The sequence below is a fragment of the Streptomyces sp. NPDC048484 genome (assembly GCF_040651415.1).
GTDB lineage: Bacteria > Actinomycetota > Actinomycetes > Streptomycetales > Streptomycetaceae > Streptomyces.
The window spans coordinates 56,961-113,910 of sequence record NZ_JBEZJY010000013.1 but is presented as its reverse complement, the minus strand read 5'-3'; the positions used below and the strand labels follow the sequence as shown (position 1 = coordinate 113,910).

Annotated in this window: 51 protein-coding genes and 3 pseudogenes (2 of these 54 only partly in view); 37 read left to right on the top strand and 17 right to left on the bottom strand. The window is 69.5% G+C overall.

Going from position 1 to position 56,950, the window contains the following annotated elements; genetic code table 11:
• From nrtL to AB0D14_RS15360, 25 genes are all read left to right on the top strand, one after another.
• Positions 1-549, top strand: partial view of an ArgS-related anticodon-binding protein NrtL gene (gene nrtL, locus AB0D14_RS15480; RefSeq protein WP_362778778.1) — the final stretch only. 567 nt of this gene lie to the left of the window's left edge; only the last 549 of its 1,116 coding nucleotides appear in the window; its start codon lies beyond the left edge, outside the window; it ends in the stop codon at positions 547-549.
• Positions 550-574: 25 nt separating this feature from the next.
• Positions 575-1,966: a diaminopimelate decarboxylase gene (lysA, locus tag AB0D14_RS15475; protein WP_362778776.1), complete on the top strand. Its 1,392-nt coding sequence runs from the start codon at positions 575-577 to the stop codon at positions 1,964-1,966.
• A gap of 260 nt (positions 1,967-2,226) precedes the next feature.
• Positions 2,227-3,525 (top strand): homoserine dehydrogenase, encoded by a 1,299-nt coding sequence (locus tag AB0D14_RS15470; RefSeq protein WP_362778973.1) that lies wholly within the window; start codon positions 2,227-2,229, stop codon positions 3,523-3,525.
• A 6-nt stretch (positions 3,526-3,531) separates the two neighbouring features.
• The gene (gene thrC / locus AB0D14_RS15465; protein WP_362778773.1) at positions 3,532-4,590 is read left to right on the top strand and encodes a threonine synthase; all 1,059 of its coding nucleotides are present in this window, start codon (positions 3,532-3,534) and stop codon (positions 4,588-4,590) included.
• 290 nt (positions 4,591-4,880) lie between these two features.
• Positions 4,881-5,798, top strand: a complete 918-nt coding sequence (thrB, locus tag AB0D14_RS15460; protein WP_362778771.1) for a homoserine kinase — start codon at positions 4,881-4,883, stop codon at positions 5,796-5,798.
• Positions 5,799-6,183: 385 nt separating this feature from the next.
• The gene (gene rho, locus AB0D14_RS15455) at positions 6,184-8,376 is read left to right on the top strand and encodes a transcription termination factor Rho (RefSeq protein WP_362778769.1); all 2,193 of its coding nucleotides are present in this window, start codon (positions 6,184-6,186) and stop codon (positions 8,374-8,376) included.
• A 441-nt stretch (positions 8,377-8,817) separates the two neighbouring features.
• Entirely contained in the window at positions 8,818-9,972 is a 1,155-nt protein-coding gene (locus AB0D14_RS15450; RefSeq protein WP_362778766.1) for an LCP family protein, read from the top strand.
• Between the two features lie 207 nt (positions 9,973-10,179).
• A complete protein-coding gene (gene rpmE, locus AB0D14_RS15445; RefSeq protein ID WP_362778763.1) occupies positions 10,180-10,407 on the top strand; it encodes a 50S ribosomal protein L31 in 228 nt (75 codons plus the stop codon).
• 206 nt (positions 10,408-10,613) lie between these two features.
• A complete protein-coding gene (gene prfA, locus AB0D14_RS15440; protein ID WP_362778761.1) occupies positions 10,614-11,690 on the top strand; it encodes a peptide chain release factor 1 in 1,077 nt (358 codons plus the stop codon).
• An 86-nt stretch (positions 11,691-11,776) separates the two neighbouring features.
• Positions 11,777-12,616, top strand: a complete 840-nt coding sequence (gene prmC, locus AB0D14_RS15435) for a peptide chain release factor N(5)-glutamine methyltransferase (protein ID WP_362778759.1) — start codon at positions 11,777-11,779, stop codon at positions 12,614-12,616.
• 84 nt (positions 12,617-12,700) lie between these two features.
• Positions 12,701-13,348: an L-threonylcarbamoyladenylate synthase gene (locus AB0D14_RS15430; protein ID WP_362778758.1), complete on the top strand. Its 648-nt coding sequence runs from the start codon at positions 12,701-12,703 to the stop codon at positions 13,346-13,348.
• Between the two features lie 23 nt (positions 13,349-13,371).
• Positions 13,372-14,025 (top strand): protein-tyrosine-phosphatase, encoded by a 654-nt coding sequence (locus AB0D14_RS15425; RefSeq protein WP_362778971.1) that lies wholly within the window; start codon positions 13,372-13,374, stop codon positions 14,023-14,025.
• Positions 14,026-14,151: 126 nt separating this feature from the next.
• Positions 14,152-15,396, top strand: coding sequence for a serine hydroxymethyltransferase (gene glyA, locus AB0D14_RS15420; RefSeq protein ID WP_362778756.1), 1,245 nt, complete (start codon positions 14,152-14,154; stop codon positions 15,394-15,396).
• 182 nt (positions 15,397-15,578) lie between these two features.
• Positions 15,579-16,076 (top strand): hypothetical protein, encoded by a 498-nt coding sequence (locus tag AB0D14_RS15415; protein ID WP_362778755.1) that lies wholly within the window; start codon positions 15,579-15,581, stop codon positions 16,074-16,076.
• A 470-nt stretch (positions 16,077-16,546) separates the two neighbouring features.
• Positions 16,547-17,941 (top strand): MraY family glycosyltransferase, encoded by a 1,395-nt coding sequence (locus AB0D14_RS15410; RefSeq protein WP_362778753.1) that lies wholly within the window; start codon positions 16,547-16,549, stop codon positions 17,939-17,941.
• 309 nt (positions 17,942-18,250) lie between these two features.
• Positions 18,251-18,688, top strand: a complete 438-nt coding sequence (locus AB0D14_RS15405) for a hypothetical protein (protein WP_362778968.1) — start codon at positions 18,251-18,253, stop codon at positions 18,686-18,688.
• Between the two features lie 210 nt (positions 18,689-18,898).
• Positions 18,899-19,735 carry a F0F1 ATP synthase subunit A gene (atpB, locus tag AB0D14_RS15400; RefSeq protein WP_362778966.1) on the top strand — a complete coding sequence of 279 codons (837 nt, stop codon included), beginning with the start codon at positions 18,899-18,901 and terminating at the stop codon, positions 19,733-19,735.
• 74 nt (positions 19,736-19,809) lie between these two features.
• Positions 19,810-20,046 carry an ATP synthase subunit C gene (locus AB0D14_RS15395; RefSeq protein WP_033285402.1) on the top strand — a complete coding sequence of 79 codons (237 nt, stop codon included), beginning with the start codon at positions 19,810-19,812 and terminating at the stop codon, positions 20,044-20,046.
• Positions 20,047-20,087: 41 nt separating this feature from the next.
• On the top strand, positions 20,088-20,642 hold the full coding sequence (locus AB0D14_RS15390) for a F0F1 ATP synthase subunit B (protein ID WP_362778750.1): 555 nt from the start codon (positions 20,088-20,090) through the stop codon (positions 20,640-20,642).
• Positions 20,639-21,454, top strand: coding sequence for a F0F1 ATP synthase subunit delta (locus AB0D14_RS15385; protein WP_362778747.1), 816 nt, complete (start codon positions 20,639-20,641; stop codon positions 21,452-21,454). The genes AB0D14_RS15390 and AB0D14_RS15385 overlap by 4 nt, the downstream gene beginning before the upstream one ends.
• Positions 21,455-21,624: 170 nt before the next feature.
• The gene (gene atpA, locus AB0D14_RS15380) at positions 21,625-23,217 is read left to right on the top strand and encodes a F0F1 ATP synthase subunit alpha (protein WP_362778745.1); all 1,593 of its coding nucleotides are present in this window, start codon (positions 21,625-21,627) and stop codon (positions 23,215-23,217) included.
• Positions 23,218-23,237: 20 nt separating this feature from the next.
• Positions 23,238-24,155: a F0F1 ATP synthase subunit gamma gene (locus AB0D14_RS15375; protein ID WP_362778743.1), complete on the top strand. Its 918-nt coding sequence runs from the start codon at positions 23,238-23,240 to the stop codon at positions 24,153-24,155.
• Positions 24,155-25,591 (top strand): F0F1 ATP synthase subunit beta, encoded by a 1,437-nt coding sequence (gene atpD, locus AB0D14_RS15370; RefSeq protein ID WP_362778741.1) that lies wholly within the window; start codon positions 24,155-24,157, stop codon positions 25,589-25,591. The genes AB0D14_RS15375 and atpD overlap by 1 nt, the downstream gene beginning before the upstream one ends.
• Before the next feature lie 128 nt (positions 25,592-25,719).
• Entirely contained in the window at positions 25,720-26,094 is a 375-nt protein-coding gene (locus AB0D14_RS15365) for a F0F1 ATP synthase subunit epsilon (RefSeq protein WP_107021294.1), read from the top strand.
• Positions 26,095-26,222: 128 nt separating this feature from the next.
• Complete coding sequence (locus AB0D14_RS15360) at positions 26,223-26,669, top strand: DUF2550 domain-containing protein (protein ID WP_362778738.1); 447 nt, start codon at positions 26,223-26,225, stop codon at positions 26,667-26,669.
• Between the two features lie 46 nt (positions 26,670-26,715).
• Here the strand turns inward: AB0D14_RS15360 and AB0D14_RS15355 are convergent, their stop codons facing one another.
• From AB0D14_RS15355 to AB0D14_RS15345, 3 genes are all read right to left on the bottom strand, one after another.
• Complete coding sequence (locus AB0D14_RS15355) at positions 26,716-28,566, bottom strand: glycoside hydrolase family 18 chitinase (protein WP_362778735.1); 1,851 nt, start codon at positions 28,564-28,566, stop codon at positions 26,716-26,718.
• Positions 28,567-28,671: 105 nt separating this feature from the next.
• The gene (locus tag AB0D14_RS15350) at positions 28,672-29,313 is read right to left on the bottom strand and encodes a response regulator transcription factor (RefSeq protein ID WP_362778732.1); all 642 of its coding nucleotides are present in this window, start codon (positions 29,311-29,313) and stop codon (positions 28,672-28,674) included.
• On the bottom strand, positions 29,310-30,566 hold the full coding sequence (locus tag AB0D14_RS15345; RefSeq protein WP_362778730.1) for a histidine kinase: 1,257 nt from the start codon (positions 30,564-30,566) through the stop codon (positions 29,310-29,312). The genes AB0D14_RS15350 and AB0D14_RS15345 overlap by 4 nt, the downstream gene beginning before the upstream one ends.
• A gap of 162 nt (positions 30,567-30,728) precedes the next feature.
• Between AB0D14_RS15345 and AB0D14_RS15340 the strand changes: the two genes are divergently transcribed.
• Entirely contained in the window at positions 30,729-31,283 is a 555-nt protein-coding gene (locus tag AB0D14_RS15340) for a hypothetical protein (protein ID WP_362778728.1), read from the top strand.
• A 57-nt stretch (positions 31,284-31,340) separates the two neighbouring features.
• Here the strand turns inward: AB0D14_RS15340 and AB0D14_RS15335 are convergent, their stop codons facing one another.
• From AB0D14_RS15335 to AB0D14_RS15325, 3 genes and pseudogenes are all read right to left on the bottom strand, one after another.
• Entirely contained in the window at positions 31,341-31,916 is a 576-nt protein-coding gene (locus tag AB0D14_RS15335; RefSeq protein ID WP_362778727.1) for a cob(I)yrinic acid a,c-diamide adenosyltransferase, read from the bottom strand.
• A 13-nt stretch (positions 31,917-31,929) separates the two neighbouring features.
• Positions 31,930-32,064, bottom strand: a pseudogene (locus AB0D14_RS15330) (ABC transporter permease); the annotation flags it as partial.
• Between the two features lie 38 nt (positions 32,065-32,102).
• The gene (locus AB0D14_RS15325; RefSeq protein ID WP_362778724.1) at positions 32,103-32,309 is read right to left on the bottom strand and encodes a toxin-antitoxin system HicB family antitoxin; all 207 of its coding nucleotides are present in this window, start codon (positions 32,307-32,309) and stop codon (positions 32,103-32,105) included.
• Between the two features lie 45 nt (positions 32,310-32,354).
• Between AB0D14_RS15325 and AB0D14_RS15320 the strand changes: the two genes are divergently transcribed.
• On the top strand, positions 32,355-33,644 hold the full coding sequence (locus AB0D14_RS15320; protein ID WP_362778721.1) for a transposase: 1,290 nt from the start codon (positions 32,355-32,357) through the stop codon (positions 33,642-33,644).
• An 8-nt stretch (positions 33,645-33,652) separates the two neighbouring features.
• Here AB0D14_RS15320 and AB0D14_RS15315 read toward each other — a convergent pair.
• Positions 33,653-34,041 (bottom strand): annotated as a pseudogene (locus tag AB0D14_RS15315) (ABC transporter permease); the annotation flags it as partial.
• On the opposite strand from AB0D14_RS15315, the pseudogene AB0D14_RS15310 reads away from it, so the two are divergent.
• The 4 genes and pseudogenes from AB0D14_RS15310 to AB0D14_RS15295 all read left to right on the top strand — a co-directional run.
• A pseudogene (locus AB0D14_RS15310) lies at positions 34,033-34,272 on the top strand (TetR/AcrR family transcriptional regulator); the annotation flags it as partial. The pseudogenes AB0D14_RS15315 and AB0D14_RS15310 overlap by 9 nt on opposite strands.
• Positions 34,273-34,414: 142 nt before the next feature.
• Positions 34,415-35,263, top strand: coding sequence for a 3-hydroxyacyl-CoA dehydrogenase family protein (locus tag AB0D14_RS15305; protein ID WP_362778719.1), 849 nt, complete (start codon positions 34,415-34,417; stop codon positions 35,261-35,263).
• Positions 35,264-35,463: 200 nt separating this feature from the next.
• Positions 35,464-35,787 (top strand): STAS domain-containing protein, encoded by a 324-nt coding sequence (locus AB0D14_RS15300; RefSeq protein WP_362778716.1) that lies wholly within the window; start codon positions 35,464-35,466, stop codon positions 35,785-35,787.
• 318 nt (positions 35,788-36,105) lie between these two features.
• Entirely contained in the window at positions 36,106-38,688 is a 2,583-nt protein-coding gene (locus AB0D14_RS15295; protein ID WP_362778714.1) for an ATP-binding protein, read from the top strand.
• Positions 38,689-38,811: 123 nt separating this feature from the next.
• Here the strand turns inward: AB0D14_RS15295 and nucS are convergent, their stop codons facing one another.
• Positions 38,812-39,483, bottom strand: coding sequence for an endonuclease NucS (gene nucS, locus AB0D14_RS15290; protein WP_362778712.1), 672 nt, complete (start codon positions 39,481-39,483; stop codon positions 38,812-38,814).
• A 287-nt stretch (positions 39,484-39,770) separates the two neighbouring features.
• Here nucS and AB0D14_RS15285 point away from each other — a divergent pair, with 287 nt between their 5' ends.
• Positions 39,771-40,163, top strand: a complete 393-nt coding sequence (locus AB0D14_RS15285; protein WP_362778710.1) for an SCO5389 family protein — start codon at positions 39,771-39,773, stop codon at positions 40,161-40,163.
• Positions 40,164-40,317: 154 nt separating this feature from the next.
• Here AB0D14_RS15285 and AB0D14_RS15280 read toward each other — a convergent pair whose 3' ends face one another.
• On the bottom strand, positions 40,318-41,352 hold the full coding sequence (locus AB0D14_RS15280; RefSeq protein ID WP_362778708.1) for an LLM class flavin-dependent oxidoreductase: 1,035 nt from the start codon (positions 41,350-41,352) through the stop codon (positions 40,318-40,320).
• A 218-nt stretch (positions 41,353-41,570) separates the two neighbouring features.
• Here AB0D14_RS15280 and AB0D14_RS15275 point away from each other — a divergent pair, with 218 nt between their 5' ends.
• Positions 41,571-41,900, top strand: coding sequence for an ATP/GTP-binding protein (locus AB0D14_RS15275; protein ID WP_362778705.1), 330 nt, complete (start codon positions 41,571-41,573; stop codon positions 41,898-41,900).
• A gap of 26 nt (positions 41,901-41,926) precedes the next feature.
• Here AB0D14_RS15275 and AB0D14_RS15270 read toward each other — a convergent pair whose 3' ends face one another.
• The 7 genes from AB0D14_RS15270 to mce form a co-directional block, all read right to left on the bottom strand.
• Complete coding sequence (locus AB0D14_RS15270) at positions 41,927-42,772, bottom strand: ABC transporter permease (RefSeq protein ID WP_362778704.1); 846 nt, start codon at positions 42,770-42,772, stop codon at positions 41,927-41,929.
• The gene (locus tag AB0D14_RS15265) at positions 42,769-43,980 is read right to left on the bottom strand and encodes an ABC transporter ATP-binding protein (protein WP_362778702.1); all 1,212 of its coding nucleotides are present in this window, start codon (positions 43,978-43,980) and stop codon (positions 42,769-42,771) included. The genes AB0D14_RS15270 and AB0D14_RS15265 overlap by 4 nt, the downstream gene beginning before the upstream one ends.
• A 153-nt stretch (positions 43,981-44,133) precedes the next feature.
• Positions 44,134-44,904, bottom strand: coding sequence for an ABC transporter permease (locus AB0D14_RS15260; protein ID WP_362778700.1), 771 nt, complete (start codon positions 44,902-44,904; stop codon positions 44,134-44,136).
• 4 nt (positions 44,905-44,908) lie between these two features.
• Complete coding sequence (locus tag AB0D14_RS15255) at positions 44,909-45,964, bottom strand: ABC transporter ATP-binding protein (protein ID WP_362778698.1); 1,056 nt, start codon at positions 45,962-45,964, stop codon at positions 44,909-44,911.
• Between the two features lie 212 nt (positions 45,965-46,176).
• Positions 46,177-47,109: a cellulose-binding protein gene (locus AB0D14_RS15250; RefSeq protein WP_362778696.1), complete on the bottom strand. Its 933-nt coding sequence runs from the start codon at positions 47,107-47,109 to the stop codon at positions 46,177-46,179.
• 183 nt (positions 47,110-47,292) lie between these two features.
• Positions 47,293-51,141 (bottom strand): polarized growth protein Scy, encoded by a 3,849-nt coding sequence (scy, locus tag AB0D14_RS15245; protein ID WP_362778693.1) that lies wholly within the window; start codon positions 51,139-51,141, stop codon positions 47,293-47,295.
• Positions 51,142-51,372: 231 nt separating this feature from the next.
• A complete protein-coding gene (mce, locus tag AB0D14_RS15240; RefSeq protein ID WP_362778690.1) occupies positions 51,373-51,813 on the bottom strand; it encodes a methylmalonyl-CoA epimerase in 441 nt (146 codons plus the stop codon).
• 180 nt (positions 51,814-51,993) lie between these two features.
• Here mce and AB0D14_RS15235 point away from each other — a divergent pair, with 180 nt between their 5' ends.
• The 3 genes from AB0D14_RS15235 to AB0D14_RS15225 all read left to right on the top strand — a co-directional run bounded on the left by AB0D14_RS15235 (position 51,994) and on the right by AB0D14_RS15225 (position 55,713).
• Positions 51,994-53,196 (top strand): acetyl-CoA C-acetyltransferase, encoded by a 1,203-nt coding sequence (locus AB0D14_RS15235; RefSeq protein ID WP_362778689.1) that lies wholly within the window; start codon positions 51,994-51,996, stop codon positions 53,194-53,196.
• 92 nt (positions 53,197-53,288) lie between these two features.
• Positions 53,289-54,245 (top strand): methylmalonyl Co-A mutase-associated GTPase MeaB, encoded by a 957-nt coding sequence (gene meaB, locus AB0D14_RS15230; RefSeq protein WP_362778686.1) that lies wholly within the window; start codon positions 53,289-53,291, stop codon positions 54,243-54,245.
• Between the two features lie 190 nt (positions 54,246-54,435).
• Positions 54,436-55,713 carry an MFS transporter gene (locus AB0D14_RS15225; RefSeq protein ID WP_362778683.1) on the top strand — a complete coding sequence of 426 codons (1,278 nt, stop codon included), beginning with the start codon at positions 54,436-54,438 and terminating at the stop codon, positions 55,711-55,713.
• A gap of 64 nt (positions 55,714-55,777) precedes the next feature.
• Here the strand turns inward: AB0D14_RS15225 and AB0D14_RS15220 are convergent, their stop codons facing one another.
• Positions 55,778-56,518 (bottom strand): PepSY domain-containing protein, encoded by a 741-nt coding sequence (locus tag AB0D14_RS15220; RefSeq protein WP_362778681.1) that lies wholly within the window; start codon positions 56,516-56,518, stop codon positions 55,778-55,780.
• A 173-nt stretch (positions 56,519-56,691) separates the two neighbouring features.
• Between AB0D14_RS15220 and AB0D14_RS15215 the strand changes: the two genes are divergently transcribed.
• A protein-coding gene (locus tag AB0D14_RS15215; RefSeq protein WP_362778679.1) for a response regulator transcription factor crosses the window boundary here: on the top strand, positions 56,692-56,950 show its 5' end (the start). 410 nt of this gene lie beyond the right edge of the window; the window shows 259 of its 669 coding nt (coding positions 1-259); it begins with the start codon at positions 56,692-56,694; its stop codon lies beyond the right edge, outside the window.

The window sequence follows — 56,950 nt, the reverse complement described above, 5'->3', positions numbered from 1 at the left end:
GCCGGACAGGACCCCACCCACCTCGGCCGCGACGCCGCCCGTTGGGCCCTGCTCCACCCCGCGCCCCACGACCGGCCCCACATCACCGAGGAACATCTCGTCCAGCGGGAGAGTAATCCGCTGTTCAGGGTTCGCTACGCCCATGCCCGCAGCCGGGCGCTGAGCCGGAACGCCGCCGACCTCGGTTTCACCGGAGGAGCCGGAGGAGCCGGAGGAGATGGAGACAAAGACGGGGCCTGGGCGGGGAGCGCCGGGGAACTGGACCCACCGCAGGGTGTGGGCGCGGGCGCGAGTGAACTCCTCGGCGCCCTCGACTCGTATCCGCACGCCCTCGCCGCCGCCGCGCGGCACCGCGGGCCCGACCGTCTCGCGCGGCATCTCGTCACCGTCGCCGACGCGATGCTCGCCTTCCAGCACAGCGTGCTTCCGGTGGGTGACGAGAAACCCTCGGCCGCCCGCCGTTCCCGGCTCGCGCTCGCCGAAGCCGCCGGGACGGTGCTGGCCGGTGGCCTGTCCCTGCTCGGCATCGACGCACCAGAACATCTCTGAACATCTCTGAGAAAGCCCAACAGACATGAGCCGTTCCGCACATCCCGCCGGCCCCCGTCATGCCGATGTCCTGCCCGAGGGCCACTACTCGGCCCCCGCGGCCGACCTCAACGCCCTCGACCCGAAGGTCTGGGCGCAGACCGTGACGCGTACCGAGGACGGCTCGGTCAGCGTCGGCGGGATCGATGTGTCGACGCTTGCCGAGGAGTTCGGCACGCCCGCCTACTTCGTCGACGAGACCGACTTCCGGGCGCGGGCGCGGGCCTGGCGCACCGCCTTCGGGCACGACGCCGACGTCTTCTACGCCGGGAAGGCGTTCCTCTCCCGGGCCATCGTGCGCTGGCTGCACGAAGAAGGGCTCAACCTCGACGTCTGTTCCGGCGGCGAGCTGACCACCGCCCTCTCCGCCGGCATGCCCGCCGACCGGATCGCCTTCCACGGCAACAACAAGTCCGGTGCCGAGATCACGCAGGCCGTCGAGAGCGGCGTCGGGCGCATCGTCCTCGACTCCTTCCAGGAGATCGTGCGTGTCGCGCACATCGCGCAGAGCCTCGGCAAGCGTCAGCGCGTGCAGATCCGCGTGACCGTCGGCGTCGAGGCCCACACGCATGAGTTCATCGCCACCGCGCACGAGGACCAGAAGTTCGGGATCGCGCTCGCGGACGGGCAGGCCGCCGAGGCCGTACGGCGCGCGCTCACCCTCGACGGGCTCGAAGTGGTCGGTATTCACTCCCACATCGGGTCGCAGATCTTCGACATGGCGGGCTTCGAAGTCGCCGCGCGGCGTGTCGTGTCGCTGCTCGCGCAGGTCCGTGACGAGCACGGTGTCGAGCTTCCCGAGATCGACCTCGGCGGCGGCCTCGGCATCGCCTACACCAGCGAGGACGACCCCCGCGAGCCCCACGAGATCGCCAAGGCGCTCGGCGAGATCGTGACGAGGGAATGTGAGGCCGCGAAGCTGCGCACGCCTCGGATCTCGGTGGAGCCCGGGCGCGCCATCGTGGGCCCTACCGCCTTCACCCTCTACGAGGTCGGCACCATCAAGCCCCTGGAGGGGCTGCGTACGTACGTCTCCGTCGACGGCGGCATGTCCGACAACATCCGCACCGCGCTGTACGACGCCGAGTACAGCGTCGCCCTGGTCTCCCGTACGAGTGATGCGGAGCCCATGCTCGTACGGGTGGTCGGCAAGCACTGCGAGAGCGGTGACATCGTCGTGAAGGACGCCTTCCTGCCCTCCGACCTCGCGCCGGGTGACCTCATCGCGGTGCCGGCCACCGGCGCGTACTGCCGTTCGATGGCCAGCAACTACAACCACGCCCTGCGTCCGCCCGTCGTCGCGGTCCGCGACGGCGAGGCGAGGGTGATCGTCCGCCGGGAGACGGAGGAGGACCTCCTCCGTCTCGACGTCGGCTGACCGACACGCGAGAGCGACGACGGAAGAGACGAACGGAACGGGGCGATGGAAGAGACGAACGGAACGGGGTGAACGGAACGGTGAACGGAGGGGGCTGACGGAAGAGACGATGGGGGAGAAAAGGCGGGGCGGAAGATCTCCTGTCTTTCGCCCCAGCGCACATGAAATTGATATCTCACGATCCGGACGAAGGGTAGAAACCCCCGTCCGGTGAGTGAGACTGGTTCCACCGTGACGGTATGAGGAAACGAGGTCGGATGATGCGTACGCGTCCGCTGAAGGTGGCGCTGCTGGGCTGTGGGGTTGTCGGCTCAGAGGTGGCGCGCATCATGACGACGCACGCCGACGACCTCGCCGCCCGCATCGGGGCCCCCGTCGAGCTGGCGGGCGTGGCCGTGCGGCGGCCGTCCAAGGTGCGCGAGGGCATCGACCCCGCACTGGTCACCACCGACGCGACCGCCCTGGTCAAACGAGGTGACATCGACGTGGTCGTCGAGGTCATCGGCGGTATCGAGCCCGCGCGCTCCCTCATCACGACCGCCTTCGAGCACGGCGCCTCCGTCGTGTCCGCCAACAAGGCGCTCCTCGCCCAGGACGGCGCCGCGCTGCACGCCCTCGCCGAGGAGCAGGGCAGGGACCTCTATTACGAGGCCGCCGTCGCCGGTGCCATCCCGCTGATCCGCCCGCTGCGCGAGTCCCTCGCCGGCGACAAGGTCAACCGGGTGCTGGGCATCGTCAACGGCACCACCAACTTCATCCTCGACAAGATGGACTCGACGGGCGCCGGCTACCAGGAAGCCCTCGACGAGGCCACGGCCCTGGGGTACGCGGAAGCCGACCCCACCGCCGACGTCGAGGGGTTCGACGCCGCAGCCAAGGCCGCCATCCTCGCCGGGATCGCCTTCCACACGCGCGTGCGCCTCGACGACGTGTACCGCGAGGGCATGACCGAGGTCACCGCCGCCGACTTCGCCTCGGCGAGGGCGATGGGCTGCACCATCAAACTGCTCGCCATCTGCGAGCGGGCCGCCGACGGGGGATCGGTCACCGCGCGGGTGCACCCCGCCATGATCCCGCTGAGTCACCCGCTCGCCTCCGTGCGCGGCGCGTACAACGCGGTGTTCGTCGAGTCGGACGCCGCCGGGCAGCTCATGTTCTACGGGCCGGGAGCGGGCGGCGCCCCGACGGCGTCCGCCGTTCTCGGCGACCTCGTGGCCGTGTGCCGCAACAAGCTCAGCGGTACGACAGGGCCCGGCGACTCGGCGTACACCCAGTTGCCCGTCTCGTCCATGGGCGAGGTCGTGACCCGCTTCCACATCAGTCTCGATGTGGCCGACAAACCGGGCGTTCTCGCCCAGGTGGCGACCGTCTTCGCCGAGCACGGAGTGTCGATCGATACGGTTCGCCAGCAAGGACGGCTAGACGGAGGCGGCGATGCCTCCCTCGTCGTCGTCACGCACCGCGCGTCCGACGCGTCCCTCAACGGGACCGTCGAGGCGTTGCGCAACCTCGACACCGTGCGGGGTGTCGCCAGCATCATGCGGGTTGAAGGAGAGTAACCAGCAATGACCCACCAGTGGCGCGGAATCATCGAGGAGTACCGGGACCGGCTGCCGGTATCCGGGACCACGCAGGTCGTGACACTCCGCGAGGGCGGTACGCCGCTCGTGCCCGCGCAGGTGCTCTCCGAGCGCACGGGCTGCGAGGTCCACCTCAAGGTCGAGGGTGCGAACCCCACCGGGTCCTTCAAGGACCGCGGTATGACCATGGCCATCACGCGGGCCAAGGAGGAGGGCGCGAAGGCCGTCATCTGCGCCTCCACCGGCAACACGTCGGCCTCGGCCGCGGCCTATGCCGTACGGGCCGGCATGGTCTGCGCCGTTCTCGTCCCGCAGGGCAAGATCGCGCTCGGCAAGATGGGCCAGGCCCTCGTGCACGGGGCGAAGATCCTCCAGGTCGACGGCAACTTCGACGACTGCCTCACGCTGGCGCGCAGCCTCTCCGACAACTACCCGGTGGCACTGGTCAATTCGGTGAACCCGGTGCGTATCGAGGGGCAGAAGACCGCGGCGTTCGAGATCGTGGACATGCTCGGCGACGCTCCCGACATCCACGTCCTTCCGGTCGGCAACGCGGGCAACATCACCGCGTACTGGAAGGGATACACGGAGTACGCCGCCGACAAGGTCGCCGGACGGACTCCGCGGATGTGGGGCTTCCAGGCGTCCGGGTCCGCGCCCATCGTGCGCGGCGAGGTCGTCAAGGACCCCTCGACGATCGCCACCGCGATCAGGATCGGCAACCCGGCCTCGTGGCAGTTCGCGCTGGCCGCGCGCGACGAGTCGGGCGGCTTCATCGACGAGGTGACGGACCGTGAGATCCTGCGCGCCTACCGGCTGTTGGCCGCGCAGGAGGGCGTTTTCGTCGAGCCGGCCTCGGCGGCTTCTGTCGCCGGTCTCCTCAAGGCCACCGAGCAGGGCAAGGTCGACCCGGGGCAGCGCATCGTCTGCACGGTGACCGGAAACGGCCTCAAGGACCCCGACTGGGCCGTCGCGGGTGCCCCGCAGCCCGTCACGGTCCCCGTCGACGCGGCTACGGCCGCCGAAAGGCTTGGCCTGGCGTAATGCGGGCCCCCGTCCCGTTACTGGCCGAAAGCGAGTGAGGCGCGCCCCGGAGGCGAACCGAGCTCTAAAAAAAGGGGGGGTGCACAAGGGGCTTACGACACGCATCGTGCGCCTCTTGTGCGCCCTATGTCGCCACGGAACCTTCCTTCGATAAGCTGTACTGAACCCGCCCGCCGCATATGCCGCGGTGCCGCGCCGTCCCTGCGGCCTCCGGGTGTTCCGCATTCGCCGTACGTCTCGCAGGATTTTCGAGAATCTCGCAGCTCAAGCTCAAGGAGAGTCATCGAGAGATGGCCGGTCCAGCATTCCGCGCAGCCGCCGTCCGGGTGCGTGTCCCCGCCACCAGTGCCAACCTCGGCCCGGGTTTCGACGCGCTCGGCCTGTCACTGGGGCTGTACGACGACGTGGTCGTCCGGGTGGCAGAGTCCGGGCTGAACATCGACATCGCGGGTGAGGGAAGCGAGACGCTCCCGCGAGACGAGCGGCACCTCCTCCTACGTTCCCTGCGCACCGCCTTCGATCTGCTGGGCGGACAGCCCCGCGGTCTCGAAATCGTCTGCGCCAACCGCATTCCGCACGGCCGTGGCCTCGGCTCCTCGTCCGCCGCGATCTGCGCCGGCATCGTCGCCGCGCGCGCCGTGACCATAGGCGGCGACAGCAAGCTCGACGACACCGCGCTCCTGGAACTCGCCACCGAGATCGAGGGACACCCCGACAACGTCGCGGCCTGTCTGCTCGGCGGATTCACCCTGTCCTGGATGGAGGGCGGAGCCGCGCGCGCCATCAGGATGGAGCCCGCGGAGTCCGTCGTTCCGGTGGTTTTCGTGCCCGGCAAGGCAGTGCTCACGGAGACCGCCCGCGGACTGCTCCCGCGGACCGTCCCACACGTCGACGCAGCCACCAACGCGGGCCGCGCCGCACTGCTCGTCGAGGCCCTGACCAGGCGCCCCGAGCTGCTGCTGCCCGCCACCGAGGACCGACTGCACCAGGAGTACCGCGCACCGGCCATGCCGGAGAGCGTGGCGCTGGTGGAGCGGCTGCGGGCCGACGGAATTCCCGCGGTCATCTCCGGCGCCGGGCCCACCGTGCTCGCGCTCGCCGACGAGGCCGCGGCGGACAAGGTCGCACGACTGGCGGGCGAGGGCTGGGCGGCCAACCGGCTGAGCCTCGATGCCACGGGAGCGAGCGTGCTGCCGCTTGCTCCGTGACACTCGGTCGCCGGTTTACGAGAGGGGGAATGTTTGTTGGATCCGGTAGTGTTAACCTCAAGTCTGCACCCGACCCCACCATGGCGAGGTGCTTCACGTCCCCGTCCGGGACAATCATTCTTCCGGGAGCCCCCCAAACTGGTTTGTGCCATGCATTGGGTGCTACGCGCTGAGCGGTGCTGAGCACGCTCCGGAACCGGCGTGAACGAGCCGATGGACACAGAACCTCAAGTCCGCGGCCCCGGGAAACGTCATCCCAGAAATTCCCTCCGCCTATTGGCGGACCACCGCCCCGGCACGGTCCACACAGCAAGGACCACTGTCGGACAGCACAACCGGTCGCCGAGCCAGACAGGCCGACGTCCGCTCCAGGGAAGGACCCTTCGTGAGCGACACCACCGATCTGATGGGCGCACGTGTCGAGGAGACCGCTGCCGCGCCCGCCACGGACGCCTCCGCGCCTGCCACCGGTGCAGGCTCCCGTCGGCGCCGCGGTACCGGCCTTGACGGCATGGTGCTGGCCGAGCTGCAGCAGGTCGCCTCGGGCCTTGGCATCAGGGGCACCGCGCGGATGCGCAAGAGCCAGCTGATCGAGGTCATCAAGGAGGCGCAGGCTGGGGGTACCTCCCAGGCTGTTTCAGGCTCTGGGGGAGGGGGCGCTTCGGTCAAGGCCACGTCCTCCGCCGGGGACGCCACCGAGACGAAGCCCAAGCGCCGGGCCACCTCGAAGGCCCGTACGAGTGACGAGGCCGTCTCTCCCGCCGAGAAGAAGGCGGAGGCCAAGGCCGAGAAGGCCGTGGCTCAGCAGCAGATCGAGATCCCCGGCCAGCCCGCCGGGGACCCGTCCCGCGATGGGGGTACCTCCCGCGCGAGCGCAGCCGAGCGTGGGGGAGAGGCCGAGCGTGGGGGCGACGAGGCCCCGGCCGAGCGCCGCCGGCGTCGTGCCACCGCCGAGGCAGGCAGCCCGGAGACGGTCACCGCCGAGGTGACGAGCGAGCCGAGGTCCGAGGCCCCCGCGCAGTCGCAGGGCGAGGCCAAGGGAGATGGCTCGGACGGCGGAGCCGACGGCCGTCAGGGCCGCCGCGACCGTCGTGACCGCGGTGACCGTGGTGACCGCGGTGACCGTGACCGTGGTGGTCGCGACCGCGACCGCCGTGGCAAGGGCGACGAGCCGCAGGGCGGTCAGAGCAGCCAGGGTGGCCAGAGTGGCGGCCAGGGCGGTGGCAACCAGCAGCGCCAGGACCGTCAGGACCGGCAGCAGCAGGGCGGCCGGCAGGACCGCCAGGACCGCCAGGACCGTCAGCGTGACAACGGCCCGCAGGACGACGACGATTTCGAGGGTGGTCGCCGTGGCCGCCGCGGTCGTTACCGTGACCGCCGTGGCCGCCGTGGCCGCGACGAGTTCGGCCCCAACGAGCCGCAGGTCGCCGACGACGACGTCCTGATCCCCGTCGCGGGCATCCTGGACATCCTCGACAACTACGCGTTCATCCGTACGTCGGGCTACCTGCCCGGTCCGAACGACGTGTACGTCTCGCTGGCCCAGGTCCGCAAGAACGGTCTGCGCAAGGGTGACCACGTCACCGGCGCCGTCCGTCAGCCCAAGGACGGCGAGCGCCGCGAGAAGTTCAACGCGCTGGTCCGTCTCGACTCCGCGAACGGCATGGCTGCCGAATCCGGGCGCGGGCGGCCGGAGTTCAACAAGCTGACACCCCTTTACCCGCAGGACCGGCTCCGTCTGGAGACCGACCCGGGCGTGCTGACGACCCGCATCATCGACCTCGTCGCGCCGATCGGTAAGGGCCAGCGTGGCCTGATCGTGGCCCCGCCGAAGACCGGCAAGACCATGATCCTGCAGGCGATCGCCAACGCGATCACCGTCAACAACCCCGAGTGCCACCTGATGGTCGTCCTGGTCGACGAGCGTCCGGAAGAGGTCACCGACATGCAGCGGTCGGTGAAGGGCGAGGTCATCTCCTCGACCTTCGACCGTCCCGCCGAGGACCACACCACGGTGGCCGAGCTCGCCATCGAGCGGGCCAAGCGTCTGGTGGAGCTGGGCCACGACGTCGTCGTGCTGCTCGACTCGATCACGCGTCTGGGCCGTGCGTACAACCTCGCGGCCCCGGCCTCCGGCCGCATCCTGTCCGGTGGTGTCGACTCGACCGCGCTGTACCCGCCGAAGCGCTTCTTCGGTGCCGCGCGCAACATCGAGGACGGCGGCTCGCTGACCATCATGGCCACCGCGCTGGTCGACACCGGCTCGCGCATGGACGAGGTCATTTTCGAGGAGTTCAAGGGCACCGGCAACCTCGAGCTCAAGCTGGACCGCAAGCTCTCCGACAAGCGGATCTTCCCGGCGGTGGACGTGGACTCGTCCAGCACCCGCAAGGAAGAGATCCTGCTCGGCAGCGACGAGCTCGCCATCACCTGGAAGCTGCGTCGCGTGCTGCACGCGCTCGACCAGCAGCAGGCGATCGAGCTGCTGCTCGACAAAATGAAGCAGACGAAGTCGAACGCAGAGTTCCTGCTGCAGATCCAGAAGACGACACCGGCGCCGGGCAACGGCAACGACTGACGTCACCGCCGGCGCAGGCCGGTACCGCGGAGGGCCGTCCCCGTCACATCAGGGGGCGGCCCTCCGCGTTGCCGTCGCCGCGGGCCGAGGGCGCGGGGCGGGGGCCGAGGGCCCGCCGGGCCGGTCCGCAGGAGGACGGCGGCAGGAGGACGGCTCGCGGGGTGGGCGATACGGGAGAGCTTCGCCACAGATGTGAAGGTCGCCACGGGGGCGCGGAAGCGTCGCGTCCGCCCCTGAACGCGCAGGTGAACCGGTGGTCGCCCGTCCCGCCGGTCACTCATCGTGACGATGGTGGCACTGCGTGATCGCAGCGCGCTGTGCAACCCTTTTTTCGGTTTCAACGTCTGAGAAGACGGGTCCTGACAGAGACGTCACGGCATATGACCACGCCTGACCCTGACCGCAGGGGGTAGCCGATAACCAGCGAGGACTGAGGAGCACATGCCTGCCGAGAGCACGCCGGAGTCCGAGAGTACGCCGGAGCCCGGCGCCGCCGGTGGTTCCGGGACCGGTGTCCCGAGCCGCCGTGCCACGGGCCGCCGCCGCAAGCCGCAGAGCAAGCGCCGCAAGGGGCTCCTCATCACGGCCTGGTCCGCGGCGGGTGTCCTCGTTCTGGGCGGCACCGGCCTCGGATACATGTACTTCGACCTCAACGACAACATCAAGAGCGTCGACATCAACCAGGCCCTGGGCGCCGACCGGCCCCTGAACGTCGACAACGGCTCGCAGGACATCCTCGTACTCGGCTCCGACACCCGCTCCGGCAGCAACAAGAAGCTGGGCGGCGGCGCCGACGACGGCAGTGCCCGTTCGGACACCGCGATGATCGTGCACGTCTACGAGGGCCACAAGAAGGCCAGCGTGGTCTCCATACCCCGCGACACCCTCGTGCCCCGGCCCGGGTGCACCGACGGCGAGGGCGTCACGCACGACGCCGCGTCCTTGGCGATGTTCAACTCGGCGTACTCGACGGGCGGCGCCGCCTGTGCCGTCAAGACCGTCGAGTCGATGACCGGCATCCGCATGGACCACTACGTCGAGGTCGACTTCAGCGGCTTCCAGAAACTGATCGACGACCTCGGCGGGGTCGAGGTCACCACGGGCAAGGACATCACCGACAAGGAGAGCCACCTCGACCTGAAGGCCGGCACACACCGGCTCACCGGCGAGCAGTCGCTCGGCCTGGTCCGTACGCGGCACGGTGTCGGCGACGGCTCCGACCTCGGCCGCATCCAGCTCCAGCAGGCGTTCATCAAGGCACTGGTCGAGCAGGTCAAGGACGTCGGGGTGCTGACCAGCCCGAAGAAGCTCTACGACCTCGCCGACACCGCGACCAGGACCGTCACCACGGACTCCGACCTGGCCTCGGTCAAGGACCTGGCCTCCTTCGCGGGCGGGCTCAAGGGGATCAGCTCGTCGAAGATGAACATGGTGACGATGCCGGTCCAGTACGACCCGGCGGACGGCAACCGCGTCCTCCTCCAGAAGGACAAGGCCGAGTCGGTCTGGGACGCGCTGAAGAACGACCGCCCGATCCCGAAGTCGGCGACCAAGGGCACGGCGAGCGGAGACGCGAAGGGCGTCGTCACTTCGTGACGAGCGCCCCTGCAGGGATGGGCCCGCGCCCCGCGAGCGCCCCGTGAGGGTGGCCGACGCGTCGGATCCTGCTCTCGGGGAATACCCGACGCCCTCCCTCGGTTTGGGGAGATGGCACCAGTCCTGGCAGACTGGACAGTCGGCCCCGGTTCACGCACCCGCAGCCCGCGGCAGCGACCCGGTGCCCTCCCGAAACTAGGAGACACCTTGAAGCGCGAAATCCACCCCGAGTACGTCGAGACGCAGGTCAGCTGCACCTGTGGCGCGTCGTTCACCACCCGCAGCACGATCTCCAGCGGCACCGTCCGCGCCGAGGTCTGCTCCGAGTGCCACCCGTTCTACACGGGCAAGCAGAAGATCCTCGACACCGGTGGCCGGGTGGCCCGCTTCGAGGCCCGCTTCGGCAAGGCCAAGGCTGCCGCTGACAGCAAGTAGCGACCTCACAGCGCCGGTCTTCGGCGCCTCCGACCAGGGGGCGCCGGGACCGGCGCTTTGCGGTGCAGCCCTCTCCCCCCGGCCGCAACCCCCACTGCAGCCCCCTCCCCGCGCTCTCGACTTCGATCGAGCAGGGGAAACCCCCATGACGTACCTACGCCCCCGAGCCCGAGACGGCGCCGGGGGGCAGTCCATTGGAGCCGGAGATGTTCGAGGCGGTCGAGGAACTCATCGGTGAGCACGCCGATCTGGAGAAGAGGCTCGCTGACCCGTCGGTCCACGCCGACCAGGCCAACGCGCGCAAGCTCAACAAGCGCTACGCCGAGCTGACCCCGATCGTCGCGACGTACCGCTCCTGGAAGCAGACCGGGGAAGACATCGAGACGGCGAAGGAGTTCGTCGCCGACGACCCCGACTTCGCCGCCGAGGTCAAGGAGCTGGAGAAGCAGCGCGAGGAGCTGACGGAGAAACTCCGGCTGCTCCTTGTCCCGCGCGACCCCAGCGACGACAAGGACGTCATCCTGGAGATCAAGGCGGGCGCGGGCGGCGACGAGTCGGCGCTGTTCGCCGGCGACCTGCTGCGCATGTACCTGCGGTACGCCGAGCGCGTCGGCTGGAAGACCGAGATCATCGACTCCACCGAGTCCGAGCTGGGCGGCTACAAGGACGTCCAGGTCGCCGTGAAGACCAAGGGCGGCAACGGCGCCACCGAGCCCGGCCAGGGTGTCTGGGCCCGGATGAAGTACGAGGGCGGGGTGCACCGCGTGCAGCGCGTGCCCTCGACCGAGTCGCAGGGCCGTATCCACACCTCCGCCGCCGGTGTGCTCGTCACGCCCGAGGCCGAGGAGGTCGATGTCGAGATCCACGCGAACGACCTGCGGATCGACGTCTACCGCTCCTCCGGGCCCGGCGGCCAGTCCGTCAACACCACCGACTCCGCGGTGCGCATCACGCACGTTCCCACCGGAGTCGTCGCCTCCTGCCAGAACGAGAAGAGCCAGCTGCAGAACAAGGAGCAGGCGATGCGTATCCTGCGCTCCAGGCTCCTCGCCGCGGCACAGGAGGAGGCGGAGCGCAACGCCGCGGACGCCCGCCGCAGCCAGGTCCGCACCGTCGACCGCTCCGAGAAGATCCGTACGTACAACTTCCCGGAGAACCGCATCTCGGACCACCGCGTCGGCTTCAAGGCGTACAACTTGGACCAGGTGCTGGACGGTGATCTCGACGCGGTGACCCAGGCCTGCGTGGACGCCGACTCGGCGGCCAAGCTCGCCGCCGCGTAACCACGCTCCCAGCACAACAGACCGCTCAGCCCCGGAGGACCAGCGTGCAGCAACATTTTGGGGGGCGACCCCCAAACCCCCGCGGCGTGCTGCTCGCGGAAGTGGCTCAGGCCACCCAGCGGCTGGCCGACGCCGGCGTGCCCTCGCCGCGCAACGACGCCGAGGAGCTCGCCGCGTTCGTGCACGCCGTGAAGCGGGGCGAGCTGCACACCGTCAAGGACTCGGACTTCGACGCCCGGTACTGGGAGGTGATCGCACGCCGCGAGGCGCGCGAGCCGCTCCAGCACATCACCGGCCGGGCCTACTTCCGGTACCTGGAACTCCAGGTCGGGCCGGGTGTGTTCGTGCCCAGGCCCGAGACCGAGTCCGTGGTCGGCTGGGCCATAGACGCCGTCCGCGCGATGGACGTCGTGGAGCCGCTGATCGTCGACCTGTGCACCGGCTCGGGCGCCATCGCGCTCGCCCTCGCACAGGAGGTGCCGCGCTCCCGCGTGCACGCCGTCGAACTGTCCGAGGACGCCCTGCGGTGGACCCGTAAGAACGTCGAGGGGTCCAGGGTCGACCTGCGCCAGGGGAACGCCCTCGACGCCTTCCCCGACCTCGACGGCCAGGTGGACCTCGTCATCACCAACCCGCCGTACATCCCGCTCACGGAATGGGAGTACGTCGCTCCGGAGGCCCGGGACCACGATCCCGAACTCGCCCTGTTCTCGGGCGAGGACGGCCTCGACCTGATCCGCGGTCTGGAGCGCACCGCGCACCGGCTGCTGCGGCCGGGCGGTGTCGTCGTCGTCGAGCATGCCGACACCCAGGGCGGACAGGTGCCGTGGATCTTCACCGAGGAACGGGGCTGGGCGGACGCCGCCGACCACCCCGACCTCAACAACCGGCCGCGGTTCGCGACCGCCCGCAGGGCGATGCCATGACCGCGGCGACTTCTTGTGTGGACGACGTGGACATCGTTAGATACGCGGCCAACGGGGTCCGCGTGTTCGAGGAGGCTTGCTGATATGGCACGGCGATACGACACCAACGACGCGACCGACCGCGCGACGGGTCTGCGTGAGGCCGCGTCCGCCGTCCGCCGGGGCGAACTCGTCGTGCTGCCGACCGACACCGTGTACGGGGTCGGCGCCGACGCGTTCAGCTCGGAGGCCGTGTCCGACCTGCTGGAGGCCAAGGGCCGTGGCCGGAGCATGCCCACGCCCGTCCTCATCGGCTCACCGAACACGCTGCACGGCCTGGTCACGGACTTCTCCGAGATGGCCTGGGAGCTCGTCGACGCCTTCTGGCCGGGCGCGCTGACCCTCGTCGCCAAGCACCAGCCGTCCCTCCAGTGGGACCTCGGGGACACCCGTGGCACCGTCGCCGTGCGCATGCCGCTGCACCCGGTCGCCATCGAGCTGCTGACCGAGGTCGGTCCGATGGCCGTCTCGTCCGCCAACCTCACGGGACACGCGTCCCCCGAGGACTGTGACGCCGCGCAGGAGATGCTCGGCGACTCCGTCTCCGTGTACCTGGACGGCGGCCCGACCCCCGGCATCGTCCCGTCGTCGATCGTCGACGTGACGGGCAAGGTGCCGGTGCTGCTGCGGGCCGGGGCGCTGTCGGCCGAGGAGCTGCGCAAGGTCGTACCCGACCTCGAGGTGGCGAATTGACAGCCCCTGACGCGGGGCGTGGCATAGGTACGGGGACGGGGTACACGGGGGCTTACGGCGACGGAGCCCTGGGTGACTCCTCTTTTCGCATCCTCCACGTCAGCACCGGCAACGTGTGCCGCTCGCCGATCACCGAGCGGCTGACCCGTCATGCCCTGGCGGACCGGCTCGGCGACCCCCTGTGGGGCGGCCTGATCGTGGAGAGCGCCGGCACCTGGGGGCACGAGGGCGCGCCCATGGAGGCCAACGCGGAGGCGGTCCTCGCGGACTTCGGCGCGGACGCCTCCGGCTTCGTGGGCCGTGAGCTGCTGGACGAGCACGTCATCAGGGCCGACCTGGTCCTCACCGCGACCCGCGACCACCGTGCCCAGGTCATCTCCATGGGCCACTCGGCGGGCCTGCGGACCTTCACCCTGAAGGAGTTCACCCGCCTGGTCCGTGCCATAGATCCCACGACACTGCCTCCTCTGGACGACGGCATGGTCGAGCGCGCCCGGGCTCTGGTCCGCGCCGCGGCGGCGCTACGCGGGTGGCTCCTCGCGCCGACCGCGGAGGCGGACGAGGTGTACGACCCGTACGGGGCGCCCCTGCCGTTCTTCCGTTCGGTGGGCGACGAGATCAACCAGGCGCTGGACCCTGTGGTGACGGCGCTCACCGGTGCGCCGGCGCGCACCTGAGCGGGCGGCGGGGCGCACGGCCGAAGGAGCGGGCGGGGGCGGCGGCTCGGGCGTAACACCGGGCGCAGCAGAGGACTCGGTCCTACATTGGACATAGCGTTCCCCCGCCGAGGCCCGGAGTCTGCCATGCCGGTCACACACACGCTTGAAGGTCCGCTGCCGGTCGATGTGCTCGGGCGGCAGGATCCGGAGCTGGCCGAGATCCTTCTCGCGGAGCTGGCGCGGCAGAGCACGACGCTGCAGCTGATCGCCGCAGAGAACTTCAGCTCGCCGGCCGTGCTGGCCGCGCTGGGCTCGCCGCTCGCCAACAAGTACGCCGAGGGATATCCCGGCGCCCGGCACCACGGCGGCTGCGAACTGGTCGACCTCGCCGAGCGCGTCGCCGTGGACCGCGCGAAGGCCCTCTTCGGCGCCGAACACGCCAATGTGCAGTCCCACAGCGGGAGTTCGGCCGTCCTGGCCGCGTACGCCGCCCTGCTGCGCCCCGGTGACACCGTCCTCGCGATGGGCCTGCCGCACGGCGGCCACCTCACGCACGGGTCGCCCGCGAACTTCTCAGGCCGGTGGTTCGACTTCGTCGGCTACGGCGTCGACCCGGAGAGCGGGCTCATCGACCACGAGCAGGTGCGCGCGCTGGCCCGCACCCACCGGCCGAAAGCCATCGTGTGCGGATCCATCTCGTACCCCCGGCACATCGACTACGCGGCCTTCCGCGAGGTGGCGGACGAGGTCGGCGCGTATCTCATCGCCGACGCCGCCCACCCCATCGGCCTCGTGGCCGGGGGAGCGGCGCCCAGCCCGGTCCCGTACGCCGATGTCGTGTGCGCGACCACGCACAAGGTGCTGCGCGGTCCGCGCGGCGGCATGCTGCTGTGCGGGAGCGAGCTGGCCGAGCGGGTGGACCGGGCGGTTTTCCCCTTCACCCAGGGGGGTGCGCAGATGCACACCGTCGCCGCCAAGGCCGTCGCGTTCGGCGAGGCGGCGACTCCGGCGTTCACCGCGTACGCCCATCAGGTGGTCGCCAACGCGCGGGTGCTCGCACAGAGCCTGGCCGTCGAGGGGCTCTTGGTCACCACCGGCGGCACCGACACCCATCTGCTGACCGTCGACCCGGCGCCGCTCGGCGTGGACGGCCGCACCGCCCGTGGCCGTCTGGCCGCCGCCGGAATGGTCCTCGACACCTGTGCGCTGCCCCACCCCGACGTGCGGGGACTGCGCCTGGGCACGGCAGCCGTCACCACGCAGGGCATGGGGGAGGCGGAGATGGCCGGGATCGCGGTGCTGTTCGCGGGTGTGCTGCGGAATGACATTGCGGGGAAGGAGGCGTATGCGGAGGTACGGGAACTTACTAGCCGATTTATCCCATATTGAATACATACGCAAGGGAATGGTGGGGCAATTGACGTACTCAAGAGAGTAATGGTCGACGTAGGTAAGGTTACGCGCCGGTCCACTTCGACACCTGGACTGGACGGCGATAATCATTTGACCCTGCTCGCCCCTTTTGCCTGCATCCCGCAGACGGTCTCGCTGGGTAAAGCGCGCCCGCGTCCTTGTTCTTCGTCAAGGATGTTCATAAGATCATCAGGAAACGTTCTTCTCTTGGACCTTCTGGAGGTTTTGTGATCTTCCGGCGCTTTTCTCCCGCTTGTGTCGTCGCTGCGGCGGTCCTGCTGGTGGGGGCTACTGCGGCCACAGCTGCGGCGGACCCCAGCAACACGGTGTCCGTCGCCACGACAGATGGAAATCCGATAGGGGGGACCGGAATCTTCTGGGGTGACTTCGATCACGGTGCGGACAACCCCGAGGTCCTGGGCGCCTGCGATAAGCAGTCGGACGGCCTCCGTGTCTACGCGAACGTCTCGTGGCAGGACAGCAACGGCAACTGGGACATCCGGGAAGTCGAGGATGCGACCGGAATGGGGGATGGCTGTGAATACAAGTACCTCCCGAATATTGCTGACGGAACCAAGGTGTACATAGACGCATGCCTCAAGAATGGCGCGAACGGCGCAGTCCGCTTCTGCGGGAGCGGTACAGCCATAGCCTGACCGTCTGCCTTCCCTGGTTCGGTCGAACCGCCCCGGCCTAGTGGTCCGGGGCGGTTCGTGCGTGAGCGCTGCCGCCAGTCCAGATTGTGGTGGGGATGGGCGGCTGCCCACGTTATGGTGGACGTGCATGAGGCTGGGGACGGCTTCGTGGTTACGCGCTGGCGTAGTAGCCTCCTCTCATTGCAACTACCGCTGTTATGGCAGCGACTTGCTGGCACTGTGATGTCGAGAGTGGGGGATGCACCTTCGGTGACGCGCATCCCTCACCTTCCACATGTGAGTTGCTCTCGGGCATGAGCGACGTACAGTACGGAAAGACGTGTGCCTCGTAGACGGAATCTGTCGATGCGAAGAGCGGCGAGCCTGGTTCGGCCGCTTTGCCCCGTCCCTGCGTCCAATGCTGGGTTCATCAACAGACGTGGGACGCTAGGGTGTGGTGCTGAAAGACTGGCGAGATCTGTGGGGAAGCCTTGCGTGAATACCTGCTGACGCTCTGTATCACGGCTGCGGTGACGTACCTACTGACCGGGCCGGTGCGGAAGTTCGCGATCATTGCCGGAGCGATGCCGGAGATCCGTGCGCGGGATGTGCACAGAGAGCCTACACCGCGGCTCGGCGGTATCGCGATGTTCTTTGGCTTGTGCGCGGGCCTGCTGGTTGCCGACCACCTGACCAACCTTCACGAGGTCTTCTCCAGGTCGAACGAGCCGCGGGCCCTACTCTCTGGAGCCGGGCTCATCTGGCTGATCGGTGTCCTGGACGACAAGTTCGAGCTCGACGCCCTCATCAAGCTCGGCGCCCAGATGATCGCCGCGGGCGTCATGGTCATGCAGGGTCTTACGATTCTGTGGCTACCCCTCCCTGGCGTCGGTATGGTTGCGCTCACTACATGGCAGGGCACGTTGCTCACTGTCGCTCTCGTCGTCATTACCATCAACGCGGTAAATTTCGTCGACGGCCTGGACGGCCTTGCTGCAGGCATGGTGTGCATCGCGGCCGCTGCGTTCTTCATGTACGCGTACCGCATCTGGTACGGCTACGGAATCGAAGCCGCTGCCCCAGCGACGCTCTTCGCAGCGATCCTTATGGGTATGTGCCTCGGTTTTCTGCCGCACAATATGCACCCCGCTCGCGTCTTCATGGGCGACTCGGGCTCGATGCTCATCGGCCTCGTTCTAGCCGCCGGCGCCATCTCGGTGACGGGGCAGGTCGACCCTGATCTGATGAAGCTGTTCTCGGGATCTGAGCGCAACAGTGTCCACCAGATGGTTCCCGTCTACATCCCGTTGCTGATGCCCCTGACGATCATCGCCGTCCCGGCGGCCGACCTGGTGCTCGCCATCGTGCGGCGTACCTGGCGGGGCCAGTCCCCGTTCGCCGCCGACCGGGGGCACCTGCACCACCGTCTCCTTGAGATCGGGCACTCGCACAGCCGTGCCGTGCTCATCATGTACTTCTGGTCGGCGCTGATCGCCTTCGGAGCCCTTGCCTACTCGGTGAACTCGGGTGCCATGTGGATCGTGCTCGGCATCATGGCGCTCAGCGCGGTGGGCCTGGTCCTGCTCCTGCTGCCGCGGTTCACGCCGCGTGCCCCGCGCTGGGCCGAGAACCTCGTGCCGCCCCGCTACCGCCGGCAAAAGGCCGTGGATGCGGAAGGCGGGGAAGGCGGGGAAGGCGGGGAAGGCGCCCCGGCGGGTGCGTACGCAACGGGCGAAGGGGTGCAGGACGAGGCCGAGGACGGCAGCGCCGAGGGTGCGGAACACCGCACTCCGGTGGCCATCGGAGTCTCAGGAGTCAACGGGGCGACCGCCGTTGGACCCCGTTCGCGCCTCCTGGACGAGCCCAGGGCCGGCACCTCGCGCTGAAACCGGGGCTGACGCCGGGTAAGAATCGTGCAAGAGTCGCCCGGTGGGCGGCTCCCAGAAAACGCCCTAATACCAGACAAGTTGGTCGCCCGGCTGCACAGACGTGCATGTTCACCCTCATGTGTGACGCCGAGCACACCAGCCAGGTAAAGACCTCATCAAATAGTTTGTGATACGGTTCACGAGAACCCAGGGCAGAGCCGAAGGACCGCAGTGCGACGGTTCGTTGGCGGTGAGGTTCTCTCTCTGTCCGGGACTACGCTCGTCCATGACGACACCATCCCCCTTGAGCAAAGCGGAGTTGCCGCCATGCCCTCCAACGACGTCCGGACCCTTCTCCAGGCCGCTGGGCCCACAGCTACCGTCGGCGCGATCGCCGCCGTCGTCAGTGGTGTGGTCGCGGGTGGCAAGGGGGCGGTCGGGGCCGTCGTGGCGACGCTGGTCGTGATCCTCTTCATGGGTATTGGGCTGTACGTTCTACAGCGCGTCGCCGCATCGCTTCCGCACCTTTTCCAGGCGATGGGTCTGATGCTCTATACGGCACAGCTCCTTCTGCTGTTCATCTTCGTCGCGGCCTTCAAGAACACGACGTTGTTCAACCCCAGGGCGTTCGCCGTCACACTTGTCGCCACCACGCTCGCGTGGATCGGCGCCCAGGCGCGTGCCCACATGAAGGCCAAGATCCTTTACGTCGAACCCGACTCCTCGAAGGGCGACAAGCCCGAAAAGACGGGGCACTCGTCGTGAGGGGTAGGGCCGGGATAAGGGCACGTCGGGGATCCTGCTATCGTCCGGTGCCAACTGCGGCATCGCGGGCGCGGGCATCTGAGCTGACGCCTGCCCCAGCGCGAGGCTCGATGCCCTCCTGCCGCCCCCATACCCGTAACACCAGTCCAGTGCCGAACCGCGGCCGTGCGCCGCGCCGACACAACGAGGTTGCCGTACCTATGCGCCACGCTGAAGGAGCCCGCGGTGAGTGCTGACCCGACGCAGGTGCTCGCCTTCGAGACCGACTGCCACATCTTCGACGGCTGTGGATTCCCGGCTCCCGGCCTGCACTCGTTCCTGTTCGAGCCCCTGGTGGGCGACGCGGACAGCAGCGTCTACTTCAACAAGACGATGCTCCTGGCGCTGCTCGGCTCCGTCATCATCATCGGTTTCTTCTGGGCTGCCTTCCGCAAGCCGCAGGTGGTCCCGGGCAAGCTGCAGATGGTGGCCGAGACGGGTTACGACTTCATCCGACGAGGCGTCGTCTACGAGACGATCGGAAAGAAGGAGGGCGAGAAGTACGTTCCGCTCGTCGTCTCGCTGTTCTTCTTCATCTGGATGATGAACCTCTGGTCGATCATTCCGATCGCCCAGTTCCCGGTGACGTCGATCATTTCGTACCCGCTGGTTCTCGCCCTGATCGTCTACATCCTGTGGGTCTCGCTGACGTTCAAGCGGCACGGCTTCGTCGGTGCCTTCAAGAACTTCACGGGATACAACAAGGAACTCGGCGCGGTTCTGCCGCTGGCGATGGTCATCGAGTTCTTCTCGAACCTGGTGGTCCGGCCGTTCACCCACGCCGTGCGACTCTTCGCGAACATGTTCGCGGGCCACACGCTGCTGCTGCTCTTCACGATTGCCAGCTGGTACCTCTTGAACGGGATCGGCATCGCCTACGCCGGCGTCTCGTTCGTCATGGTCATCGTGATGACGGCCTTCGAACTCTTCATCCAGGCGCTGCAGGCGTACGTCTTCGTGCTTCTGACCTGCACCTTCATTCAGGGCGCGCTCGCCGAGCACCACTGAGCAACCCCCTGTAAAACCCCCTTAGCGTCCGGTGGTCAACCCCCGCCGGTCCGTACAGAGAAGGAAGAATCAGCATGGCTGCCACTGAGACCCTCGCCGCTGTCTCCGGCTCCCTCGGCTCCATCGGCTACGGCCTTGCCGCGATCGGCCCCGGCGTCGGCGTCGGCATCATCTTCGGTAACGGCACCCAGGCCCTTGCCCGCCAGCCCGAGGCTGCCGGCCTGATCCGCGCCAACCAGATCCTTGGCTTCGCCTTCTGTGAGGCGCTCGCCCTCATCGGCCTGGTCATGCCGTTCGTCTACGGCCAGTAGTCGTCGGATTCACGACAGCCCACTAGACGAAAGGCACTGATATGAGCCAGCTGCTCATTGTCGCGGCCGAGGAGATGGAGAGTCCCCTCGTTCCGCCGATTCCCGAGCTGGTCATCGGCCTGATCGCCTTCGTCATCGTCTTCGGCTTCCTCGCCAAGAAGCTCCTCCCGAACATCAACAAGGTTCTGGAGCAGCGCCGCGAGGCCATCGAGGGCGGTATCGAGAAGGCCGAGGCCGCTCAGTCCGAGGCGCAGAGCGTGCTCGAGCAGTACAAGGCTCAGCTCGCCGAGGCCCGGCACGAAGCCGCGCGTCTGCGCCAGGAGGCGCAGGAGCAGGGCGCCACGCTCATCGCCGAGATGCGCGCGGAAGGCCAGCGGCAGCGCGAGGAAATCATCGCCGCCGGTCACTCGCAGCTCGACGCCGACCGCAAGGCCGCCGCGTCCGCGCTGCGCCAGGACGTCGGCCAGCTGGCCACCGAACTGGCCGGCAAGCTCGTCGGCGAGTCCCTTGAGGACCACGCCCGGCAGAGCCGCACGATCGACCGGTTCCTCGACGGTCTCGACGAGAGCGCTTCGAAGGCCGAGGCCACGCGATGAACGGAGCGAGCCGCGAGGCCCTGGCCGCCGCACGTGAGCGTCTCGACGCGTTGACGGACTCGACGTCCGTGGACGCGGCGCAGCTCGCCGACGAGCTGGCCGCCGTCACCGCGCTGCTCGACCGCGAGGTGTCGTTGCGTCGGGTCCTCACCGACCCGGCGCAGGCGGGCGAGGCGAAGGCCGAACTGGCCGCGCGCCTCCTGGCCGGCCAGGTCAGCGGTACCACGGCCGACCTGGTGGCCGGTCTGGTGCGCTCCCGCTGGTCGCGTTCGCGCGACCTGGTCGACTCCGTCGAGGAGCTGGCCGACACCGCCGACCTCACGGCGGCCCAGCGGGCGGGTGCGCTCGACAACGTCGAGGACGAGCTGTTCCGGTTCGGCCGGATCGTCTCTTCGAACACCGGGCTGCGCGCCGCGCTGACCGACCGTGGCGCCACGACCGCGGCCAAGAGCGAGCTGCTGCGCAGCCTGCTCGGCGGCCGGGCCGACGCCGTCACCGAGCGGTTGGTCACACGCCTCGTGGCCGCGCCCCGGGGACGTAGCCTGGAGTCGGGACTCGAGTCCCTGTCCAAGCTCGCCGCCGAGCGCCGCAACCGCATGGTCGCCGTCGTCACCTCGGCGGTTCCACTGAGCGACGTGCAGAAGCAGCGCCTCGGCGCCGCCCTCGCGAAGCTCTACGGCCACCCGATGCACCTCAACCTCGACGTGGACCCCGAGGTCCTCGGCGGGATCCGGGTGCAGGTCGGCGACGAGCTCATCAACGGTTCCATCGCGGACCGGCTTGAGGACGTCAGCCGCCGCATGGCGAGCTAGCAGCAACTCAATACGCGTACAGCAGCAATACACCGCAGTACTTACGGCAAGTTACGGCCCTGGTTGGGCCGTGCAGAGGATTCCTGGGGGCCCGCGGCTCAGCCGCAAGGGAAACAGCCCCAGACCCCCCAAGAAAACTTCGGGCCCAACAAGGAGAGCAGGGAACCCAGATGGCGGAGCTCACGATCCGGCCGGAGGAGATCCGGGATGCGCTGGAGAACTTTGTCCAGTCGTACAAGCCGGACGCGGCCTCGCGCGAGGAGGTCGGTACGGTCACCCTTGCCGGCGACGGCATCGCGAAGGTCGAGGGCCTGCCCTCGGCCATGGCCAACGAACTGCTGAAGTTCGAGGACGGCACCCTCGGTCTCGCACTGAACCTGGAAGAGCGCGAGATCGGTGCGGTCGTCCTCGGTGAGTTCAGCGGTATCGAGGAGGGACAGCCGGTCACGCGTACCGGCGAGGTCCTGTCCGTGGCTGTCGGCGAGGGCTACCTCGGCCGCGTGGTCGACCCGCTCGGCACCCCGATCGACGGCCTCGGCGAGATCGAGACGTCCGGCCGCCGCGCCCTGGAGCTGCAGGCTCCGGGCGTCATGGCCCGTAAGTCGGTGCACGAGCCGATGGAGACCGGCTACAAGGCCGTCGACGCGATGACCCCGATCGGCCGTGGCCAGCGTCAGCTGGTCATCGGTGACCGTCAGACCGGCAAGACCGCTCTGGCCATCGACACGATCATCAACCAGCGTGACAACTGGCGCACGGGCGACCCGAAGAAGCAGGTCCGCTGCGTCTACGTCGCCATCGGCCAGAAGGGCTCGACCATCGCCTCCGTGCGTGGCGCCCTCGAAGAGGCCGGCGCGCTGGAGTACACGACCATCGTCGCCGCCCCGGCGTCCGACCCGGCCGGCTTCAAGTACCTGGCGCCGTACACCGGTTCGGCCATCGGCCAGCAGTGGATGTACGAGGGCAAGCACGTCCTCATCATCTTCGACGACCTCTCGAAGCAGGCCGACGCCTACCGCGCCGTGTCCCTGCTGCTGCGCCGTCCGCCGGGGCGCGAGGCCTACCCCGGTGACGTCTTCTACCTGCACTCCCGTCTGCTTGAGCGCTGCGCGAAGCTCTCGGACGAGCTGGGCGCGGGCTCGATGACCGGTCTGCCGATCGTCGAGACGAAGGCCAACGACGTCTCGGCGTTCATCCCGACCAACGTCATCTCGATCACCGACGGCCAGTGCTTCCTGGAGTCGGACCTGTTCAACGCCGGTCAGCGCCCCGCGCTGAACGTCGGTATCTCCGTCTCCCGAGTCGGTGGTTCCGCGCAGCACAAGGCGATGAAGCAGGTTTCCGGCCGGCTGCGCGTGGACCTCGCCCAGTTCCGTGAGCTGGAGGCGTTCGCCGCCTTCGGTTCCGACCTGGACGCCGCGTCGAAGTCGCAGCTGGACCGCGGTCAGCGGATGGTCGAGCTGCTCAAGCAGGCTCAGTACCAGCCGATGGCCACCGAGGACCAGGTCGTCTCCGTGTGGGCGGGTACCACCGGCAAGATGGACGAGGTTCCGGTCAACGACATCCGCCGCTTCGAGAAGGAGCTGCTTGAGTACCTGCACCGCAAGGAGCAGGGCCTCATGACCTCCATCAAGGAGGGCGGCAAGATGTCGGACGACACCCTGCAGGCCATCGCCGACGCGATCGCGGACTTCAAGAAGCAGTTCGAGACGTCGGACGGCAAGCTGCTCGGCGAGGACTCCCCTGCCGCTGCGGGCAAGTGACGACGGAAGGGACCTGACTCATGGGAGCCCAGCTCCGGGTCTACAAGCGTCGCATCAAATCCGTCACCGCGACCAAGAAGATCACCAAGGCGATGGAGATGATCGCCGCCTCGCGTGTCGTCAAGGCGCAGCGCAAGGTACGGGCCTCCGCGCCGTACGCGACCGAGCTCACCCGCGCGGTCACGGCGGTCGGAACCGGTTCGAACACCCAGCACCCGCTGACCACGGAGGCTGAGACGGCGACCCGTTCCGCGGTGCTGCTCCTCACGAGCGACCGCGGACTGGCCGGCGCCTTCAACTCCAACGCCATCAAGGCGGCGGAGAAGCTGACCGCGCGTCTGGTGGCCGAGGGCAAGGAGGTCGACACGTACATCGTCGGCCGCCGTGGTCTCGCCCACTACAACTTCCGTGAGCGCAAGGTCTCGGAATCGTGGTCGGGCTTCACCGACCAGCCCTCGTACGCGGACGCGAAGAACGTCGCCGTTCCGCTGATCGAGGCCATCGAGAAGGAGACGGCGGAGGGCGGCGTGGACGAGATCCACATCGTCTACACCGAGTTCGTCTCGATGATGACGCAGACGGCGGTCGACAGCCGTCTGCTGCCGCTCAGCCTCGACGAGGTGGCGGAGGAGACGTCCAGCAAGGACGAGATTCTTCCGCTGTACGACTTCGAGCCGTCGGCGGAGGACGTCCTGGACGCCCTTCTGCCGCGGTACGTCGAGAGCCGTATCTACAACGCGCTGCTCCAGTCGGCTGCCTCCAAGCATGCCGCCACGCGCCGCGCGATGAAGTCGGCGACCGACAACGCGGGAGACCTGATCACTTCACTCTCCCGATCTGCCAACGCGGCCCGCCAGGCCGAAATCACCCAGGAAATCAGCGAGATCGTCGGTGGCACCGCAGCCCTCGCCGACGCGACCGCGGGGAGTGACAGGTAATGACGACGACAGTTGAGACGGCCGTTGCCACGGGCCGCGTCGCCCGGGTCATCGGCCCGGTCGTCGACGTGGAGTTCCCCGTCGACGCCATGCCGGAGATCTACAACGCCCTTCACGTCGAGGTGGCCGACCCGGCCAACGCCGGCGAGAGGAAGACGCTGACCCTTGAGGTCGCCCAGCACCTGGGTGACGGTCTGGTCCGCACCATCTCCATGCAGCCCACCGACGGTCTGGTCCGCCAGGCCGCGGTGACCGACACGGGCACGGGTATCTCCGTCCCGGTCGGTGACTTCACCAAGGGCAAGGTGTTCAACACCCTCGGCGAGGTGCTGAACTCCGACGAGGCCTACACGGGCGACCGGTGGACCATCCACCGCAAGGCCCCCTCGTTCGACCAGCTCGAGCCGAAGACCGAGATGTTCGAGACGGGTCTGAAGGTCGTCGACCTTCTCACCCCGTACGTCAAGGGCGGCAAGATCGGTCTGTTCGGTGGTGCCGGTGTCGGCAAGACCGTGCTGATCCAGGAAATGATCATGCGTGTCGCCAACCTCCACGAGGGCGTCTCCGTCTTCGCGGGCGTCGGTGAGCGCACCCGTGAGGGCAACGACCTCATCGCGGAGATGGAAGAGAGCGGTGTTCTCGACAAGACCGCTCTTGTCTTCGGCCAGATGGACGAGCCCCCGGGCACCCGTCTGCGCGTGGCCCTGGCCGGTCTGACCATGGCGGAGTACTTCCGCGATGTGCAGAAGCAGGACGTGCTGTTCTTCATCGACAACATCTTCCGCTTCACCCAGGCCGGTTCCGAGGTCTCCACCCTGCTCGGCCGTATGCCGTCCGCGGTGGGTTACCAGCCGACCCTGGCCGACGAGATGGGTCAGCTTCAGGAGCGCATCACCTCGACGCGTGGTCACTCGATCACGTCGATGCAGGCGATCTACGTTCCCGCGGACGACCTGACCGACCCGGCCCCGGCCACCACGTTCGCCCACCTCGACGCGACGACGGTGCTCTCCCGTCCGATCTCCGAGAAGGGCATCTACCCGGCCGTGGACCCGCTGGACTCCACGTCCCGCATCCTGGACCCGCGCTACATCGCGCAGGAGCACTACGACGCCGCCATGCGCGTCAAGACGGTCCTGCAGAAGTACAAGGACCTCCAGGACATCATCGCGATCCTCGGTATCGACGAACTGGGCGAGGAGGACAAGCTCGTCGTCCACCGTGCCCGTCGCGTGGAGCGCTTCCTGTCCCAGAACACCCACGCCGCCAAGCAGTTCACCGGCGTCGACGGGTCGGACGTTCCGCTGGAGGAGTCGATCACGGCCTTCAACGCGATCATCGACGGGGAGTACGACCACTTCCCGGAGCAGGCGTTCTTCATGTGCGGTGGCATCGAGGACCTCAAGGCCAAGGCCAAGGAGCTCGGCGTCTCCTGAACCACGTGTTCCCGGTGAGGGGGCGGGGCCGTGCCTCGCGGGGCGGGCCCTGCCCCCATCACCACGCCCACTAGACTTAGACCCAACACCCGGCAGCGAAGGCCGGGTGGTGACCCGAGGAGCCCACCTTGGCTGCTGAGCTGCATGTCGAGCTCGTCGCCGCGGACCGCAGTGTCTGGTCCGGCGAGGCCACCCTGGTCGTCGCGCGCACCACGTCCGGCGACATCGGCGTCATGCCCGGTCACCAGCCGCTGCTCGGTGTGCTGGAGTCGGGCCCGGTGACCATCCGTACGAGTGATGGTGGAACGGTCGTCGCCGCGGTGCACGGCGGTTTCATCTCTTTCGCGGACAACAAGCTGTCCCTGCTGGCCGAGATCGCCGAGCTGTCGGACGAGATCGATGTCCAGCGTGCGGAGCGAGCGTTCGAGCGCGCGAAGTCGGACGCCGACGCGTCCGCCGAGCGTCGCGCGGACGTCCGACTGCGGGCGGTGTCGGCGCACTGAAACCAGCGCGCCAGAGGAAGTGACTCAGCCGCGGCCAGGACCGGAGCTAATCCGGACCGGGTCGCGGCTGAGGCGATGCGGGTGCTTTTTTCCTTTCCGTTACCTAGGAGACGAGGAGGTCGGTGTCGATGGTCCTCGCTCTGACTTTGGTCGGGTCGGTAGTAGCGCTGGTGGCCCTCGGACTCTTCGTCTTCGGCCTGCGTCGCAGAGTGATCCAGCGCTCGGGCGGCACCTTCGACTGCAGCCTCCGCTGGAACGTCCCGGAGAAGGGCGACACCAGCGGCAAGGGCTGGGGCTACGGCATCGCCCGCTACAACGGCGACCGGATCGAGTGGTTCCGCGTCTTCTCGTACGCCCTGAGGCCGCGCCGCACGCTCGAACGCTCGGCGATCGAGGTGGCCGGCCGTCGCGCTCCCGAGGGCGAGGAGGAACTGGCGCTGCTCTCCGACGCGTTCATCCTCACCTGTGTCCATCGCGGTACGCGCCTGGAGCTGGCGATGAGCGAGGACGCGCTGACGGGGTTTCTCGCGTGGCTCGAAGCGGCGCCACCGGGACAGCGAGTGAACGTGGCGTAACCACGTTCACTCGCTGCGTGGGGTTGTTGCCGCTAGGTGCTAGGTGCTAGCTCAGGCCGTTGCTGATGGAGCTCACCAGCTCACCGTTGCCGGTGTCGCCGCTGAACTCCCAGAAGAACGCGCCGCCCAGGCCCTGGTTCTTGGCCCAGGTCATCTTGGTGCCGATGGTGGCCGGGGTGTCGTAGCTCCACCAGTTGTTGCCGCAGTAGGCGTAGGCCGTGCCGGCGATCGTGCCGGTGGCGGGGCAGGAGCTCTTGAGGACCTTGTAGTCCTCGATACCCGCCTCGTACGTGCCGGGTGCCGCGCCGGTTGCCGAGCCGCCGGGAGCAGCCTGGGTCACGCCGGTCCAGCCGCGACCGTAGAACCCGATGCCGAGCAGCAGTTTCTTCGCGGGTACGCCCTTGCTCTTGAGCTTGGCGATCGCGTCGGCCGAGTTGAACCCGGCCGTCGGGATGCCGCTGTACGAGGTCAGCGGCGAGTGCGGGGCGGTCGGACCGTCCGCGTCGAAGGCGCCGAAGTAGTCGTACGTCATCACGTTGTACCAGTCGAGGTTCGCGGAGGCGCCGCCGTAGTCGGCAGCGTCGATCTTGCCACCGGAGGAGCCGTCCGCCGTGATGGCCGCGGTGACCAGGTAGCTGGAGCCGAACTCGTTGCGCAGCGCCTGGGTCAGGTTCTTGAAGGAGCTGAAGCCGGACGTGTCGCAGCTCAGGCCGCAGGCGTTCGGGTACTCCCAGTCGATGTCGATGCCGTCGAAGACGTCGGCCCAGCGCGGGTCCTCGACGAGGGCCTTGCAGGAGGCGGCGAAGGCGGCCGGGTTGGCGGCGGCCTCACCGAAGCCGCCGGAGTAGGTCCACCCGCCGAACGACCACAGCACCTTGATGTTCGGGTACTTGGCCTTCAGCTGGCGCAGCTGGTTGAAGTTGCCGCGCAGCGGCTGGTCCCAGGTGTCGGCGGTGCCGCTGACGGACTGGTCGGCGGTGTACGCCTTGTCGGTGGCCGCGTAGGCGTCGTCGAGGGTGCACTTGCCGCCCTTGACGTTGCCGAACGCGTAGTTGATGTGCGTGATCTTCGACGCGGAGCCGGAGCTGACCAGGTTCTTCACGTGGTAGTTGCGGCCGTAGACGCCCCACTCGGTGAAGTATCCGAGCTTGACCTTGTCGCCGGTGGGCGGGTCGGTGGTGCCGCCGGTGGTGTGCACGGCGGTCGCGCCGCTCACCGGCCCCGTCTGGTCGGCGGTGTCACGGGCCTGGACGGTGTACGAGTAGTCGGTGCCGGCGGTCAGACCGGTGTTCGTGTACGAGGTGCCGGTGACCGTGGTGACCTTGGCGCCGTCGCGCAGGACGTCGTAGTTCTTGACGCCCTTGTCGTCGGTGGCCGCGCTCCAGGCGAGCTTCACCGAGGTGTTGGTGATGCCGGAGGCGGTCGGCTTGCCCGGTGCGGAGGGCGGGTTGTCGCCGGGGACCGTGGGCCCGCCGTCACAGCTGCCGCCGTTGAGCTTGCAGTTGGCGGGGGAGCCGGAGCCCGCCCCGTTGAAGCCGAAGGAGAGGGAGGCGCCCGGTGCGAGGGTGCCGTTCCAGGACTTGTTCTTGGCGGTCCAGTGGGTGCCGGAGCTGGTGACGTCGGCGTCCCAGGCGGAGGTGACCGAGGTGCCCGAGGGGAAGTCCCACTCGACGGTCCAGGCGCTGATGGCCGTGGTGCCGGTGTTCTTGACGGTCCACTTGCCTTCGAAGCCGGTGCCCCAGTCCTGGGTCTTGGCGTAGGTGGCGGTCGCCGACGTGGCGGCGGAGGCGGGGCTCGCGAGCCCGACCAGCGCGGCGAACGGCAGCAGCAGGGTGGTGAGCCCCGCCACGGCCCTGTGTCCGAATCTGTGCCCGAGGCGTCTGTGTCCGAGGCGCATCCGCGTCTCCTAGGGGGAGTTTTGTGAGGTGCGCAGGACAATAGAAAGGTCTGGACCATAGGTCAATAGGTCCAGACCACTGTGGGGCCGCGGTGCGACTACTTGTTACACGCCCAACTCCTGCGCCAGGACAGCCGCCTGGACCCGGCTGCGCAGCTCCAGCTTGCCCAGGAGGCGGCTGACGTGCGTCTTCACGGTGGCCTCCGCCATGTCGAGACGTACCCCGATCTCCGCGTTGGGCAGACCCTCGCCGAGGCAGAAGAGGACCTCCCGTTCCCGCGGGGTCAGCGCGTCGAGGACCGACGGGTCGGTCCGCGGCCCGCGTACGGGCTTCGCGGCGAACTCGGCGATCAGACGCCGGGTGACCGCGGGCGAGATGAGGCCCTCACCGCCCGCCACCGTGCGGACCGCGTCGAGGAGTTGTCGGGCCTCGGTGTTCTTCAGCAGGAAGCCGGCGGCGCCCGCGCGCAGCGCGCCGAACACGTACTCGTCGAGGTCGAAGGTGGTCAGTACGAGGACGTCGGCGAGGCCCTCGTCGACGACCTGGCGGGTGGCGGAGACGCCGTCCAGGCGGGGCATCTGGACGTCCATGAGGACGAGGTCGGGCCGCAGCTCCCTGGCCAGGGCCACCGCCTGCTCGCCGTCCGCGGCCTCGCCGACCACCTCGATGTCGGGGGCGCTGCGCAGGATGAGGACGAGACCGGCGCGTACGGCGGACTGGTCCTCGGCGACGAGCACACGGATCATTCGGCTTCTCCTTCGGTGAGCGGGAAAGTGGCGAGGACCGTCCAGATCCTGCCGTCCGCCGGGTCTGCGGCTCCGGCCTTGGGCGCGGCTCCGGGTGCGGCCTCGGGGCCGGCCTCGGGTACGGCTCCGGGGCCGGGTCCGGCCTCGAACGTGCCCTGGAGCAGGGCGACCCGCTCACGCATCCCGATCAGGCCCGCGCCCGAACCGGGGGCGCGCGGGCCGTCGTCCCGGTCGCCGCCGAACGGGCTGGTCACGCACATGTCCAGAGCGTGGTCGCGCTGGACGAGCGAGACGGTGACCCGACCGGGGGAGGCGTGCTTGAGGGCGTTGGTCAGCGATTCCTGCACGATGCGGTAGGCCGCCAGTTCGACCGGGGCCGGAAGCGCCGTGTGCGTGCGGTCGAGGCCGACGTGGAGGCCGTTGGCGCGGGCGTGGTCCACGAGCGCGTCGAGTCCGTCCAGGGTGGGCGCGGCGGCCGGCTCGGTGTCACCGCTGCTGTCGCGCAGAATGCCGATGAGGCGGCGCATCTCGGCGAGCCCCTCGACACTGTTCTCGCGGATGACACCGAGGGCCTCCTTCGAGGTGTCCGGGTCGTCGAGGGAGAGCGCGGCCGTGGAGTGGATGGCGATCGCCGACAGGTTGTTGGCCACCATGTCGTGCAACTCCCGGGCCATCCGGGCGCGTTCGGCCGCGACGGCCTGGGTACGGTCGATCTCGGCGAGCAGGGCGGTCTGCTCGGCGCGCAGGCGGGCGGCCTCGGCGGCGTCGCGATGGTTGCGGACGACCCAGCCGGTGGCGCCGGGTGTGAACGCCACGACGCCGATGACCACGCCGATCAGCAGCGCCTCAGGTTTTTGCCAGACCGCGAGGGGCACCACCGCGCCGAGCACGGTGAGCAGCCCGCTGATCCACAGGACACGGCGGGCCGTGGCGGGCGGCCCGTACAGCACGGCCGCGTACACCAGGTCCGTGAACATCACGAGGGTCACCAGGTTGCCCTGCGTGATGGTGTCGAGGGTCAGGGTGGCGACGCCGATCAACAGGCCGGTGCGCGGGCGGGTCCGCCGCAGCAGCTCGCAGCCCGCCATCACGGCGAGCAGCAGCACGACCGGCCAGCGGCCCGACCAGAGCACGATCGGGTCGGTGGCCGGACGGGCGCCGAGGCCGGCGCCCCACAGGAGGAGTCCGCCGAGCAGTCCCGCCAACGCGATGCGCACGTCGTCGCGGTGCGGGCGCGGGAGTCGTACGGGCATGACTCCATCCAACACGCAGTGCCTGCCCACCGCCTGATCCTGGGGAACGGTCCGCGAGTACATCGAAGGATGCAGAAGGACGCGGGAGGACTTCATCACCGCCGACGACGATCGGCGGCTTCGCCCACGGGAGCCTGGAAGGGTGACCGAGAGGAGCGAGCCGTGATCGTCACGCTGATCGTCGTCTGCGAGGTCGGCTTCTGGGTGCTGCTGGCCGCGGGGCTGACCTTCCGCTATCTGTTGAAGATGCGCCGTACAGGGCTGGCGCTGTTGCTGTGCGAGCCCCTGCTGGAAGTCGTCCTGCTGGTGGTCACCGCGCTGGACCTGAAGAACGGCGCCGAGCCGAGCTGGATGCACGGGCTGGCCGCGCTGTACGTCGGGTACACCGTCGGGCACGGGCATCGGACGGTGACGTGGCTCGACGGTCATGCGGCCCACCGTCTCGCGGGTGGTCCGCGGCCTGCTGGTGCGCCCAGGTACGGAATGGCTCGGGCGCGGCACGAGGGGGCGGTGTGGCTCGGCACGGTCACGGCGGCGGCCGTCGCGACCGTTCTGCTCCAGATCGCGATCTGGTACGTCGATGATCCCGGCCGTGTCTCCTCACTGGAGAACTGGCGGTACGTGGCGTGGCGGGCGGCCGGGATTCATGGGGTGATCGCGTTGACATATCTCGTGTGGCCCAAGAAGTCGCCTGCGGCGGGCCTGACGAAGCGGTGATTGGCGTGGAGTGCGGGTGCGGGTGAGTGGGGGCTGGTCGCGCAGTTCCCCGCGCCCCTAAACCCGCTCGCCGCCCGGGACCCAGAGAACATCCCCGACCTCCTTGTTGGCTGTCCTGGCCAGGATGAACAGGAGGTCCGACAGGCGGTTGAGGTAGGTCGCCGTGAGGGGGTTCATCAGCTCTCCGTGGGACTCCAGGGCCGCCCACGTAGAGCGCTCCGCCCGGCGGACCACCGTGCAGGCCTGGTGGAGGAGGGCCGCGCCGGGGGTGCCGCCGGGGAGGATGAAGGAGCGGAGCTTCTCCAACTGCTCGTTGAAGCGGTCGCAGTCCGCCTCCAGCTTGTCGATGTAGAACTGCTCGACGCGCAGGGGCGGGAACTCGGGGTTCTCGACGACCGGCGTGGAGAGGTCCGCACCCACGTCGAACAGGTCGTTCTGGACGCGGGAGAGGACCTTCACGATCTCCTCGTCGAGGTTGCCGAGGACGATCGCCGTGCCGAGGGCCGCGTTCGCCTCGTTGGCGTCGGCGTACGCCGAGATCCGCAGATCGGTTTTGGCGGTCCTGCTCATGTCGCCGAGGGCCGTGGTGCCCTGGTCGCCGGTCCTGGTGTAGATGCGCGTCAGATTGACCATGCGGACAGCGTAGTTATGCTCCGGCCGTTCGGAACACGCGTGTGCCCACTGTCACGGCGAGCCCCGCGAGGCCGACGGCCACCAGGACGCCGTACCCCATGGAGGCGGTGGCGTACGAGCCGACGTACGCGTCCCGCATCGCGTCCACCTTGCTTCCGGGCAGGGTGCCCGGTCCTTGAGGGCCGGTTAGGGCCGCGGCGAATGCCCGTTCCCGCGTAGCGGGGCGGAGGTAGCCGAATCGCCGTCAGGGCGATTCGGTGTCCTGCCCGGCTCGGCGGCGCGTCGCACGATGGCGATCAGCCAGGAGTTCAGGGAGCGGTCGTCAGTCGCAGCAGCGGCGACAGCCATGGCGTGTACGTCGTCCGGGAGGCGCAGGTTCACATGCTTCGTCATGGGACCATTCTGGCATCGGACCCAAGATGCAGCTATGATGGGACCATGAGTCGTTTCCGGATGTACCCGACGCGTGAGCAGGAGCAGCAGATGCTGTCGCACTGCGCGCACGCCCGGTTCGTCTGGAACCTGGCTGTCGAGCAGCACTCGCACTGGCGCAGGGGCCGCAAGTCCGCGCCCGGGTTCGCCGAGCAGTGCCGCCAGCTCACCGAGGCCCGGCGTGAGAATGAATGGCTCGGCTCCGGGAACGCCGATGTGCAGCAGCAGGCGCTGAAGGATTTCGCCAGGGCCAAGGCCGCGAAGTTCACGTCCGGGTTCGGTGAGCCGACCTGGCGGAAGAAGTTCCGGCACGAGGGCTTCAGGGTCATCGGCACCGACCGCGTGCCCGAGCACAACGGCGACGGCTCACCGAAACTGAACACGAAGACCGGCAGGCAGATCATGGGCCGCTCGGTCGGGGTGCAGAAACTCAACCGTCGATGGGCGCAGGTCAAGGTGCCCGGTTGCGGCTGGGTGCGCTTCCGCCTCACCCGCGCCGGGCTACCGGAAGCGAAGACCTTCCGCGTCACCTTCCGCAACGGGCAGTGGCACATCGCGTTCGCCGTCATCCCCGACCCGGTCACCGCGCCCGGCACGGGCGAGGTCATCGGTATCGACCGGGGCGTGACGATCACCGCAGCCCTGTCCGACGGCCGGAAGCTGAACTGCCCGCAGCTCACGGTCAAGGAACGCGCCCAGATCCGCAAGCACCAACGGCGCGCCGCCCGCGCTCCCAGGGGCAGCGAAGCCAAGGCGGCCGAGCACGCCAGGGTCGCCCGGCTCAGGGCCCACGAGGCCAACCAGCGCAAGGACTGGTGTGAGAAGACCTCGACCATGCTCGCCAGGTCGTACGACCTAATGCGGTTCGAAAAGCTGAACATCAAGAACATGACCCGCTCCGCGAAAGGAACGATCGAGGAGCCGGGCAGGCGGGTAGCGCAGAAGTCCGGACTGAACCGGGCGATCCTCGCCCAGGGCTGGGGTCTCCTGCGTCAGCGCACCGAGCACAAGGCGCCCGGCCGGATCGAAGATGTCCCCGCGCCCTACACGAGTCTTCGGTGCAGCGCCTGCGGATGGATCGACAAGAACTCGCGCAAGAGCCAAGCCGAGTTCGAGTGCTCCTCCTGCGGCTTCACCTGCAACGCGGACACCAACGCAAGCATCAACGTCGCGGCAGGACAGGGCGGGATTCCCCGCCCCCGGCGCTCAGCCGGTGCCGGAGGGACGACACCGCCCACACAGCGGTCGAGTGTCCGTGAACCTCAGCCCAATTGGGTTGGAATCCCCCTCTTCTAAGAGGGGGAGGATGTCAACAGATAGCGCAGCGGCATCACGTGCGAGAGGGCGTCCAGCCAGCCAGGCGCCAGTGACATGGGCAGCATGAGGCCGGACAGCAGCATGGACGGCATGGTCGTGGCGTTGACCGTCGGGCCGAACGCGTGGGGCGAACCGGTCCGCATGGCCAGCGCGTACGACAGCGAGGCCAGGAACACGGTCAGCAGCGCGATGAAAGCGCGACGAACCCGAAGCCGATCAGGATGCCGGCCACGGGTGCGCGCAGGCCCATCACCACGGCGGCCAGGACCAGCAGGACCGCCTGGAGGACGAAGACCGCCGTGTCGCGCAGCACCCGGCCGAGCAGGAACGCGAGCCGGCTGACCGAGGTGACGCGCATCCGCTCCACGACCACCTGGAGGCGACCCTGCGCGAGGAGACGCGGGCGGCCCCGGACGATCCGATGCCGGGTCTGATGGCGGGCCAGATCGGCTGGCTCCACCAGACCGTCATGAGCACCGTCTCCCGCGAGATGGTCGCCGGCCGCGATCCGGCCACGGTCTCCCGCGAGGTGCTGACGCTTCTGGACGGCATGGAGGACCTGCTGAGCGAGAAGGTCCTCAACTACGCCGTACGGGCGGCGGAATGAGCCGCCCGGTGTGATGTCCGCCAGATGAGACGTGACGCGCATTACTTACCGGTCACATGGCACCTCACGAGCGCTAGGGTCCGCCGGAGAGGCACTCCTGGCAACCCCAGGGGACGCGGAGAAGAAGCAGGGGAGTCGGACAGTGGCACGGAAGCTCGCCGTCATCGGAGCCGGACTCATGGGGTCCGGCATCGCCCAGGTCGCCGCGCAGGCCGGCTGGGACGTCGTCCTGCGGGATGTCACCGACGAGGCGCTGACCCGTGGCACCGACGGCATCAAGGCCTCGTACGACAAGTTCGTGAGCAAGGGCAAGCTGGACGCCGCCGCGGCCGAACAGGCGTTGGGCCGCATCACCACGACCACCGACCTGGACGCGGTCGCCGATGTGGACATCGTCGTCGAGGCCGTCTTCGAGAATCTGGAAGTCAAGCACGAGATCTTCCGGACGCTCGACCGGCTGGTGAAGGACGAGACCGTACTCGCCTCCAACACCTCCGCCATCCCGATCACCAAGATCGCGGCGGCCACCGGCCGTCCGGAGCGGGTCGTCGGAGTCCACTTCTTCTCGCCGGTCCCGATGATGCAGCTCTGCGAGCTCGTCCGCGGCTACAAGACGACCGACGAAACGCTCGGACGCGCGCGGGAGTTCGCCGAGTCGGTCGGCAAGACCTGCATCGTCGTCAACCGTGACGTGGCCGGCTTCGTGACCACCCGGCTCATCTCGGCGCTCGTCGTCGAGGCGGCCAAGCTGTACGAGTCGGGCGTGGCCACCGCCGAGGACATCGACCTCGCCTGCAAGCTGGGCTTCGGTCACGCCATGGGGCCCCTCGCCACCGCCGACCTCACGGGCGTCGACATCCTTCTGCACGCGACCGGCAACATCTACACCGAGTCCCAGGACGAGAAGTTCGCCCCGCCGGAGCTGATGCGCCGGATGGTTGACGCCGGTGACATCGGACGCAAGAGCGGGCAGGGCTTCTACACGTACTGATACACGTACTGATGCGCGTACCGACTCTGTGGTGATCATCAGCCTGTCACGCTGTCACTCATCCGGGTTGGTTTCGGTATCGGTTCGCTCACGGAGGGCAACTTCTGCCCCGGTACGGCAGTCAGTCCCGGCACAGGGCACGACGAAAGACGCTGAGCACGAAGACGCTGAGTACGAACACGCACTCTCGGGGAGCGCATATGCACATCAGGGGCGACCACGCCGAGCTGGTCGTCGGGGGCCGCCTCGACGTCCGCAGCGCGGCGGACGCCCGTACGGTCCTGCACTCGGCCATCGACGACGGCGTCGGCGACCTGGTGCTCGACCTGTCAGAGCTGGACTCCTGGGATGCCACCGGGCTCGGTGTCATCATGGGGGCCCACCGGCGGGCGGGGCGGTGCGGTCGAACGCTTGTGCTACGCGATGTCCCGCCACAGATGCAACGCCTGCTGGTGGCCACCCGGCTGCACCGCATCCTGGCCATCGAGGGCGGTATCGGGGTCGAATCGCTGCCCCGGGTGTGACGTCCGGGTGCAGCGCGCAACGCCCCAGGTGTCATTTCCGCCTCCCCCGTACGCGGCCCCGCGTCACGGCCGCAAACGGCGAAGATCGGATGAGGGGGCGGAGTACGAAACCCGTACCTCACGAACAATCCTCACGAAGCTGTGACGTCTCGGACGGCGCGGTACCCCGTGTGTTCGTAGATACTGTGCGAAGGTTTAGGGTTCGGCTGCCCGCGTGTTGGAGGAACCCGTGAGTGGGCACCGGACCAGAAGCGACAGCGCAGTGTGCGGCAGGCCGGGAGGGGCTCGGCACACGACGCTTTTGGGGGGCTTGGACCTATGGACCAGACAAACCGGGGACCCGAAGAGTTCGGCCACGACGACGGCTCGGCGGCGCGACAGCGTCCGCCGCGCGATCCTTTGACGCACGGGCTGGGGCACGGAGGCGCCCAGCACACGCCCACGCCGGCCCGCACCGTACAGCTCGTCGCGGGCGACCATCTGCTCACCGTCAATCCCGTCGACGGCAGCGAGATCGAGCTGTGCCCGCCGGGCGAGCGACCGCCGCGGCCCACGAAGTTCGACGCGGCCGAGCGGACCGAGCTGGCCCGCGCCGCACGGCCTCCCGTACCACCGGGGGCCCCGCAGCGCAGACTGCCGCTCCTGGAGCGTCAGGAGGAGCGTGAGCGGCTTGTACGCCTGCTCGCGCGCGGACGCTCCGTACGGCTCACCGGGCCCTCGGGCTCGGGCCGCACCGTGCTCCTGGACGCCGTCGCCGACGACTGCGCGGACCTCGCGCCCGACGGCGTGGTCCGCCTCAGCGGCCACCGCCGTACGGCGGACGATCTGCTGCACGACCTCTTCGCCGCCGTCCACAACGCTCCGCTGCACCGGCCGGAACAGGACGACCTGCTCGCACTCGTCCACGACATCGGCGCGGTCGTCGTCCTGGACGACGTGGAGTTCGGCGGCAGCGCACTCGACGACCTGCTCGAAGCCACACCCGAGTGCGCCTTCCTGATCTCCGCCACGCCCGACATCGCCGCGCCGTCCGCCGACTCGCTCCTCGAAGAGGTCTTCCTCGGCGGTCTCGGCCGCGGCGGCGGTCTCGAACTGCTGGAGCGCGCCGTCGGCCGCGTCCTGACCGAGGACGAGGCCAACTGGGCGGCCGATCTCTGGTTCGAGTCCGAGGGACTCCCGCTGCGCTTCGTGCAGGCCGGCGCCCTGCTGCGGCAGCGCGACCAGCTGCGAGCCGACCCGGACGCCTTCGACGAGTTCGGCCAGTACACCGGCCATCACTCCGGCCATCACTCCGGCCACTATGACGCCGCGCCGGTGGGCGCGCCGTCCGACGCCGAGGGCGGCCACGAGGTGCCGCTGCCCTCGCTCGCCGAGGGCGCCGCGCCCGCCGCGCTGCTCGCCTCCCGGCTCAGCGAGTCGGCCCGCGCCACACTGCGCTTCGCCGTCGCGCTGGGCGGAGAGGTGCCGCACCAGGCGCATCTGCCCGCCCTCGCGGGACACACCCACGCGGACGCCGCACTCGCGGAGCTCGTCGGCTGCGCGCTCGTGACCCCGGTCGGATCGCACTACCGGCTCGCGGCCGGCGTGCGGACCCAGCTGGAGGCCGTCGGGTACGCGTCCGACGCCGAGGGGACGGCCGACGCCGCCGCCCGGCACTACACCTGGTGGGCCGGGCATCCCTCCGTCACCCCGGAGCGGGTCTGTGCCGAGGCGGACGCCGTGCTCGCGGCGCTGGCCGCCCTGGTGCCGCTGACCGTGCCGCCCGCCGGGGACGAGGAGACCGCCACCGCGGTGGAGCTGGCCCGGGCGGCCGCGCCCGCGTTCGCCGCCGGACTGAACTGGAGCGCCTGGGAGCGCGCGCTGCGCTCCGGAACCGAGTCCGCCCGGCTCGCCGGCGAGGTCGCGGACCAGGCCTACTTCCACCACGAGCTGGGCGTCCTCGCGCTCTGCGGCGGGCAGCTCGACCGGGCCCGCGCCGAACTGGAGGCGTCCATCGGCCTGCGCGGCGCCCTCGCCGACAAGCGCGGCACCGTCGCGGGCCGGCGCGCCCTCGCCCTGGTCGCGGACCGCTCGGGCGCTCCCGGGCTCTCGGTTTCGCTTGAGCCGGGGGGACCAGGGGGCTTCTCGACACCGCCCGCGGGTCTGGGTTCGACGGCGGGCGAGGAGGTGCCCGACGCGCGGTCCGAGGAGTCTGCGTCACCGCCCGGCGGCGTACCGGCCGCGTACCTGCCGGTGCCTACGCTGCAGGCGCCGGGCGAGCCCGCCACCCTGATCACGCATCAGTCCGGGCCCGCCTCCTCGGCGAAGCCCGGCAAGGTCAAGGGCCTGGTCAGTGGCACCCGGCGCAATCTGGTGGCTGCCGGAGCGGGCGCTCTGCTCGCCGCCGTGCTCGGCACGGTGGTGACACTCGGCGCGACCTCCAACCCCGACGACAAGACCCCGTCGGAGAAGGTCGGCGTCGGCCCGTCGGCCAGCGCGGGCGACGACGGCAGCGGGCTCGGCGCGGACCGGCCGAAGAAGGGCAGCAGCGACGCGGACTCGACGGCCGGGCCGACCGGCCCGGGCCAGGACGGTGTCCCCGGAACCGCGGACGACCCGGCACCGACCTCGACCGGCGAGCCGTCGGACGACCCGAGCGGCTCGAAGGAACCGAGCCCGACCAAGTCCACGAGCAAGCCGCCGCCCTCCTCCTCCAAGCCGCCGACCTCGCCGAAGCCGCCGGACAGCCCGACTCCGACTCCGACGCCGACTCCGACACCGACCGGGCCCACCGGGGAACCCAGCAGTCCGGCGCCGTCCACACCGCAGAACTCCAACTCGGCCAGCGGTCCCGCGTCCAGCCCCGCCGAGAGCAGCAGCTCCGCGGGCAGCAGCGCACCGGGGTCGCCCTCGGTGATCTGAGGCGCGACGCGGACAACCGCGTGCGGACAACCGCGTACGGCATGACGGTGGGCCGGGTCCGCAGAGGACCCGGCCCACCGTCATGCCGTACGGGACTTGCCGTACCAGGTGCTTCCGCTGTCGTCAGAACAGCCGCAGCTTGTCGTCCTCGATGCCCCGCAGCGCGTTGTAGTCGAGGACCGTGCAGCCGATGCCCCGGTCCGTGGCGAGGACGCGCGCCTGGGGCTTGATCTCCTGGGCCGCGAAGACGCCGCGGACCGGCGCGAGGTGCGGGTCTCGGTTCAACAGGTCCAGGTAGCGCGTCAGTTGCTCCACGCCGTCGATCTCGCCGCGCCGCTTGATCTCCACGGCGACGGTCCCGCCGTCCGCGTCGCGGCAGAGGATGTCGACCGGGCCGATGGCCGTCATGTACTCGCGGCGGATCAGCGAGTAGCCCTCGCCGAGAGTCTCGATACGGTCGGCGAGAAGCTCCTGGAGGTGCGCCTCCACACCGTCCTTGATCAGGCCGGGGTCGACACCGAGCTCGTGCGACGAGTCGTGGAGGACCTCCTCCATCGTGATGATGAGCTTCTCGCCGGCCTTGTTGATGACGGTCCAGACGCCGCTGTCGTCACCCGAGCCCTCCTTCAGGGTGCAGGGCGGCGACATCCAGTTGAGGGGCTTGTAGGCCCGGTCGTCCGCATGGATCGAGACACTCCCGTCCGCCTTCACGAGGATGAGGCGGGGAGCCGACGGGAGATGGGCGGTGAGCCGGCCCGCGTAGTCGACGGAGCAGCGGGCAATGACGAGACGCATGGTCGGCAACGCTACTCGACCGGTACGGGTCGGCGCGATCCGCCCGGAGGGCTCGTTGACGGGAGCTGGTTCCGTCGTCCCTGTTTCCCCGGATAAGCCCTGTTCGGAAGTGGCTGGTTGTGTGCACGTTGAGTCTTCCCGGCGTGGGCAATGTCCTGGTGCGGCCACGAACAGTTGCCTACCGTATAAGCGGGAGGTTGCGATGTATGTACTCAGCGTGTTCGACATCGTGGCCTCCTTACCTGTCCGTCAGCCCCCTCTGGCGAGGGGGTGCGAGAGGAGAACCCATGTCGCTGGACGTCTCACCGGCCCTACTCGAAAAGGCCGAGCGAGGCGAGGTCGACGAAGCGGAATTTGTCGACTGCGTCCGGACCTCCCTGCCCTACGCATGGGAGATGATCAGCTCGTTGGTGGCTCAGCTGAAGGTGGACGGCGGAAACTTCGCCGACAACCAGACGCCTCCGCCGGACGAGCAGGCGCGGGGCCAGCTGCTGCGTGCCCTCGCGAGTGACGCGATACGAGGTGCGCTGCAACGGCACTTCGGGGTGCGCCTGGCCTTCCAGAACTGCCACCGGGTGGCAGTGTTCCCGCTGGAGAGCTCGGTGGACGACACCCTGACCCGCTTCACGTCGGTGCGCAGCCAACTGCTGAACCAGTCCCCGGAGTTCCGGGATTGCTGACGCGGTGACGCCGCACGGCTTGCCGCTCCGTACGCGGGAGGTGTTCCTGTACGGGAGCGGCAGGTTTTCCGCGGCTCGGGCCTCGCGGGCCCGGGCCGCGGATCGGGTCGGTAGGCCGGTCCGTCGCGCCCGCTCGGTCGGGGCGCGGGCCGGCTCACCGGAGCCGTGGCAGTACCTCGCCCCCCAGTCGCCGTACGTTCTCCTCCGTGGCCGCCAGGTCGCCCGAGCCCTCCACGAGGAGGGCGAAGCGGGTGATCCCGGTGCGCTCGGAGGTCGCCGCGAGGCGGTCCGCGCACAGGCGCGGGGTGCCCACCGGGTGGAGCCCGCAGAGGAGTTCGGTGTAGGCCAGCGGATCGCGCATCGAGCGCTTGCGGTCGTCCACCGTCACATGCGCGTCGAGCCCCTGCTTCAGCCACCCCGGCATGGCCTTCTGGAGTGATTCGACCGCGTCCGTGCGGCGGTCCGCGATCTGCGCGACTCCGGCCGACACATGGGCGGCGTCGGCGCCCGCGATCTCGTCGGGGGAGTGCCCCGCGGCGCGCGCGTGCCCCCGCCACAGGGCGACCATCTCGGCTTTCTCCTCGTCCCCCACATGCATGCCGAGAAGCATCGGCAGTCCGCGCTCGGCGGCCATCCTGACGCTCGCCGGTGAGGTACAGGCGACGATGACCTCGGGGCTCTCACCGCCCGACAGAGCCTCCGACGGCCGTGGCACGACGGGGACTTCGCGGAAGTCGAAGCGCTCGGAGCAGCCCGCCACAGACGGCCGGCGCAGCCAGCGCACCAGCAGATCGAGTGATTCCGGGAACCCCTTCTCGTACGCCTCAAGGCCCGTCCCGAAGACCTCCAGGTCGACCCAGGGGCCGCCACGCCCCACCCCGAGCGAGAAACGCCCGCCCGACGTCACGTGCAGCAGCGCGGCCTGCTCGCCGAGCGCCACCGGGTGCACGGTGGGCAGCACGCTGACCGCCGTGCCCACGCGGATACGACGGGTGCGGCCGAGCAGTAACGCCGCGAGCGTGACGGCCGACGGACACGTCCCGTACGGCACGAAGTGGTGCTCGGCCAGCCACACCGCGTCGAGCCCGGCCTCCTCGGCGACCTCGGCCGACCGCACCGCGCGGTGCAGCGCCTCGCCCTGGCCCTGACCGGGAAACTGGGCCGCCAGAACAAAACTTCCTACGCGCATCGCACTCCTGCCTCCTTGTGCCGACGCGGCTCCCCCACATCGCATAACCGTCTGACACGTGCCAAGGACACGGCTTGGCGGGGAGATTGGCGGATTGTCTGCAGAATGAGCCGGCTGTACGGGAGATCTGTGGGAATGAGTGACGGACGCGTACCCCCGGGCGCCCCGCGTAGGCTGAACACAGTCCGTGTTCCCTGTATAGCTCCGTGAGGTGCCCTGTGTCCCCGCGTCGCAACCGCCCCCAGGCCGATCGCTCCGCCCGCAGCGCGGACGAGGATCCGTCCGGCCGGTACGGCGGCTGGCAGTCCTTGGAGAGATGGCAGGGCGAGTCCTGGAGCGTACGGCACGTGGCGGGCGCGAGCGCGCAGGGCAAGACGTACCGCTGCCCCGGCTGTGACCAGCTGATTCCCTCCGGTGTTCCGCACGTGGTGGCCTGGCCCGAGCACTCCGGGGTGGACGAGCGCCGCCACTGGCACAAGGCGTGCTGGAACGCGAAGGACCGCCGCACCACGCGGGTGCAGCGGTCCCGGAACGCGCCGAGGTTCTGAACCCCGGCCGAAGCCCCTACGTCCGATTACACGTCGCGCCGCTCAAGGAGTGCGTACGCGCCCGCGATCGCCACCGCGGTCACACAGGCGAGCAGGAGGAGCTGCGGGCCGCCGTTCTCGTTGACGGAGTCGATCTGGAAGATCTTGGCGAGCGCGTTCGGAGCGTTGTAGTCCAGCATCTTCTCGCCGATCGAGCGCAGGCTGTCGGAGATCATCAGGAACGCGGGCAGGATCGCCGGGACAAGCACCAGACCGAGCATCGCGGTGATCGCGCCCGCGGAGTGCCGCAGCATCGAGCCCATGGCGAGCGCGAGCACGCCGAGCAGCGACACGTAGAGCGCGCCCATCAGGACGGTCCCGCCCCACTCGTTGTCCGATGCCCCGCCGTGCATGCCCGAGGTGATCAGGCCGACGAACCCGATGGCGAGGGCCGACACGACGAACGCGACGGCGAAGAAGATCAGCAGCTTGGCGGTGAGCACCCGGTGGCGCTGGGGCGAGGCCGTGAACGTCGTACGGATCATGCCTGTGCCGTACTCGGACGAGATCACCAGCACACCCAGGGTGATCAGGCAGATCTGCCCGAGGATCAGCCCGAAGAAGGCGGGGACCGAATACGGGATGTCCTGGTAGTCCCTGTCGTTGGTCTGCGTGGCGACGAGGAGGCCGATCCCCACGACCAGGAGCAGGAAGACGCCGAGCGTCCACATCGTGGAACGCAGCGACTTGATCTTCGTCCACTCCGAGGTGAGCGCATGCCCGAGGTGGGTGCGCGTGATCGGAATCGGCGAGTTGTACGAAGGCCCGGGCGCCGGCTGCCAGTTCGGGGCAGGGGCGTCCTGCTGGTGCGTCTGCGGCTGGGGCGTACTCATCGGGCGTCCTCGGGCTTGGTCAGGTCGGAGGCGGCGGACGGCTGCACGGGGGCGGCTGCGGGCTGTACGGGAGGGGGCTGTACCGGCTGGGCGTACGGGTTGGGCTCGCCGGCGCCCGGGGCGCCGTAGGGGCCCGCCGGCGGCTGTCCCTGGGACATCGCGAACGGCTGCCCGCCCTGCTGGGGCGGCGGCGGCGCGTACCAGCCCGGCTGACCCTGTCCCGGCACCGGCATCTGCTGCGGCGGCATCGCGCCCGGCGGCAGCTCCGGCTGGAAGCCCGAGAGCTGGTCCGTGGTGGAGCGGTAGTCAACGGCGCCCTGCGTCATCCGCATGTACGCCTCCTCCAGCGAGGCCTGGTGCGGCGAGAGCTCCCACAGGCGTACGTCCGCGTCGTGCGCGAGGTCGCTGATGCGGGGCAGCGGCAGACCGGTGACACGCAGCCCGCCGTCCTGCTCCGGCATCACCTGACCGCCCGCCTCCGTGAGCGCGGCCGTCAGCTTCTCGCGCTGGTGGGGCTCGGTGGCGGGCGTGCGCACCCGCGCGAAGTCGGCGGAGTTGTGCGAGATGAAGTCGCGCACGCTCATGTCGGCGAGCAGCTGACCGCGGCCGATCACGATGAGGTGGTCGGCGGTGACGGCCATCTCGCTCATGAGGTGCGAGGAGACGAAGACCGTACGGCCCTCCGCGGCCAGGGACTTCATCAGGTTCCGCACCCAGAGGATGCCCTCGGGGTCGAGGCCGTTGACCGGTTCGTCGAAGAGCAGCACCTGCGGGTCGCCGAGCAGCGCGGCCGCGATGCCGAGCCGCTGGCCCATCCCGAGCGAGAAGCCCTTGGAGCGCTTTTTCGCCACGTCCTGGAGCCCCACGACACCCAGCACCTCGTCCACCCGGCGGGCGGGGATGCCCGACAGCTGCGCCAGGCACAGCAGGTGGTTGCGGGCGTGCCGGCCGCCGTGCACGGCCTTGGCGTCGAGCAGCGCGCCGACCTGGCGGGGGGCGTTGGGCAGCCTGCGGTACGGGTAGCCGCCGATCGTCACCTGCCCGGCGCTGGGGTTGTCGAGCCCGAGGATCATCCGCATGGTGGTCGACTTGCCCGACCCGTTGGGACCGAGGAAGCCGGTGACGGAGCCCGGCCTGACCTGGAAGGAAAGGTTGTGCACGGCCGTCTTGTCGCCGTAGCGCTTCGTCAGGCCGACTGCCTCGATCATTCTCCGCACCCATCGAAAGCTTCAGGACGTCGGGGCACACGCCCCCGTAAGGGTTAGGAGGATAGCGGGGCGCTGACGGTTCCCCTCAAGACCGGGTAAAAAATCTCGGGTCACCACACCTGGTACTCCAGACGCCGTCCTCCATTCGCAGTACTAGGCGTCCCGCCTCTTCAGCAGCACATAGCCGCCGGCGACCGCGAGGACCACCCACAGCGCCATGATCCCCAGGCCGCCCCAGGGCCCGTACGGTACGTCGTCGTCGAGAGGGGTGACCACCTGCATGATCCTGCTGCCCGCCTGGTCGGGCAGGTACTGGCCGACCTTCTTGGTCGCCGAGACGTTACCGAGGATGGCGGAGATCAGGAAGAAGAACGGCATCAGGATGCCGAGGGAGAGCATCGGGCTGCGGAGCATCGTGGCGACGCCCATCGAGAAGACGGCGATGAGGGTCATGTAGAGGCCGCCTCCGACGACCGCGCGCAGGACGCCCGGGTCGCCGATCGACGCCCGGTGCGAACCGAGCATCGCCTGGCCGAGGAAGAAGGTGACGAAACTGGTGACGAGGGCCACGAGGAAGGCGAGCCCGGTCGCCACCGCCATCTTGCTGAACAGGAACGTGCCGCGCTGCGGGACGGCGGAGAGCGAGGTGCGGATCATGCCGGTGCTGTACTCGTTGGACACCACGAGGACGCCGAACACGATCATCGCCAGCTGGCCGAGGCTCATCCCCGCGAAGCTGATGAAGGTGGGGTCGAAGGAGATCCGGTCCTTCGTGCTCATCTTGTCGAACTCGTTCTTGGACAGCAGCGAGATCAGCACACCGAGCACGACGGTCACCACGGCGGCGAGACTCAGCGTCCACACCGTGGACGCCACCGACCGGATCTTGGTCCACTCGGACCGGAGGACCTGGGTCGCGGCCATGGATTCAGCCCTTCTTCCAGTCGTTGCCCCACTGAGGCCCGGGCTGAGGTCCGGGCTGGGGTCCCGGCTGAGTTCCTGGCCCCGGCCCCGGCCCCGGCTGTTCCCCGGGCGGGGGAGGGGCCGCGGCGGCGGGCGGGAGGCCGGCGGGTGGCGGGTCGGCGTGTGCGTGGTACTCCACCGACTCCGCCGTGAGCTGCATGAAGGCATCCTCCAGCGAGGCCTGTTGCGGGCTCAGCTCGTGCAGCACGATCCGGTGCTGCGCGGCCAGCTCGCCGATGTCCTGCGGCCGCCGGCCGTCCACCTCCAGCGTCCCGCCGCCCGTCTCGACCACCATGATCCCGGCCCTGTGCAGCACGTCGAGCAGCAGCTCGCGCTGCGGCGACCGGATCCGTACGTACGACCGGGAGTTCTCCCGGATGAAGTCGGCCATGGACGTGTCGGCGAGCAGCCGGCCCTGGCCGATCACGACGAGGTGGTCGGCCGTCAGGGCCATCTCGCTCATCAGGTGCGAGGAGACGAAGACGGTACGGCCCTGGGCGGCGAGGGATTTCATCAGGTTCCGGATCCAGTGGATGCCCTCGGGGTCGAGCCCGTTGACGGGCTCGTCGAACATCAGGATGCGGGGGTCGCCGAGCAGTGCGCCCGCGATGCCGAGCCGCTGGCCCATGCCGAGCGAGAAGCCTTTGGCCTTCTTCTTCGCCACGGCCGTGAGACCGACGGTGTCGAGAACCTCGTGCACCCGGCTCCGCGGGATGCCGTTGCTCTGCGCGAGGCACAGGAGGTGGTTGAAGGCGCTGCGGCCGCCGTGCATGGCCTTGGCGTCGAGGAGGCCACCGATGTACTTGAGGGGATCCGTGAGGCGGTCGTAGTGCTGCCCGTCGATCCGGACGTCACCCGCGGTCGGCCGGTCGAGCCCGAGCATCATCCGCATCGTCGTGGACTTCCCGGCGCCGTTCGGACCCAGGAACCCGGTGACGATCCCGGGCCGTACGGCGAACGTCAGATGGTTCACCGCCATCTTCTCGCCGTACCGCTTGGTCAGCCCCTCAAGCTCGATCATGAGCCCACGCTAGAACGCGACAAAGCCCCCTGCCACTGGAGTGGCAGGGGGCGCCCCGTCAGGGGTGCGGGGCTGTGTCGATATGCGGCTCCGCCGCGCGGGCGCGACCAGCCACAACCCCTTCAGGGAGTGCGGGGAACCACGGGACCAGCCACAACCGGCCCGAAGATCCTCACACCCCCAACCCGTACCCGTACGTACCGGGACAGCGCCTACCGGGTCTGCTGAGCCGGCACCCCACGAGTGATCGGCTCGTCCTCGGGCGCCCCGGCGGCGGCCACAGCCGCACCGGTGAGCGTCGCCAGCATCTCGCGCACGTTCGTCAACTGGGCGTTGATCGAGTCGCGACGGTTCGTGAGAGCCGCCAGCTCGCGCTCGGATTCCGAACGGATCCGGTCCGCCTTGGCGTTCGCGTCGGCCACGATGTCCTCGGCCTGACGCTGAGCCGTCTCCACCGTCTGACGGGCGCGGCGCTCGGCGTCCGTACGCAGCTTCTCGGCCTCCAGGCGGAGCTGCTCCGCGCGGTGCTCGATCTCCGCGAGACGCTTCTCGGCCTTGGCCTGACGCGAGGCCAGATCACGCTCGGACTGCTCACGGCGCTTGGCGAGGTTCGTCTCGAAGTCGGCGGCGGCCTGCGCGGCCTTCGCACGGGTCTCCTCGAAGAGGGCATCCGCCTCCTCACGCTTCGACTGCGCGTCCTTTGTCGCCTCCTGGCGCAGCTGGGAGGCGTCGGACTTGGCCTTCTCGACGATCCGGACGCCTTCGTCCTCGGCCTTGGTCCTGCGGTCCGCGGAGAACGACTCCGCGTCGTTGCGCACTTGCTGGGCGGCCGACTCGGCGAGCTCGCGGTGCTGCTCCGCCGCTCGACGGGCCTCCTCGCGCAGGTCCTTGGCCTCCTCCTCGGCGAGGCGGAGGATCTTCTCGACGCGGGCGCCGAGGCCGGCGTACGACGGCTCGGCGTCGCTTACCTGGGCCTGGGCGTTCTGCGTTTCGAGATGGAGTTCCTCGATGCGCTTCTCGAGAGCAGTGATACGGGCCAGAGCGCTGTCACGGTCGGAGACGAGCTTCGAAATGCGTTCGTCCACCTGAGCGCGGTCGTACCCACGCCGCACAAGCTCGAAGCCGTAGGGGGAATTGTCGCTCATGGGGTTCCTGTCGAATGGAGACCGGTGAGGTGATAGATGGAATCCTAGAGGCCAAGACGGTGTGTCATCGAGCAGTAGCACGATTGATATGGAGAATGACAACCTTTTTGGTGGCCGACGGCCGGTGCACCTGCCGGAGAGCTCGGTGAAGCCCTCCTGCGAGCACAGAAGTTGTTCACTTGGCTAGCCCTCCGACGGCTTGCCACCCGAACGAGTCGAACCGACCGCAGCGCCCGCCTTGACGCCTCCGTCCTTGCCGCTCGACGGGGCCTCAAAAGATTCCAACGCCTCCAGGACGTCCTGGACACGGGAGATTTCGGCATTGATGTCCTCGCGGCGACGGACCAGCAACTCCAGCTCCCGCTTGCCCTCCTCGACCGCGGCCCGCGCCTCGCGCACCGCCTCGGACCTGATCCCCTCGGCCTCGGCGATGAGCGCGGCCTTCTTCTGCTCGGCCTCCTTGAGCAGACCCTCCGCCTTCTTCACGGCGGCGATACGGACCTTGCTCGCCTCGGAGTTGGCCTCCGACACCAGGTCCTTGGCCTTCGCCTCGGCTTCCTTCAGCTGGTCCTCGGCCGCCCTGATCAGCGCGTCGCACCGATCGCCCGCCGCCTTCATCGTCTCGGCGGACTCCCGGCGGGCCCGATCGTGCAGCTCCTCGATCTCGCCGGTGATCCGGTCGCGCAGCTCCTCGGCCCGCTCCCTTATGGCCGTCGCGTCCCGGCGCGCGCCGACCAGCAGCTCGTCCGCGTCGGTCCTGGCCCGCTCCACCAGCGTATTGCCCTCGACCGTCGCCTCGGAGAACAGCCGCTCCGCCTCGCTGCGCGCCGCGCCCACCATCGTGTCGGCCTGGGCCTCGGCGTCCGCGGTGGTCTTGTGCGCGTTCTGCTGCGACTCGGAGAGCAGCTTGTCGGCCTCGGCCGTCGTCTCCGTGATCAGCTTGTCGACCTGCTCGGCCGCCTCGGAGCGCCGTTTGTTGGCTTCCTTGCGCGCCTTGTCCAGCGTGTCGTCGGCCTCGTCGCGGGCGTTCGACATGAGGCGGTCGGCCTCCGCGGCGGCCTCGGTCTTGACGCGCTGTGCCTCCGACCGGATCCGCTCGGCCTGCTGCTGCGCGGCGCCGACCGTGTCGGCCGCCTCGGCGCGCAGCCGCTCCGCGTCGCCCGTCGCGTCCGAGATCAGCTTCTCGGCCTTCGCCACGGACTCGGCGCGAACCCGCTCCGCCTCCTGGTTCGTCTCCGCGCTGAGCCGCTCCACCTCGGCTGTCGTCTCGGTGATGAGGGTGTCCGCCTGGGTCGCCGCGTCCGACCGGATGCGGTTGGCGTCCTCCCGTGCCTCGGCCCGGGAACGCGAGGCGTCCTGCTCGGCCGACGCGATGGCGTCCGAAGCCTCCGTACGCGCCCGCTGGAGGTACTCCGAGGCGTCCGACCGCAACCGCTCGGACTCGGTGATCGCCTCTGAAACCGTGCGCTCCGCCAGGGACTTGGCGGCCTCCGCCTCCCCCTGAGCCTCGCGCCGGATCCGGTTGCCGTCCTCGGCCGCCCGCTCCCGCTCCGCGTGCGCGTCGGCGCGGACCCGGTCGGCCTCCTGCTGCGCCTCCTCACGCATGCGCCCCGCCACGTGCTCGGCGGCACTGCGCAGGCCCGTGATCTCTTCCTGGGCCTGCTCGTGCAGCCCGGCCACGGAGTCGCGTACCTGCTGCGCGGTCTGCTCGGCGGCTGACACCATCTCGGTCGCCCGGCGGTCCGCCTCCTCGACCAGCCGTACGGCCTCGGTCTGGGCCTCCTCCACGCGGTTGCGCGCCGAGGCCAGCAGCTCCTCGCTCTGCTCGCGCGCCCGCTCGCGCTCCTGGTCGGCCTCCTGGCGCGCGGCGCCGAGAAGTTCCTCGGCCTCGCGACGGCGCCGGGCCGCCTCCTCCTGCGCCGCGGACAGCGCCTCGGCGGCCTCCGTGGCGAGCCGCTCGGCGGCGGCCTGCGCCTCCGTCCGTACGCGGTCGGCGGTGTCCTGTGCCTCCGACTTCAGCCGCTCTGCCTCAGCGGCGGCCTCCGACCGCAGCCGTACGGCGACGTTCTCGCCCTCGGCACGGGAGGTGGACGCGTCCGCGGCGGCCTCCGTGCGCAGCCGCTCGGCCTCCGTCTCGGCCTGCGCCTGGAGCGTACGGATCCGCTCGGCGGCCTCCGTGCGCAGCCGGTCGATCTCCTCCGCGGCCTCGCGGCGGATCCGCTCGGCCTCCCCGCGGGCGTCGGTCAACGCCTCCTCGGCGGAGGCGACGCGCTCCTCGGCCTCCGTGTGCAGCCGGGCCAGCCCCTCGGCTGCCTCGGCCTGCCGGGCCGCTATGGCGCGCTCGGTCTCCTCGTGCAGTTCGCCGGCGGCCCGCTCGGCGTCCGCCTTGATCTCCTCGGACCGCTCGACGGCCTCCGTCCGGTGCCGCTCGGCCTCCGTGCGGGTGCGCTCCAGGGTCTCCTCGGCCTGACGGCGCAGCGTCGTCGCGCGCTCGATGGCCTCGGTGCGGACCCGCTGGCTCTCCGTCGTGGCGTTGGACCGCAGCTCGTCCGCGTCGGCCTTCGCCTTGGAGAGCAGCTCCTCGGCGGTCCTGGCCGCCTCCTCGATCTGCTGGACGGCCTCACGCCGGGCCTCGGAGCGGATCTTCTCGCCCTCGGCGTTGGCGTCCGCGCGCAACTGCTCGGCGTCGCCGCGCAGCCGGCGCGCCTCCTCCTGCAGCTCGACCGTCTTGGCGCGGTACTCCTTGGTGTCGTCCTTCGCCGTGCCCTTGAGCTGCTCGGCGATGTCGTGCGCCTCGGCGCGCAGCCGGTCCGCCTCGGCCTCCGCCTCGGCGCGGATCCGCTCGGCCTCCTCGGCCGCGGCCTTGGTGGTCGTCTTGGCGTCCTCGGACGCCTTGTTCAGCACGTCCTCGGCTGTACGGGCCGCCTTGGCGAGCTGGGACGCGGTCTCCTCGGCGGTGAGACTGCGGGCGTTCTCCTCGGCCTCCGCGGTGATCTTCTCGGCCTTGGCGCGGGCGTCCGCGACGACCTGCTCGGCCTCGGCCCTGGTGGTCTCGGCCTCCTTGACGGCCTCGCCGACCAGCCGGGCGACCTGCTCCTTGGCCGTACGCGTGCGCTGTTCGTTCACCGACTCGGCGCCGGTCAGCGCCTTGGACGCCGTCTCCTTCGCCTCGGCGAGAACCTTCTCCGCCTCGGCCCGCGCCTCGCGCAGTGCCGCTTCGGCCTCGTTGATGCGCTGCTCGGCGGCGCGACTCAGCTCGCTGGCCTGGCGGCGGGCGCTGTCCGAGTCGGACGCGGTCGAACTGCGCAACTGCTCCGCGTGGTCGGTGGCCTCCTGGGCCTGCGCCGACGCCGCGTTCAGCAGCCGCTCGGCATCGGTGCGGGCCCGGCGCAGCAGCGCCTCGGCCTCCACACGCGCCTGCTCGGCGTCGCTCTGCAGCCGCTGGCGGGCCTCCGCGGCGACCCGCTCGGCCTCCGTGCGGGCGGCGGCCAGGGACTGCTCGGCCTCAGCGCGCGACTCGTCGACGAGCCGACGGGCCTGCTGCTCGCTGCGGGCCCGCAGCTGCTCGGCCCACGCCACGTTCTCGTTGACGTGCGACTCGACGCTCTGCCGGCGCTCGGACAGCTCCTGGTCCAGCTGCTGACGGCGGGCGACCGCCTCCTGGTGCAGCTCCGCCTGCAGGCGGGCGGCCTGCTCGGCGTGCTCCTGGAGGATCCGCTGCGTCTGCGCGCGGGCCTGGCTCAGCTCCCGCTCGGCGTCCTGACGCAACTGGTCGGCCTGGATCTGCGCATTACGGAGCATCTGCTCGGCCTGATAGCCGATGTCGGCGCTGTCGTAGGCAGGCCGGGTCGCCAGACTGCGGCGCGCCTCGTGCAGCTTGGCGCGCAGCACCTCGACCTGATAGCCGAGGTCCTCGGCGTGCTGGACGGCCTTCTCCCGCTCGGTCTTCAGCCGTTCCATCTCGGCCTCGAACCGAGAGAGGTGGTCGACGTCAGCCGCCGGCTCTCGCTCCTGGCGTTCGTAGCCCCGCACTGCGCGGTCCCATCCGTCCCCTGGTCGCAAGTCTCTCCAAACGAGCACCGTCCATTCGCCGGACGGGGCCCCCGGGGAATGGTGTCAGATCAACGGCGGAGCACGGGCTGCTGCCCCGACGCTCATCCCCCGAAACCTGGACCCCGGCCCTCGGATCCTGACGATGAGGACCCGGACCGCCCCGAAGAAGCGACGGCCGTGCCCAACCCTACCGGCCCAGATATACGGAGGTCAGTGCTCAGGTGACTCAACTGGCGCCGAAGTGACCAGTTCTGTCAGGACGCCATGGCAATCTTTCGGGTGCAGAAAGGTGATCCTGGAGCCCATCGAACCCCTGCGTGGCTCGTCGTACAGCACTCGTACGCCCTTTTCCCGGATGCCGTCCGCGTCCGTGTCGACGTCCGCCGTGCCGAAGGCGATGTGATGTACGCCCTCCCCGTTCTTGGCCAGCCACTTTCCGACGGCCGAGTCCTCGCGGGTGGGTTCCAGGAGCTGGAGGTAGGAGGCGCCGCCGTCGGACGTCTCGTTGATCTTGAGCATGGCCTCGCGGACGCCCTGCTCCTCGTTGACCTCGCAGTGGTGCACTTCGAAGCCGTACGTGGCCCGGTAGAACTCGACGGTCGCGTCGAGGTCGAAACAGGCGATCCCGATGTGGTCGATTCGCGTCAGCATGCTGTCAGTGCAGCGCTCCTTCGACGCTTGCGCAACGTGCGCGCGATCACACCACGGCCCGGATGACGGCTGGGCTACCGCTCAGTACCTTCTTAGTAAACCCTCATCCGGGGGGAGTCCCCCCGAGCCCCCCGACTCGTTCACTCCTCAGCTGTGCAAGCTGGAAGGGGATCGCTCCTCATGTCTGGAACGAACAACACCACCTCCGTCATCGTCGCGGGTGCACGCACCCCGATGGGGCGGCTGCTCGGCTCTCTGAAGTCCTTCTCGGGAGCCGACCTCGGTGGATTCGCGATCAAGGCCGCCCTCGACCGTGCGGGAATCGGTGGCGACCAGGTGCAGTACGTGATCATGGGGCAGGTGCTCCAGGCCGGGGCGGGGCAGATCCCGGCACGTCAGGCCGCGGTCAAGGCCGGCATCCCGATGAGCGTCCCGGCGCTCACGATCAACAAGGTGTGTCTTTCGGGCCTCGACGCCATCGCGCTCGCCGACCAGTTGATCCGCGCCGGTGAGTTCGACGTGGTGGTCGCCGGCGGCCAGGAGTCGATGACCAACGCGCCCCACCTGCTGCCCAAGTCCCGCGAGGGCTACAAGTACGGCGCGATCGAGATGCTCGACGCGATGGCGCACGACGGGCTGACCGACGCCTTCGAGAACGTCGCCATGGGCGAGTCGACCGAGAAGCACAACACGCGGCTCGGCATCCTGCGCCCCGAGCAGGACGAGATCGCCGCGCGGTCGCACCAGCGGGCCGCCGCGGCGCAGAAGAACGGCACCTTCGAGGCGGAGATCACGCCCGTCGAGATCCCGCAGCGCAAGGGCGAGGCCGTCGTCTTCAGCCAGGACGAGGGCATTCGCGCGGAGACGACCTCCGAGTCCCTCGGCAAGCTGCGGCCCGCGTTCGCGAAGGACGGGACGATCACGGCGGGCTCGGCCTCGCAGATCTCCGACGGGGCGGCCGCCGTGGTCGTCATGAGCAAGGCCAGGGCCCAGGAGCTCGGCCTCGACTGGATCGCGGAGATCGGCGCCCACGGAAACGTCGCAGGACCGGACAACTCTTTGCAGTCGCAGCCGTCGAACGCCATCCAGCACGCGCTGAAGAAGGAGGGCATCGGCGTCGAAGATCTTGATCTGATCGAGATCAACGAGGCCTTCGCGGCCGTCGCGGTCCAGTCAATGAAGGATCTCGGGGTGTCCACGGAAAAGGTGAACGTCAACGGCGGTGCCATCGCCCTGGGCCACCCGATCGGCATGTCCGGCGCCCGGCTCGTCCTGCACCTCGCCCTCGAACTGAAGCGGCGCGGCGGTGGCGTGGGCGCGGCCGCGCTGTGCGGTGGCGGCGGACAGGGTGACGCGCTGATCGTGCGGGTACCCAAGAGCTGACACGCATGTTTTCACGCGTGTGCCGACGTGTGCCCGCGTTGCCCCTCTAGTGCTGGTGCCCGTCGCGGCACCGGCTGGTGAACGGAGCTGTGATGGAGGACGTCGCCTCGCTGGTGGCCGCGGCCAGGGAGGGCCGGCCGCGGGCCGTGGCCCGGCTGATCTCCCTGGTGGAGGGGGCGTCCCCGCAGCTCCGTGAGGTCATGGCCGCGCTGGCCCCGCTCGCGGGCGGCGCGTACGTCGTGGGGCTCACGGGGTCACCCGGCGTCGGCAAGTCGACGTCCACGTCGGCGCTGGTGGCCGCCTACCGGCGGCAGGGCAAGCGGGTCGGCGTACTCGCCGTCGACCCGTCGTCGCCGTTCTCCGGCGGGGCCCTGCTCGGTGACCGCGTCCGGATGTCGGACCACGCGTCGGACCCGGGCGTCTACATCCGGTCGATGGCCACCCGCGGGCACCTCGGTGGGCTCGCCTGGGCGGCGCCGCAGGCCATCCGGGTCCTTGACGCGGCCGGCTGCGACGTGGTGCTCGTCGAGACCGTGGGCGTCGGCCAGTCCGAGGTCGAGATCGCCTCACAGGCGGACACGTCGGTGGTGCTGCTCGCGCCCGGGATGGGCGACGGGATCCAGGCGGCCAAGGCCGGAATCCTGGAGATCGGGGACGTGTACGTGGTCAACAAGGCCGACCGGGACGGGGCCGACGCGACGGCCCGCGAGTTGAACCACATGCTGGGGCTCGGCGAGTCCCGGGGGCCGGGGGACTGGCGGCCGCCCATCGTGAAGACGGTGGCCGCGCGCGGGGAGGGCATCGACGAGGTCGTCGAGGCGCTGGAGAAGCACCGGGCGTGGATGGAGGAGCGGGGGGTGCTCGCGGAGCGACGGCTCGCGCGGGCCTCGCGGGAGGTCGAGACGATCGCCGTCACGGCGTTGCGGGAGCGGATCGGCGACCTGCACGGGGACCGGCGGTTGAGCGCGCTCGCCGACCGGATCGTGTCCGGCGACCTTGACCCGTACCGGGCGGCGGACTCCTTGGTGGAGGGCTTGACGCAGGGCTGAGCCCGGGGGCGAAAGAAACACCTGTCGGCTCCAGCCCAGCCCTGCTACCTTGACGCCCATGTTCCTCCTCTTGGCATAGGGCCCGCCCAGGCCCGCGACCGGCAGCGCACCAGGCGCGGCCGCCGCGGCACACAGGCGTCCCTGTAGCCCGGCGCCCGTAGAGGCGCCCTCTCCCTGAGGAACTCTTCGCATGTCTGCGTCTTCAACGCGGCCTTCGTACGCCGCGGTACTGCGCATGCCCCACGCCGCCCGCACCTTCACCGCCGCCCTCGTCGGCCGGCTGTCGTACGGAATGGTCTCGCTGGCCGTGATGCTGGCGGTGAGCCGGGCCACCGGCTCGTACGCCGCGGCCGGAGTCGTCGTGGCGCTCTTCGGCGCCGCGAGCGTGTTTCTGTCGCCCCTGCGGGCGGCCCTGGTCGACCGGCACGGTCCGCGCCGCGCGCTGCTGCCGATGGCCGCGCTCTACGCGGGCCTGCTCGGCACACTCGCCGCGGCGACATGGCGCCCCGGCGCACCCGCGGCGCTCCTGGGCGTGGTCGCCGGCGCGGCGGGCGCGTGCACTCCGCCCCTCGGCCCCACCATGCGGGCCGTCTGGGGCGAACTCGTCACCGACCGCAGGCTCTTGCAGCGCGCCTACAGCCTGGACGGGGTCGCCGAGGAACTGCTGTTCGTCTCGGGTCCGCTGCTGGTGGGAGTGGTCGTACGGTTCGCGCCCCCGGCTGCGGGGGTCGCCGTCAGCGCACTGCTGGTGGGCATCGGAACCCTGGCGTTCGTCACCTCACCCGTGGTGAAGAGCGTCGCCGTACGGTCCTCACGTGTCCGGGTGGGGATGCGGGTGCGGGTGCGGATCGGGCGCGGGATCGTCCAGCCCGTCGTCGTGGCCGCGGGTGTCGGGCTCTCGCTCGGCGCCGTCGACCTTCTCGTGCTGGCCTTCGCCGAACAGCGAGGCCACGGGGACGACACCGTGGCGTGGATCTTCGCCGCGCTGTCGGCCGGGAGCGCCGTGGGCGGGCTGCTGTACGGCGCGGTCGAGTGGCGCGCCGGAGCCCGGGTGCGGCTGCCGGCGCTGATGGCGGGCCTCGGTCTCGCCCTGGCCGCTGCCGGGCTCGCCCCGGGCCTCGCCGCGCTCACCGGCGCCGTTGTGTGTGCCGGGTTCTTCGTCGCCCCGGCGCTGACCACCGCGTATCTCGTGGCCGACGAGTCCGCCGCTCCGGGCGCACGGGTCCAGGCCGGTGCCTGGGTCAACACCGCGGTGAACGCGGGTACCTCGACGGGAGCGGCGGCCGCGGGAGTGCTGGTGGGCCGTCTGCCCCTGGGGGCGGGATTCGCCCTGGCCGGCGGGGTGGCGCTGCTCGTGGCCGCAGCCGTCGGAGTGGGGACCCGGTATACCCGGGCACTGCCGCAGGAGCAGGAGCAGGAGCAGGAGCAGGAAGCCGGCGCGGCGGAACCGGACCGCGAACGCCGGTAAGGGCACCCGATGCCGGGTGCCCTTACCTGTGGTGCCTGTGGTGCCTGTGAGGGAGGAGGAAACGTCAGTCGTTCGAGCGGTCCGCCGTGATCTTGCCGGAGTCGGGGTTGACCCTCCAGTCGCTGCCGGTGCCGTTCGCGGCGGTGGTGTCGACCTCCCAGGCCTTGTCCGTGCTCTCCTCGTCGAGGTCGACGGAGGTCACCGTGCCCTTGGCGGCGCCGGCCTTCGCGGCCTCGGCGGCGGTCACGGAGCTGCCCTTCAGAGCGGCACGGATCTGCGCGGTCTCGGCGGCGTCGTCACCGTCGTCGTCCCGGTCGACGTGGGAGCCGACGACCTTGCCGGTGGCGGGGTCGACCTGGACACTGTGCCAGGCGCCGCCATTGGTGAGGATGTCCACGTCCCAGACGTGCTTCGTGCCCTCGTCGTCCAGGTCGGCCGAGACCGCCGTGCCGTCCGTGTTCTTCAGCGCCGCCTTGATCGCGTCGGCGGCGTCGACCTTCGCGACCTTGGCGTCGGCGGCGTTCTCGGCCTTGTCCTCGGCGTCCTCGCCGGTGTCCGTTGCGCCCTTGTCCTCGGCCGCGTCGGCCTTGTCCTCCGCCTTGTCGTCGGCGTCGTTGTCGTCGTTGTCGTCGTCCGAGTTGTTCACATTGGCGTCGTCGTCACGGCCGGTGTCGTCGTTCGACACCTGCACGTTGGACTTCTTCGCCGGCGCCTCTTCGTCACCCGAGACCGCGATGGCGGTCGCGGTGCCGCCGCCGATCAGGGCTGCGGCCGTGATGGTGGCGATGACGATGTTGCGCTTCATGGGATTCCTCCAGAATGCGACTGGTTGCAACCAGTAACGGATGGTGTCGCCGGTTGCAGCTGGCTTGTGTGCCTCGTCTGCTGTTCGACAGGAACCAATGTGGCCGACCGACGCTGAAGCGGACCTGAAGCCTCCTGAAGGCTTCTTCAGGTTCGGTTTGCGACTCTTGGCCCATGCGCCTGTTGATCGTGGAGGACGAAAAGCGGCTCGCCCTGTCGCTTGCCAAGGGCCTGATGGCCGAGGGATACGCCGTGGACGTGGTCCACGACGGCCTGGAGGGGTTGCACATGGCCGGCGAGGGCTCGTACGACCTGGTCATCCTCGACATCATGCTGCCCGGGATGAACGGCTACCGCGTGTGCGGCTCCCTGCGCGCCGCGGGACACGACGTGCCGATCCTGATGCTCACCGCCAAGGACGGCGAGTACGACG

Coding starts and splice junctions, on each gene's coding strand:
- AB0D14_RS15345 (WP_362778730.1), bottom strand. CDS start 30,566: ATGCCCGTACGACTCCCGCGCCCGCACCGCGACGACGTGCGCATCGCG.
- glyA (WP_362778756.1), top strand. CDS start 14,152: ATGCCGGTCACACACACGCTTGAAGGTCCGCTGCCGGTCGATGTGCTC.
- AB0D14_RS15225 (WP_362778683.1), top strand. CDS start 54,436: ATGTCTGCGTCTTCAACGCGGCCTTCGTACGCCGCGGTACTGCGCATG.
- AB0D14_RS15265 (WP_362778702.1), bottom strand. CDS start 43,980: ATGATCGAGGCAGTCGGCCTGACGAAGCGCTACGGCGACAAGACGGCC.
- AB0D14_RS15220 (WP_362778681.1), bottom strand. CDS start 56,518: ATGAAGCGCAACATCGTCATCGCCACCATCACGGCCGCAGCCCTGATC.
- AB0D14_RS15270 (WP_362778704.1), bottom strand. CDS start 42,772: ATGAGTACGCCCCAGCCGCAGACGCACCAGCAGGACGCCCCTGCCCCG.
- atpD (WP_362778741.1), top strand. CDS start 24,155: ATGACGACGACAGTTGAGACGGCCGTTGCCACGGGCCGCGTCGCCCGG.
- thrC (WP_362778773.1), top strand. CDS start 3,532: ATGACCCACCAGTGGCGCGGAATCATCGAGGAGTACCGGGACCGGCTG.
- AB0D14_RS15295 (WP_362778714.1), top strand. CDS start 36,106: ATGGACCAGACAAACCGGGGACCCGAAGAGTTCGGCCACGACGACGGC.
- AB0D14_RS15430 (WP_362778758.1), top strand. CDS start 12,701: ATGGCACGGCGATACGACACCAACGACGCGACCGACCGCGCGACGGGT.
- AB0D14_RS15405 (WP_362778968.1), top strand. CDS start 18,251: ATGCCCTCCAACGACGTCCGGACCCTTCTCCAGGCCGCTGGGCCCACA.
- AB0D14_RS15375 (WP_362778743.1), top strand. CDS start 23,238: ATGGGAGCCCAGCTCCGGGTCTACAAGCGTCGCATCAAATCCGTCACC.
- AB0D14_RS15395 (WP_033285402.1), top strand. CDS start 19,810: ATGGCTGCCACTGAGACCCTCGCCGCTGTCTCCGGCTCCCTCGGCTCC.
- AB0D14_RS15325 (WP_362778724.1), bottom strand. CDS start 32,309: ATGACGAAGCATGTGAACCTGCGCCTCCCGGACGACGTACACGCCATG.
- AB0D14_RS15335 (WP_362778727.1), bottom strand. CDS start 31,916: ATGGTCAATCTGACGCGCATCTACACCAGGACCGGCGACCAGGGCACC.
- AB0D14_RS15285 (WP_362778710.1), top strand. CDS start 39,771: ATGTCGCTGGACGTCTCACCGGCCCTACTCGAAAAGGCCGAGCGAGGC.
- AB0D14_RS15390 (WP_362778750.1), top strand. CDS start 20,088: ATGAGCCAGCTGCTCATTGTCGCGGCCGAGGAGATGGAGAGTCCCCTC.
- mce (WP_362778690.1), bottom strand. CDS start 51,813: ATGCTGACGCGAATCGACCACATCGGGATCGCCTGTTTCGACCTCGAC.
- AB0D14_RS15300 (WP_362778716.1), top strand. CDS start 35,464: ATGCACATCAGGGGCGACCACGCCGAGCTGGTCGTCGGGGGCCGCCTC.
- AB0D14_RS15450 (WP_362778766.1), top strand. CDS start 8,818: ATGCCTGCCGAGAGCACGCCGGAGTCCGAGAGTACGCCGGAGCCCGGC.
- AB0D14_RS15470 (WP_362778973.1), top strand. CDS start 2,227: ATGCGTACGCGTCCGCTGAAGGTGGCGCTGCTGGGCTGTGGGGTTGTC.
- AB0D14_RS15260 (WP_362778700.1), bottom strand. CDS start 44,904: ATGGCCGCGACCCAGGTCCTCCGGTCCGAGTGGACCAAGATCCGGTCG.
- thrB (WP_362778771.1), top strand. CDS start 4,881: ATGGCCGGTCCAGCATTCCGCGCAGCCGCCGTCCGGGTGCGTGTCCCC.
- AB0D14_RS15250 (WP_362778696.1), bottom strand. CDS start 47,109: ATGAGCGACAATTCCCCCTACGGCTTCGAGCTTGTGCGGCGTGGGTAC.
- AB0D14_RS15320 (WP_362778721.1), top strand. CDS start 32,355: ATGAGTCGTTTCCGGATGTACCCGACGCGTGAGCAGGAGCAGCAGATG.
- AB0D14_RS15385 (WP_362778747.1), top strand. CDS start 20,639: ATGAACGGAGCGAGCCGCGAGGCCCTGGCCGCCGCACGTGAGCGTCTC.
- meaB (WP_362778686.1), top strand. CDS start 53,289: ATGGAGGACGTCGCCTCGCTGGTGGCCGCGGCCAGGGAGGGCCGGCCG.
- prfA (WP_362778761.1), top strand. CDS start 10,614: ATGTTCGAGGCGGTCGAGGAACTCATCGGTGAGCACGCCGATCTGGAG.
- AB0D14_RS15235 (WP_362778689.1), top strand. CDS start 51,994: ATGTCTGGAACGAACAACACCACCTCCGTCATCGTCGCGGGTGCACGC.
- nucS (WP_362778712.1), bottom strand. CDS start 39,483: ATGCGTCTCGTCATTGCCCGCTGCTCCGTCGACTACGCGGGCCGGCTC.
- AB0D14_RS15355 (WP_362778735.1), bottom strand. CDS start 28,566: ATGCGCCTCGGACACAGACGCCTCGGGCACAGATTCGGACACAGGGCC.
- atpA (WP_362778745.1), top strand. CDS start 21,625: ATGGCGGAGCTCACGATCCGGCCGGAGGAGATCCGGGATGCGCTGGAG.
- lysA (WP_362778776.1), top strand. CDS start 575: ATGAGCCGTTCCGCACATCCCGCCGGCCCCCGTCATGCCGATGTCCTG.
- AB0D14_RS15280 (WP_362778708.1), bottom strand. CDS start 41,352: ATGCGCGTAGGAAGTTTTGTTCTGGCGGCCCAGTTTCCCGGTCAGGGC.
- AB0D14_RS15350 (WP_362778732.1), bottom strand. CDS start 29,313: ATGATCCGTGTGCTCGTCGCCGAGGACCAGTCCGCCGTACGCGCCGGT.
- AB0D14_RS15360 (WP_362778738.1), top strand. CDS start 26,223: ATGGTCCTCGCTCTGACTTTGGTCGGGTCGGTAGTAGCGCTGGTGGCC.
- AB0D14_RS15255 (WP_362778698.1), bottom strand. CDS start 45,964: ATGATCGAGCTTGAGGGGCTGACCAAGCGGTACGGCGAGAAGATGGCG.